42 protein-coding genes, 2 tRNA genes and 2 pseudogenes (1 of these 46 running past the window's edge) are annotated in these 57,671 nt (G+C 63.0%); 17 read left to right on the top strand and 29 right to left on the bottom strand.

The window, feature by feature from the left end:
- From AC5ZG1_RS21590 to AC5ZG1_RS21540, 11 genes and pseudogenes are all read right to left on the bottom strand, one after another.
- Positions 1-438, bottom strand: the 5' portion of a protein-coding gene (locus tag AC5ZG1_RS21590) for a filamentous hemagglutinin family protein (RefSeq protein ID WP_496134029.1). 81 nt of this gene lie to the left of the window's left edge; the window shows 438 of its 519 coding nt (coding positions 1-438); its start codon is at positions 436-438; its stop codon lies beyond the left edge, outside the window.
- 124 nt (positions 439-562) lie between these two features.
- Positions 563-952, bottom strand: coding sequence for a DUF302 domain-containing protein (locus AC5ZG1_RS21585; protein ID WP_496134028.1), 390 nt, complete (start codon positions 950-952; stop codon positions 563-565).
- A 38-nt stretch (positions 953-990) separates the two neighbouring features.
- Positions 991-1,161: pseudogene (locus AC5ZG1_RS21580) on the bottom strand (c-type cytochrome); the annotation flags it as partial.
- Positions 1,162-1,207: 46 nt separating this feature from the next.
- Complete coding sequence (locus AC5ZG1_RS21575; RefSeq protein ID WP_456644202.1) at positions 1,208-1,453, bottom strand: molybdopterin-binding protein; 246 nt, start codon at positions 1,451-1,453, stop codon at positions 1,208-1,210.
- Complete coding sequence (locus AC5ZG1_RS21570) at positions 1,450-2,706, bottom strand: HlyD family type I secretion periplasmic adaptor subunit (protein ID WP_456644203.1); 1,257 nt, start codon at positions 2,704-2,706, stop codon at positions 1,450-1,452. The genes AC5ZG1_RS21575 and AC5ZG1_RS21570 overlap by 4 nt, the downstream gene beginning before the upstream one ends.
- 137 nt (positions 2,707-2,843) lie before the next feature.
- Positions 2,844-4,637, bottom strand: coding sequence for a type I secretion system permease/ATPase (locus tag AC5ZG1_RS21565; RefSeq protein WP_456644204.1), 1,794 nt, complete (start codon positions 4,635-4,637; stop codon positions 2,844-2,846).
- Positions 4,638-4,829: 192 nt separating this feature from the next.
- Entirely contained in the window at positions 4,830-5,339 is a 510-nt protein-coding gene (locus AC5ZG1_RS21560) for a calcium-binding protein (protein ID WP_456644217.1), read from the bottom strand.
- A gap of 102 nt (positions 5,340-5,441) precedes the next feature.
- Positions 5,442-6,914: pseudogene (locus tag AC5ZG1_RS21555) on the bottom strand (calcium-binding protein); the annotation flags it as partial.
- A 589-nt stretch (positions 6,915-7,503) separates the two neighbouring features.
- Positions 7,504-8,388 carry a Rossmann-like and DUF2520 domain-containing protein gene (locus AC5ZG1_RS21550; RefSeq protein WP_456644205.1) on the bottom strand — a complete coding sequence of 295 codons (885 nt, stop codon included), beginning with the start codon at positions 8,386-8,388 and terminating at the stop codon, positions 7,504-7,506.
- A 5-nt stretch (positions 8,389-8,393) separates the two neighbouring features.
- The gene (locus tag AC5ZG1_RS21545) at positions 8,394-9,236 is read right to left on the bottom strand and encodes a class II aldolase/adducin family protein (RefSeq protein ID WP_496134027.1); all 843 of its coding nucleotides are present in this window, start codon (positions 9,234-9,236) and stop codon (positions 8,394-8,396) included.
- Positions 9,237-9,345: 109 nt separating this feature from the next.
- Positions 9,346-10,011 (bottom strand): TetR/AcrR family transcriptional regulator, encoded by a 666-nt coding sequence (locus tag AC5ZG1_RS21540; RefSeq protein WP_496134026.1) that lies wholly within the window; start codon positions 10,009-10,011, stop codon positions 9,346-9,348.
- 229 nt (positions 10,012-10,240) lie between these two features.
- On the opposite strand from AC5ZG1_RS21540, the gene AC5ZG1_RS21535 reads away from it, so the two are divergent.
- Positions 10,241-11,935: an acyl-CoA dehydrogenase family protein gene (locus tag AC5ZG1_RS21535; RefSeq protein WP_496134025.1), complete on the top strand. Its 1,695-nt coding sequence runs from the start codon at positions 10,241-10,243 to the stop codon at positions 11,933-11,935.
- 66 nt (positions 11,936-12,001) lie between these two features.
- Here the strand turns inward: AC5ZG1_RS21535 and AC5ZG1_RS21530 are convergent, their stop codons facing one another.
- The 6 genes from AC5ZG1_RS21530 to AC5ZG1_RS21505 form a co-directional block, all read right to left on the bottom strand.
- Positions 12,002-22,993: a filamentous hemagglutinin family protein gene (locus tag AC5ZG1_RS21530; RefSeq protein ID WP_496134024.1), complete on the bottom strand. Its 10,992-nt coding sequence runs from the start codon at positions 22,991-22,993 to the stop codon at positions 12,002-12,004.
- Between the two features lie 216 nt (positions 22,994-23,209).
- Positions 23,210-24,166, bottom strand: coding sequence for a FecR family protein (locus tag AC5ZG1_RS21525; protein ID WP_496134023.1), 957 nt, complete (start codon positions 24,164-24,166; stop codon positions 23,210-23,212).
- A 7-nt stretch (positions 24,167-24,173) separates the two neighbouring features.
- Complete coding sequence (locus AC5ZG1_RS21520) at positions 24,174-24,695, bottom strand: RNA polymerase sigma factor (protein WP_496134022.1); 522 nt, start codon at positions 24,693-24,695, stop codon at positions 24,174-24,176.
- 17 nt (positions 24,696-24,712) lie between these two features.
- The gene (locus AC5ZG1_RS21515; RefSeq protein WP_496134021.1) at positions 24,713-25,339 is read right to left on the bottom strand and encodes a secretin and TonB N-terminal domain-containing protein; all 627 of its coding nucleotides are present in this window, start codon (positions 25,337-25,339) and stop codon (positions 24,713-24,715) included.
- A 924-nt stretch (positions 25,340-26,263) separates the two neighbouring features.
- Positions 26,264-26,348 (bottom strand) — tRNA-Leu (locus tag AC5ZG1_RS21510).
- A gap of 100 nt (positions 26,349-26,448) precedes the next feature.
- Positions 26,449-26,691 carry a FliM/FliN family flagellar motor switch protein gene (locus AC5ZG1_RS21505; protein ID WP_028164002.1) on the bottom strand — a complete coding sequence of 81 codons (243 nt, stop codon included), beginning with the start codon at positions 26,689-26,691 and terminating at the stop codon, positions 26,449-26,451.
- 60 nt (positions 26,692-26,751) lie between these two features.
- Here AC5ZG1_RS21505 and lipB point away from each other — a divergent pair, with 60 nt between their 5' ends.
- A complete protein-coding gene (lipB, locus tag AC5ZG1_RS21500; RefSeq protein WP_496134020.1) occupies positions 26,752-27,504 on the top strand; it encodes a lipoyl(octanoyl) transferase LipB in 753 nt (250 codons plus the stop codon).
- A gap of 6 nt (positions 27,505-27,510) precedes the next feature.
- Here the strand turns inward: lipB and AC5ZG1_RS21495 are convergent, their stop codons facing one another.
- The 4 genes from AC5ZG1_RS21495 to AC5ZG1_RS21480 all read right to left on the bottom strand — a co-directional run bounded on the left by AC5ZG1_RS21495 (position 27,511) and on the right by AC5ZG1_RS21480 (position 31,115).
- Positions 27,511-27,810 (bottom strand): acylphosphatase, encoded by a 300-nt coding sequence (locus tag AC5ZG1_RS21495; RefSeq protein WP_130226943.1) that lies wholly within the window; start codon positions 27,808-27,810, stop codon positions 27,511-27,513.
- Positions 27,807-28,673, bottom strand: a complete 867-nt coding sequence (locus tag AC5ZG1_RS21490) for an isocitrate lyase/PEP mutase family protein (protein WP_456644213.1) — start codon at positions 28,671-28,673, stop codon at positions 27,807-27,809. Before AC5ZG1_RS21490 ends, AC5ZG1_RS21495 begins: the two co-directional genes overlap by 4 nt.
- A 70-nt stretch (positions 28,674-28,743) precedes the next feature.
- Complete coding sequence (locus AC5ZG1_RS21485; protein ID WP_496134019.1) at positions 28,744-30,759, bottom strand: acetyl-CoA carboxylase biotin carboxylase subunit; 2,016 nt, start codon at positions 30,757-30,759, stop codon at positions 28,744-28,746.
- A gap of 146 nt (positions 30,760-30,905) precedes the next feature.
- The gene (locus AC5ZG1_RS21480) at positions 30,906-31,115 is read right to left on the bottom strand and encodes a hypothetical protein (RefSeq protein ID WP_028164007.1); all 210 of its coding nucleotides are present in this window, start codon (positions 31,113-31,115) and stop codon (positions 30,906-30,908) included.
- A 297-nt stretch (positions 31,116-31,412) separates the two neighbouring features.
- Between AC5ZG1_RS21480 and AC5ZG1_RS21475 the strand changes: the two genes are divergently transcribed.
- The 3 genes from AC5ZG1_RS21475 (at position 31,413) to AC5ZG1_RS21465 (ending at position 35,255) form a co-directional block, all read left to right on the top strand.
- A complete protein-coding gene (locus tag AC5ZG1_RS21475) occupies positions 31,413-32,174 on the top strand; it encodes a thermonuclease family protein (protein WP_496134018.1) in 762 nt (253 codons plus the stop codon).
- A gap of 70 nt (positions 32,175-32,244) precedes the next feature.
- Entirely contained in the window at positions 32,245-34,695 is a 2,451-nt protein-coding gene (locus AC5ZG1_RS21470) for a PAS domain-containing hybrid sensor histidine kinase/response regulator (protein ID WP_496134017.1), read from the top strand.
- An 89-nt stretch (positions 34,696-34,784) separates the two neighbouring features.
- On the top strand, positions 34,785-35,255 hold the full coding sequence (locus AC5ZG1_RS21465; RefSeq protein WP_496134016.1) for a DUF6496 domain-containing protein: 471 nt from the start codon (positions 34,785-34,787) through the stop codon (positions 35,253-35,255).
- 15 nt (positions 35,256-35,270) lie between these two features.
- On the opposite strand, the gene AC5ZG1_RS21460 is transcribed toward AC5ZG1_RS21465, so the two are convergent.
- From AC5ZG1_RS21460 to AC5ZG1_RS21450, 3 genes are all read right to left on the bottom strand, one after another.
- The gene (locus AC5ZG1_RS21460; RefSeq protein ID WP_496134015.1) at positions 35,271-35,726 is read right to left on the bottom strand and encodes a PPC domain-containing DNA-binding protein; all 456 of its coding nucleotides are present in this window, start codon (positions 35,724-35,726) and stop codon (positions 35,271-35,273) included.
- A gap of 16 nt (positions 35,727-35,742) precedes the next feature.
- Positions 35,743-36,303 (bottom strand): type 1 glutamine amidotransferase domain-containing protein, encoded by a 561-nt coding sequence (locus AC5ZG1_RS21455; RefSeq protein ID WP_028164012.1) that lies wholly within the window; start codon positions 36,301-36,303, stop codon positions 35,743-35,745.
- Between the two features lie 109 nt (positions 36,304-36,412).
- Positions 36,413-37,489 carry a flavodoxin family protein gene (locus tag AC5ZG1_RS21450; protein WP_496134014.1) on the bottom strand — a complete coding sequence of 359 codons (1,077 nt, stop codon included), beginning with the start codon at positions 37,487-37,489 and terminating at the stop codon, positions 36,413-36,415.
- A 97-nt stretch (positions 37,490-37,586) separates the two neighbouring features.
- Between AC5ZG1_RS21450 and AC5ZG1_RS21445 the strand changes: the two genes are divergently transcribed.
- Complete coding sequence (locus AC5ZG1_RS21445) at positions 37,587-38,492, top strand: DUF6328 family protein (protein ID WP_496134013.1); 906 nt, start codon at positions 37,587-37,589, stop codon at positions 38,490-38,492.
- A 10-nt stretch (positions 38,493-38,502) separates the two neighbouring features.
- Here AC5ZG1_RS21445 and AC5ZG1_RS21440 read toward each other — a convergent pair whose 3' ends face one another.
- Positions 38,503-39,042 (bottom strand): DUF4142 domain-containing protein, encoded by a 540-nt coding sequence (locus AC5ZG1_RS21440; protein ID WP_496134012.1) that lies wholly within the window; start codon positions 39,040-39,042, stop codon positions 38,503-38,505.
- A gap of 124 nt (positions 39,043-39,166) precedes the next feature.
- Between AC5ZG1_RS21440 and AC5ZG1_RS21435 the strand changes: the two genes are divergently transcribed.
- Positions 39,167-39,733, top strand: a complete 567-nt coding sequence (locus AC5ZG1_RS21435; protein ID WP_496134011.1) for a phosphatase PAP2 family protein — start codon at positions 39,167-39,169, stop codon at positions 39,731-39,733.
- A gap of 11 nt (positions 39,734-39,744) precedes the next feature.
- Here the strand turns inward: AC5ZG1_RS21435 and AC5ZG1_RS21430 are convergent, their stop codons facing one another.
- Complete coding sequence (locus tag AC5ZG1_RS21430; protein ID WP_496134010.1) at positions 39,745-42,462, bottom strand: bifunctional diguanylate cyclase/phosphodiesterase; 2,718 nt, start codon at positions 42,460-42,462, stop codon at positions 39,745-39,747.
- A gap of 242 nt (positions 42,463-42,704) precedes the next feature.
- Here AC5ZG1_RS21430 and AC5ZG1_RS21425 point away from each other — a divergent pair, with 242 nt between their 5' ends.
- The gene (locus AC5ZG1_RS21425) at positions 42,705-43,403 is read left to right on the top strand and encodes an ABC transporter permease (protein ID WP_028164016.1); all 699 of its coding nucleotides are present in this window, start codon (positions 42,705-42,707) and stop codon (positions 43,401-43,403) included.
- Here the strand turns inward: AC5ZG1_RS21425 and AC5ZG1_RS21420 are convergent.
- Complete coding sequence (locus AC5ZG1_RS21420; protein ID WP_028164017.1) at positions 43,377-44,183, bottom strand: ABC transporter substrate-binding protein; 807 nt, start codon at positions 44,181-44,183, stop codon at positions 43,377-43,379. The two genes, AC5ZG1_RS21425 and AC5ZG1_RS21420, sit on opposite strands and share 27 nt — an antisense overlap.
- 248 nt (positions 44,184-44,431) lie before the next feature.
- Between AC5ZG1_RS21420 and AC5ZG1_RS21415 the strand changes: the two genes are divergently transcribed.
- The 4 genes from AC5ZG1_RS21415 to AC5ZG1_RS21400 all read left to right on the top strand — a co-directional run bounded on the left by AC5ZG1_RS21415 (position 44,432) and on the right by AC5ZG1_RS21400 (position 51,258).
- Positions 44,432-44,797 (top strand): hypothetical protein, encoded by a 366-nt coding sequence (locus AC5ZG1_RS21415; protein ID WP_456645478.1) that lies wholly within the window; start codon positions 44,432-44,434, stop codon positions 44,795-44,797.
- A 113-nt stretch (positions 44,798-44,910) separates the two neighbouring features.
- Entirely contained in the window at positions 44,911-46,128 is a 1,218-nt protein-coding gene (locus AC5ZG1_RS21410) for an efflux RND transporter periplasmic adaptor subunit (RefSeq protein WP_456645479.1), read from the top strand.
- Complete coding sequence (locus tag AC5ZG1_RS21405) at positions 46,121-49,357, top strand: efflux RND transporter permease subunit (protein ID WP_456645480.1); 3,237 nt, start codon at positions 46,121-46,123, stop codon at positions 49,355-49,357. Before AC5ZG1_RS21410 ends, AC5ZG1_RS21405 begins: the two co-directional genes overlap by 8 nt.
- Positions 49,358-49,419: 62 nt before the next feature.
- Positions 49,420-51,258 (top strand): alkaline phosphatase family protein, encoded by a 1,839-nt coding sequence (locus tag AC5ZG1_RS21400; RefSeq protein WP_496134009.1) that lies wholly within the window; start codon positions 49,420-49,422, stop codon positions 51,256-51,258.
- A 35-nt stretch (positions 51,259-51,293) separates the two neighbouring features.
- On the opposite strand, the gene AC5ZG1_RS21395 is transcribed toward AC5ZG1_RS21400, so the two are convergent.
- Entirely contained in the window at positions 51,294-51,866 is a 573-nt protein-coding gene (locus AC5ZG1_RS21395; RefSeq protein WP_456645482.1) for a hypothetical protein, read from the bottom strand.
- Between the two features lie 390 nt (positions 51,867-52,256).
- Between AC5ZG1_RS21395 and AC5ZG1_RS21390 the strand changes: the two genes are divergently transcribed.
- From AC5ZG1_RS21390 to AC5ZG1_RS21380, 3 genes are all read left to right on the top strand, one after another.
- Positions 52,257-52,916, top strand: coding sequence for a peroxiredoxin (locus AC5ZG1_RS21390; RefSeq protein WP_456645483.1), 660 nt, complete (start codon positions 52,257-52,259; stop codon positions 52,914-52,916).
- A gap of 267 nt (positions 52,917-53,183) precedes the next feature.
- On the top strand, positions 53,184-54,752 hold the full coding sequence (locus AC5ZG1_RS21385; RefSeq protein WP_496134008.1) for an adenylate/guanylate cyclase domain-containing protein: 1,569 nt from the start codon (positions 53,184-53,186) through the stop codon (positions 54,750-54,752).
- Between the two features lie 165 nt (positions 54,753-54,917).
- Positions 54,918-55,196 carry a histone gene (locus AC5ZG1_RS21380; protein ID WP_456645485.1) on the top strand — a complete coding sequence of 93 codons (279 nt, stop codon included), beginning with the start codon at positions 54,918-54,920 and terminating at the stop codon, positions 55,194-55,196.
- 806 nt (positions 55,197-56,002) lie between these two features.
- Here the strand turns inward: AC5ZG1_RS21380 and AC5ZG1_RS21375 are convergent.
- Entirely contained in the window at positions 56,003-56,446 is a 444-nt protein-coding gene (locus tag AC5ZG1_RS21375; protein WP_028164026.1) for a hypothetical protein, read from the bottom strand.
- A 223-nt stretch (positions 56,447-56,669) separates the two neighbouring features.
- Between AC5ZG1_RS21375 and AC5ZG1_RS21370 the strand changes: the two genes are divergently transcribed.
- Together AC5ZG1_RS21370 and AC5ZG1_RS21365 are read left to right on the top strand one after the other, a co-directional pair.
- Positions 56,670-56,939 (top strand): hypothetical protein, encoded by a 270-nt coding sequence (locus AC5ZG1_RS21370; RefSeq protein ID WP_130230579.1) that lies wholly within the window; start codon positions 56,670-56,672, stop codon positions 56,937-56,939.
- 97 nt (positions 56,940-57,036) lie between these two features.
- Positions 57,037-57,113: transfer RNA gene (locus AC5ZG1_RS21365), tRNA-Arg, on the top strand.
- The last annotated feature ends 558 nt before the right edge of the window (positions 57,114-57,671 follow it).

Below are 57,671 nucleotides of genomic sequence, written 5' to 3'. Positions count from 1 at the left end.
GTAGGCGCTATCAGGGTTTTGGGCTCGCCCGTCGTCACCGCTCCGTTTCTTTTCGGGGTTCGGATTGGGCGTGGGAGAGCCGTCGCCACCGCCAAAGCCAAGAAACTCGACCAGGATCACCGATGGGCGGTCGTTGTTCGACTGCGTTGGAGCGGCGCTTTGCTGAGTGGCGGCAGTGGCGTTCCCCGCCGTACTCAGCGCGGCAACCGGCGGTGCCTGCACGACCGGAATTCCGGTCGCGCTGCCCTGGACCTGGATACTCGCCGCGTTCACGATCTGCAACGCGGCAAGATTGACGTTGCCCGAGACGCGGATGCCGGCTTCGCCTGCGTCGATGGTGCCGAGCGGAGCGATCAGATCGACGTTGCCGGGCGGCACCTCCGGCATCGGATTGAGTGTCGCGATGCCGGCGCCTGTCGTAGGAACGGTTGGAGACAACGTCACCCGTCCCTAACTGGCTACGCGTGTAATGTTTCTTATTGAGCCGCGCGTGTCCGTGCGGATGCCATCTGCGCAGACATCCGCAGAATGGCGGGCGCCTCACTGTTGGCTCCCGCTGATCTCAAGGAACCGTTGTCGACTTTGCTGCCATTTCCTTCAGCACGCCCGCCATCGCTTCAATGACAGCCTTGGCGGATTCACCGATACCGTGCCGACGCGTGATATAGGCCGGATCATTGTAGGAAAGGAAAGTCTTGCCATCCTCGTCCTGCCAGACCAGCGCCTTCAACGGCAGATCGATGCCGATCGTCTGCACCGATTGCATCAGCGGAGTGCCGGCCTTCGCCGCGCCGAAGATCAGAAGATTCGTCGGCCGCAGTGGCAGGCCGACCGCAGCAGCGCCAGCGCTGTGGTCGATATGGCTAAATACCGCCATGCCCCTGGTACGAACCTCCGCTTCAAACCGGTGCATCGTTTCTTCCGGGCCAAAGCTGCTGTGCAGCGTGATCAATCCATCAGCGGACATTGCATGCTCTCCTGATAACGAAATCCTTGCGCCACGGTACCGCTGCCGGGCGGCAGTCCCTTGCCATCGGGCCTGACGTCGATATCCCATAGCGCGATCTCGCCGGGTGTCGCGGGACGGCCGAAATCATATGCAAGTACGGGAGAAGCGAGCGCAATAGCGCCAGTGAGGAGTACCTTGCTAGTCGAGGACATTTCGAACCCTCCCGGTCTCTTCAATGCTCCAGGTCTGCTGCGCGTTCTAGTGAAAAGTTGCGTTGGTCGCGATTGCGCCGATAAAGGATTTTCGGTCGGGCTGGACATTGCACTTATCGTCGGTCGCACGGCTGACGATCTTGGTCGGCTTACCGTCCCAGGTCCAATCCATCTGAAAGCGCGTTTGCGTCTTCGGCAATACCGGCAGATTTAGCTGCGCATCCTTCCAGCTCTTGGCGCCATCGCTCGAAATCTCGACCTTGCACGCTCTTCGCGCAGACCACGCACTCATTGCTCGTGAAAGGCGCGGTGAAAGCTGTCCCGAACTGGCTGCGTGATGTAGCGGAAGAAGCTTCGCTCCCCAAGCTGCACCATCGCCTCCACCGGCATTCCCGGCGTGAGGCGGACGTTGGGAAGACGAGCAAGCTGGCCCTGATCGATCAGGATCTGCACTTTATAGTAGTTGCTTTTTGTCTGCTCATCGGCGGTGACGTCGGAGGCAACGAAAGTGACGCGGCCCGCAACGAACGGCACGAGGCGCTGCTTGAACGCGGGGAGACGCACCTGTGCTTCAAGGCCGGGATATACGACATCGATATCGTTGGGCGAAAGTTTCACGTTGGCCACCAGCCGGTCGCGCGATGGCAGTAGTTCCATGACCGTATCGCCGGGCTTGACGACAGCGCCGATGTTGAACACCCTCATGCCAAGGACCGTGCCGTCCTCGGGCGCCACCACATCGCGACGCACGGCGACATCCTGCGCGGCGCGCAATTTGTCGTCCACCTCGTTCAGCCTGATACGGGCCTCCCGTATGTCGTTCGAGACATCTTGTAGCCGCTGGTCTTGAATCTGCTTCATGGATGAACGAGATTCCGCGATCGTTGCCCGCGCGCGTTGGATCTGTCCGCTCAGGTCACCCAGTGTCCCTTCCAATCCGGCTTGGTTTCGCTGCAAGGCCAGCACGACGGACAGCGTCGCCAAGCCCTTTGTCAACAACCCCTGCTTGATCTCGGCCTCGTGCCGTATCAGTTCGAGCTGTTGCCGGGTGGCTCGCTGCTGCTGTTCTGCCGATTCAATCACGCCAAGTTGCTGATCGACCCGGTCTCGCAGCACGGCGACCTGGCTTTTCAAGCTGACCGTGCGCGCTTCGAACAGCGCGCGCTGCCCGCTGACCACATCGGCGGCGCGCAGGGCATCGAAGCCTTGCCCGCTCGCCGCCGCCAGCAGATCGTCAGGAAAGCCTATATCGCTCCTTCCGGCTGTCTCCGCATCCAGTCTGGCCAATTTTGCAAGCAATGCCCAGCGCTCGGCTCGCGCCGTCTCGGCCGTCGCGCTCGCCTGCACGTCGTTCAGTCGCATCAACACCTGACCGGCAAGCACATGATCGCCCTCGCGCACGAGCAGTTCCTGAACCGATCCCCCCTCCTGGTTCGCAATGACGCGACGCTGCCCCTCGACCTCGATCAAACCATTCGCGATCGCCGCTTCCGCCAGCGGAGCGGAGATGGACCAGACGCTGAAACCGCCGATGAAGACCGCCATGGCCATCAATCCGAGCAGGATCACGCCGCGTGTTGACGGATGAGGCGCCTCCATTAATGGCGGCGCGGACGACGCGATCGATCGGCCGTGGCTATCAGCGACGACGGCTCGCCCGGATGGAGACGTGAGAGCTCGGGTCATGATGCAACACGGTTCTGTTCGCGTCGGGCGGGTACGGCGGCTCTGGCGATGCGGGGTTCGCTGAGTGCTGGGCGGTTGTCAGGCGCCGGGGCGACGACGCGGTTCAGGATCTCGGCCCGCGGTCCAAACATTTCTGCCGCTCCATCCCGCATCAGCAAGACCAGGTCGACATGCTGCACCAAGCGCGGACGGTGCGAGACCAGAACCACCGTGGTGCCGCGCGCCTTGAGCTTCCGTAATGTGTCGGCCAGATTGGCCTCGGAATCGCCGTCGAGATTGCTGTTGGGTTCATCCAACACCACGAATTTCGGACTACGGAACAGTGCGCGCGCCAAGCCGATCAGCTGCCGTTGCCCGCCGGACAGATACTGCCCGTTCTCGCCGATCTCGGTGTCGTAGCCGCACGGAAGCCGCAAGATCATGTCGTGGCAGCCCGCAAGCTGTGCGGCCCGGTAAACCTGCTCGGGCGTCGCCTCTCCCATCCGTGCGATGTTGCGGAATACCGAACCCTCGAACAGCTCGACGGATTGCGGCAGATAGCCGACGTAGCGGCCGAAATCCTCACGCATCCAGCGATGAACGTCGGCGCCATCGAGGCGCACGGTGCCGGCGCTTGGCGCAAGCGTGCCGATCAGCATCTTGATCAGCGTTGTCTTGCCGGCCGCCGAGGGGCCGATGACGGCAAGACTGTCACCTGGTGACAGCGCGAACTGCACGCCTTTGACGATCGTGGACGTCGAACCCGGCAAGCCGTACGTGACACGCTCCACCGACAGGCGGCCGACCGGGGCCGGCAATGGCCGTCCGGGCGGACGAAGACGAGGCTGGCGAAGAAAATGCTGCAAGCGAAAGAAAGCTTGCCGGGCCTGGACAAGCTGCTTCCAGCCGCCGATCAGCATTTCCACCGGCGCAAGCGCCCGGCCCATGATGATCGAGCCGGCAACGGCCACGCCCGATGTCAGCTCATGCTGCAGCACCAGATAGCCGCCCGCGCCAAGTACGGCGATCTGCACCGAGAGGCGCGCGAACTTGGCCATTGCCAGCAGAACGGAGGCTCGCTGCGCCGCGCGCCGCTGCGGCGGCAGCACTTCGGCCACCGCCTCCTGCCAGCGGCGCATCACCGCCGGCAACATGCCCATGCTGTCAATCACTTCCGCATTGCGCGCGATGCTGTCGGCGCGACGTTGCGAATTAGCCGCCGCAACATTTGCCTCCTTCATCAGCCGCGACGTGGTCAGTTCGTTCAGCAAGGTGAGAGTGAAAAGGACGATCGCTCCTGCCGTCGCGATGCAACCCAGCACCGGATGCAGGACGAAGATCACGGCGAGAAAAATCAGCACCCAGGGAAGGTCGTAGAGGGCAAGCAAAGCAGGCGAGCCGAGATAGCCGCGGCAAATGGCGAGATCGCGTAGTGCCTCCATGCGATAGGAATGACCGGCGAGCACGCTCTCCATCGCTCTCGCAAAGCCCTCCGGCGCGGCCTTCTGCTCGACCCAGGTTGCAACGCGCTGCAGGGTCTGATTGCGCGAGATTTCCAGAATAGCCAGCAACAGGATGGACACACCCGCGATCAGCGACAGATAGAGAAGCGTATCGACATTGTGCGTCGTCAGCACGCGGTCGAAAATCTGCATCATGTAGATCGGGATGGTGAGCTGCAGCAGATTGACCACGCCGCTGAACAGGCCCACCGCCAGCAGCTGAATCTTGCAACAGCCGATGGCGCGGCTGAGGATTGTCTCGCTTTTCTCATGTGGATCGACCACCGCAAGCTTCGACATCGGCTTCATATGCGGCGCCCCAATTTTCCAATTCTGATGTCTTCGTCGTGACATTCGAGTCTCGGCGCTCCCGCCGTATCTGACAGGCACGTCGCGACTTCAAAACCCATCCAGTACGGTCGTCCTCCCCAAACAGGAGGGCGACCGTATTTGGCAGAAGCGCGGTTACGTCGCTTCGAGGACAGGCAATCCTGATCGGACTTAGCTCAGGACAAAGTCGTGGTGAGAGAGGTCCGCGGCATGGACGCCCTGGAATGTCACGTCCCCAGCAGCGCCGAGGTCTAGAACGGCGCCGTTGGCGGTGTCATGCACGTGCGCAAGCGCATCAAAATTGGAGCCGAAGCCCGACAAATTGATCACGTCGTTGTTCACGTCGAAGTCCGTGATAACGTCGTGCCCGGCTTGCGACATCTGGAAGGTGAAGGTATCGGCACCGCCGTTGCCGGTCATAGTGTCGTTGCCCACACCGCCATCGATGCGGTCCGCGCCGCTGCCTCCGATGATGATGTCGTTGCCTTCGTCGCCGAAGAGCTTGTCAGACACCGTGCTGCTGCCTGAACTGGCTGCCTGGATGAAGTCGTTTCCGGCATCGCCGTGGATGTCAGCAGCGGCCTCCCCGCCGAGCGGCGGATTGAAGGCGAGTTCACCGGTGATCCTATCGTTGCCGGCTCCCCCATGAACCACGTCACCGAACGTTTCGGTCCACTGCACGATATCGTCGCCGTCACCCGCATCGGCGAAGCCGTGCTCACCCATATGATCGATAACGTCGTTGCCAAGGCCGCCGAATATCTGATCATGGCTGCCGCCGCCGCTGATATGATCGTCGCCGTCACCGCCATCAAGGATGTCGGTGCCGCCATTTCCAGTGATGATGTCGTTTCCGGTGCCGCCTTCGATATGGTCGCTGCCGTCACCGCCGGTCAGGGTATCGTCGCCGGCATCACCGAAGATCTTGTCGCCCGCCGTGGCGTGCGCCGCGTCCGTCGTAAACGCGGAGATGATGTCGTTACCGTCGCCGCCATGGCTTTCATCGGACGCGGTATCGGAACCGGTGATCCGGTCATCGCCTCCGTCGCCGAAGACGGTGTCTCCGACCGCATCATTCCAGGAGATGACGTCATCGCCGGCGCCGGCATGAACGACATCGTGTCCCATCATCTGGTCGATGGTGTCGTTGCCGTCGCCACCGTAAACCAGGTCGTTGCCGGCCCCGGTGCTGATGTGGTCATTTCCCGACCCGCCATCGAGGTAGTCGTTGCCGCCTCCACCGTTGATGGTGTCGTTTCCGGTACCGCCTTCGATGTGGTCCGCGGCATCGCCGCCGATCAACGTGTCATCGCCGCCGTCGCCGAACATGCGGTCGCCCGCCGTCGCATGTGCGGCATCCGTGGTGAAGGCCTGAATGAAATCGTCACCGTCGCCGCCGTGACTTTCATCGGACGCCGTGTCGGAACCGATGATCCTGTCGTTGCCGCCGTCGCCATAGACGGTGTCACCGACGGCATCGTTCCAGGAGATCGTGTCGTTCCCGTCGCCGGCGTGGACGACGTCATGGCCCGCCATCTGGTCGATGGTGTCGTTGCCATCGCCGCCAAACACCGTATCGTTGCCGGCACCGGTGCTGATGTGATCATCGCCGTCGCCGCCATCGAGGAAATCGTTGCCACCTCCACCGTTGATGGTATCGTTTCCGGTGCCACCCTCGATGTGGTCGTTGCCGTCGCCGCCGATCAGGGTGTCATTGCCGGCATCACCGAAGATCTTGTCGCCTGCGGTGGCGTGCGCGGCGTCAGTCGTGAAGGCCTGGATGAAGTCGTTGCCGTCGCCGCCATGGCTCTCGTCGGCCGCGGTGTCGGAACCGATGATCCGGTCGTTGCCCTCATCGCCGAAGACAACATCACCGACCTTGTCGTTCCACGAGATCAGATCGTCGCCCGCACCCGCGTGGACGACGTCGTGACCGGCCATCTGATCGATCGTATCGATGCCGTCACCGGCGAACACGACATCGTTGCCCGCTCCGGTGCTGATGTGGTCGTTTCCCGATCCGCCTTCGAGAAGATCGTTGCTGTTGCCGCCGGTGATGACGTCGTTGCCCGCGCCGCCGAGGACATGATCGTCACCATCACCGCCGTTGAGCGTATCATCACCGTCATCGCCTGACAGCGTATCGTTGCCGCCGTTGCCGTCAATCGTATCGTTGCCGGCAAGGCCGAAGATATGATCCGGCCCATCGGTGCCGGTCAGGATATCGTCGCCGTTGGTTCCCGTGAGATTGGACATGAGGCATTCTCCCTTTCAGATGTGGGCCTCAGCTTCACATGCGGGGCCTCGGCGAGTTGCAGGTTGACAAAGAATCCTGCGGGCCCTGAACCGACGCCCTCACGCGTTCGTATGCTTTCTTTTCGGAGAGTTCAGGGCGATATGGCTGCATCTGTAATGCGAGGAGCGGATCGCTGTAACCAAACTGTAACGTCGCCCTCAGCGCGCGAGCCGAGAGTCTCATCGATCGGGATGCAAACACCCAATCCAGATGACCCTTCCTAGATCCGCGAAGCATCGATGGACCACTGAAGCCGTACCGCTCCACTCGATCAGAGCTGCAGCAGCGGTCCGCCAAGGACGCCGCAAGATTCGTACAGCCGTCGTACCGCCCTCTCCGAGCTTGGCCGGAGCCTCCATTGCCGTAACCGGCATACGATTCCAACTTGGCTGACATTCCCGACGGCGGCTTGAAGCCTTAGGCATACTCAAGGAGCAAGCGATACTATTGGGCATAACCGATGAAGTCGCTGATCATCAGTTGCTTGTCTTGTATTAGTCCCGGAATGGCACCCACTGCATTTCCATCTCTCGGGATGTCGGCTTCTTCTCAGCCTTTCGCTGTCGGGGCGGTCGACAACGCTTCTCGGATCTGGTCCGCGACCGATGTCGTCAGGCTTGCTCGCGCGAGCCCAAGTGGAATGGTTCGCTCAGTCAAGGAGCGATACAATTCACCGGCGTTAGGGCTGAAGAGGTCCATCGCGGCTATGTGCCGTCGCACCGTGCCGACATCGCCTCTCGCGACGCAGCCGCCCATTCCCTTGGCCAGGCTGCTGCTGGTGACTGCCGAGGTGGTTCCGGCGAGAAGCGGCAGCAGGGCGTTCAAGGCGTCACGTTCGCTGGCGCCGAAGGACTTCCAGATCGACACGGCCTCCGAAAGCAGCGCGATGAAGAAAGGACCAACGTAATAGACCGAGGCATGGTAGATCGCGCGTTGTCCTCGGGGTACCTCCACGGTGGTGCAACCGATGTCGCCGGCCAGCCGCTTGAGCGTCTCGAGGAATGCGGGTTCGGCGGCCTCCACGCCGACCGTCACGCCCGGCAAGCCCCGCAGAGCGACGGCCGGATCGGTAAACATCTGCAGCGGGTGGAAGCCACCTATCGTCGCGCCGTCCGATTTCGCCTTCGCCAACGCTTCGATGTCGGTCGCGCCGCTGCAGTGGACGACCTTATGATGCGACTGCCAGGCGATGCCGTCGGCGACGCGCGCGATGGCATCGTCCGATACGGTCAGCCAGACGAAGTCGCACGCGTCCACCACGTCCTGCGCGCTCGCCAGCGCACGCAGCCCCTCGACTTCCTGCCGCATTTGGAGCGCGCCCTCGCCGCCCCGGCTCCAGGCCGCGGCCACCTGATACCCCGCCCGACTGAAGGCTTGTGCGAGCGTACGTCCGACGCTGCCGCACCCGATGAATCCGAATTTTGCGCTGGGCATCCCGATCAGCTCCGGAACGAGGCATCGAGCCGGTCGAGTTTGCGCAGCAGGGCCGCCCATTCGAGCGAACCGTATCCGCCCGAATTCCGCCTCGCGCCTTCGTTGAGCGTGGGGTTCGTGTTCGCTTCATTGAGCAGCGTGATCTCGCTGCCGGAGAAGCACGTCACCGTGTTCTCGATCGCGGCGGGAGATGGCTGATGGACCGGCCGGTTGCAGGCCAGAAGATCGACCTGGATCCGGCAAGCGTTCTCGAGCCAGTAGATGGCGTTGAAGGCCTGCGGGATCGTCCGGCCACAGGCGAGCAGCCCATGGTTGCGCAGCAGGAGCACGTCGTGTTCGCCCAGATCGCGGACGACGCGATCGCACTCCTCGCCGCTGATCGCCGGTCCTTCGAATTCGTGGTAGCCGACCCGACCGTGGAAGCGCATCGCGGTCTGGGACAACGGGAGCAAGCCTTCGCTCAGACCGCTGACGGCGGTGCCGGCGCGGGTGTGCGTGTGGATGATGCAGTGAAGGTCCGGTCGCGCCCTGTGGATGGGAGCGTGCAGATAGAAGCCGGCGACGTTGACGTTGTAGCCGTGATCGGGTTGCAGGAGCGTGTTGCCGTCGACGTCGATCTTGACGAGGTTCGACGCCGTGATCTCTTCGTACAGCATCCCGTACGGGTTGATGAGATAGCTTCCTTCCTCGCCCGGAACGCGTGCACTGATGTGGTTGTAGATCAGGTCCGTCACTCCAAAGACGGCCATCAATCGGTAGCAGGCGGCGAGATCGATCCGGGTCTGCCACTCATCGAGCGAGACCGCCGACTTGATGTTGGCGAGGGAAAGCACCTTCATGTTGCCCATCTGTGTTGTCCTTTCCAAGTGAACCGACGCGTTACCGCGTCCATTGATCGGGCGAAGCAGTCGGCCGATGGCCGCGGGAGCCCCCGTCGGCCCCTCGCTCTTCGGCCGCTCAGGACTTCTTCAGAGAGACGGCTTCCACCGCACCGGTCGCGGGACGCTCTCGCTCGAGCAGGCGGTTGTCCGGCTTCGCGACCGCGGCGAGGCATAGATCCGCGATGGAATCCGCGAACTCTTCGGTCTGCACCGGGACGCCGCTGGCTCCGGGCGCGAGAACGCTGATCAGACCTTCCATGAAGGCTCCGACGAGGCAGGTTGCGGCGACCCTGACGTCGACCTTGCGGAATTCGTCGGCGGCGAGGCCTTCCTTGATAATGGTCTCGAAGACGCGCGCGACGGCAAGTCGATACTTCAGTCGCGTGCTTTCCACTTCCGGATCGATCGGCTCGAAGATAAGGCCGTAGGCGAGGCGCTTGCCGCGCACGGCTCGCAGCACGAAGGTGCGGACCGCGTCCCTCACCTTCTGCGACGGCTCTCCTTCCGCGACGGCGATCCCCGATAGAACGTCGACCTCGCGCTGCGAAACCGTGCTGACGATGGTGGCGCAGAGATCCGCACGTGACGGGAAGTATCGATAGATCGTTCCGACCGCGACGTCGGCTGCGGCCGCGACCGCGTTCATCTGAAGCTCCTGGAATCCGCCATCCATCACGACGCCGCGCGCGGCCCGCAGGATATGCGTCTTCTTGTCGAGGGAACGGACCTGTCTAGTCGCCATCTCGTCACCAAAGATGAAATCGAATTCATTTTCATCTTGATTTGGAAATCAATCGGTGTCAAAGAGATGATGTAATTTAGCGTCAAAATCAGCAGTTTTTGGCCGACATGAAACTGAACGATCGATTCAGTCTTGTGGGCTTTCCGACTCTGCCTGAGGGTCGGTTCGGTTTCGAGAATGCTCGCCAACGTAGCGAGCCACGAACCTAGGAACGAATTGGAGGCGTCCCATGACCCAAGCACTCGAGGCTCCCGCCAGCCGTTACGGCACCCACAAGGTCCTAAACCAAGCCAAGCCCGCCGCCGGCTTCAACGCCTTTACTGGCGACGCCGTGCTGCGCGCCGCGATCGAGCGCGAGGCTCCTTGGGCCGCGGACCGCTGCGAGGCCCTCGGCGCGATCGCGGGCGACGAGGATGTGCAGGAGCTCTCCCGCCTCGCCAACCGCCACTTGCCCGAACTGAAGACCCACGATCGGTTCGGCAACCGCATCGACTGGGTCGACTTCCATCCGAGCTGGCACGAACTGATGTCGCTGGCGTGGAAGCATGAAGTACCGAACCTCGCCTGGCGCACCAACCAGAAGAACGGCCACTACGCCCGCGCCGTGCTGTCCTACGTCTGGAATCAGGTCGAACAAGGCACCGCCTGTCCGACCGGCATGGCCTACGCTTCGTACGCGGGCTTCGAGGCCGAGCCCGCGCTGGCGATCTGGGCGGAGAAGGTCAAGGGGACCGAATACGAATTCAGCCGCCGCGAGGTGAGCGAAAAGCCTTCGGTCGTGATCGGCTACGCCATGACCGAAAAGCAAGGCGGCTCCGATCTCCGCGAGACACAGACGACTGCTCGCTTCTCCCACTCCGAGGATTATCACGGCAAGACGGCGCACTGGTACGAACTGACCGGCCACAAGTGGTTCTGCTCGGTGCCGCAAAGCGACGGCTTCTTCACGCTCGCCAAGGTCAATGGCGGCGTGACCTGCTTCTTCCTGCCGCGTACGCTGCCCGGCGGCAGCTACAACAACTTCTTTGTCCAGCGTCTGAAGGACAAGGCCGGCAACAAGAGCAACGCTTCCAGCGAAGTCGAGTACGCCGGCAGCATGGCGATCCGCGTCGGCGAGGAAGGCCACGGTATCCGCGAGATACTTTCGCACGCGCACCTGACCCGCTTGGACTTCGCGATTGGCTCCGCCGGTCTGATGCGTCAGTCGCTGACGCTGGCCCTGCAGCACACCACCACCCGTAGGGCGTTCGGCACCTCCATCGCGGACCGACCGATGATGACCAACGTGCTGGCCGACATGGCCGTCGAAGTCGAAGCTGCCACGCTTCTGGCGCTGCGCGTCGCAAAGGCGACAGACCAGATGAAGGCCTCCGAACACGAGCGGCTGCTCGCCCGCGTAGCCACGCCAGCGGCCAAACTCTTCAATTGCTCGCGCGCCCCGTCCATCGCCTACGAAGCGCTCCAGTGTCATGGTGGGAACGGCTTCATCGAAGAAAATCCGATGGCGCGTCTCTACCGCGAAGCGCCGCTGAACAGCGTCTGGGAGGGCACGGCGAACATGATGTGCATGGATGTCCGTCGGGCGATGGCCAAGGACCCGCGCACGATCCAGGCACTCTTCGACGAGACCCGTCCCCTGCTCGGTCAGGACGCCCGCTTCGACGCGCTGGTCCTTCATACCGAAACACTGGTTCGCGAAGCCGTTGAGGAGTTCGTCGCCCGTCCGATGACCGAAGCGGTCGCACGCGTCCTGCAGGGTGCAGAGCTCCTGCGTCACAGCACGCAGGACGTCGTCGACCTCTTCCTCGCCACCCGCGCACCGAACGCATCGGGGTCATGGGGCTCGCATTACGGGACGCTGGCGTTCAGCGTCGACCAGGCGAAGGCGCAGAAAGTCATGCGCCGCGCCGTGGTCGTCGAATGAATTGAGGAACGTATGTGTACGCAACGAGTTTGATCGTCATAGTCGGTTCGCACCGGCCGCATGGTCTTAGTGGACAAGTCCGTCGTCGCTACTCGCCGGCACGACCCGTTTGCGTTCTTCCACCGTCAGTCGTTGCAGCGCGCCTGGGCCAAGATTACCCGCGCCGACGATCTGCACCGGACTATCGGGGTTTTGTGAGCGCTGCTCGCGCTTGCGAGGACGTTCTTCCTCGCCATCGCCGCCGCCGAATCCGAGGAACTCGACGATAATGACGGAGGATGGTTCGTTGGCCCCCTGCTGCGGGGGCGCCGCCTGCCGGGCCGCGGCCCCGGCCTGGTTTCCGGCTTCCGGCAGTCCACTGATATTCGGCGGCTCGATCACCGGCACGCCTTTGGACTGGCCGCCGACTTCGATATTGGCGACGTTCAGGACATGCAGCGCCGCGAGATTGAGATTGCCCGCGACCCGGATGCCCGCATCCCCTGCATTCACCGTGCCTTCGGGCGCAACGAGGTCGACATCGCCTTGAACCACACCAGCAAAACCGATGATGGTGCCGATGCCACTACCGGAAATATCCGCCCGCTCTTGGACACGGGTAACCGCATCAACGCTAGTGGCAACCTCCGGCGCCGAAGGAACGCGGGCCGTCTTTGCGCCGCGACCGGCATCGATATCGCCAAGTGTAGCCCATAGCGTCTCGTCTCCACCGCCAAACGTCAGGACACGCGACCGATTCACCGTGACGCTTTTCTTCACGAAGACACTGATATCGCCCGGCCCGAGCGCAACGAGGCCTTGCCCGTCCCCGATGGCTGCGCCCAGTGCTGCAACCTGCAATCCACCGCCGGGAGCCAGCACCTCGATGCCGCCGCCGGCCATGGTGCGCAATGTCAGCGACTGGCCGAGCACATCGCCCTTCCAGCCCTCGCCCGGGAACAACGCCGCGATCGCTGCGTAGCCGCGGTTGTATCCACCATTGAGCGGCCGGCCCTTGCTGTCGGGCGTCAATTGATCGCGGCCGGCCTCACGCAGCTCCTGCATATAGACGCGATAGACGAACGCATCGCGAACCAGTTCCGGCAGGCTTAGGAAGCGCGCCCACGCGTCGAGCGGCGACAGGGTCTCGCCGGTCTTCTCTTCGATGAAAGAAACGAGGCCAAATCTGAGCAGCTTCTGCTGGCCGTCGCGCTCCTCGCTCCGATCGGTGAGATAGAGCGGCACCAACGTGCCGTCGGGCAGTGTTGTCGTCAAATAGGCCGGCATGGCCGCGACACGCGAGGGATCGAGATAAGCAGCGATGAAAGCATCGTAGGATGGCCGCTTGTCCTGCAGGCCTGCCATCACAGAGATCGAGGCGCCTTGCTCCGGTAGCCCTCTGATGTCGGTGCCGACGACCGGCCGGTTATTGCCGTCGAAACTGCGATTGCCGGTCGTGGTAATGGACAGAGCCTGTCCGTAGACGTCGCGGCCTGTGCTCAGCGTGATCAGCCCCGGTCCTTGAACTTGCATGGTGCCGCCGATGATGTCGTTGCCGGCCTCCAGAAGCGAGACGTCAGTCGCATGCAGATTGCGCAGTTGATAGTTGATGTCGCGGATATCCGTGCCGGCACGGAACCATGTCTGCTCCGCGGTCATGACCTGCGTCGAGAGTGGATCGCCGTCGTTCCGCAAGAGCACGTTGGAGATGGTCCCACGACGGGCGTAGATGCGGCTCGGCTCATAGTCCTCGGCGTTGGGCAGCACCGCGGGGTTGCGAATGCTCTGCAGGAAGAGACCGTGAACTCCGTAAGTGACCCGGTCGGTAGAAATGGCATTCTGCAGCATGAAGTGGAAGCTGCTTCCGCTTTGCCGCGGATTCTGGAATATGTCGTCGAAAGGCGAGCCCGCGAAACTGATTACGACACCGTTGATGCCGTCCACAGGCTGGAACGGAGACGGCATCATCTCCGGAATGGCGCGCGTTTGGGTAATCGAGCCCAGGATGATGTCCCGGTCGGCGAGCAACTGCAGCTCCGGACGCGTGCCTGGCGCGGTGTAGAGCCTCCCGAAGTTGACGATGTCGCCATTCAGCGCGAGCACGTTCGTGATCGCAGGATAGAGATTCGTGGCGAAGAGACCGATCGCACCGTAGTCGGAATCTCCATCGAAAACGTAGCTGAGGTTCAGGTCCTTCGACAGGAATTGACCTTGATTGACGAGTCGAACGTCGCCGCCGATCGATACCAGATTGAGAGCGGTGCGGTTTGTATAGCCGCTCATGATCGCGCTCTGACGAGCGATACCGCCCAATAACAGAGGGTCACCGCTCAGCATCAGCGGATCGAGCACGGTTTGGACGATCAAATCGCCGGCCGTGCGCACACTCAATTCGGCGTCGCCGAGAGCGAACACAGGGGCGATGTTGTAGATTCCGGCGGCGCGTCCGCTGATGGTTACGGATCGCCCGGTCGCAGTCTCACCCGCGGTGACCGTGCCTATGCCACGGCCGACATAGTAGTAGCCAGCGCGGAGCGCGCCTTCGACGTCGACAGTCAGTGCACCGCCATTGCGCATTTCCAACGATTTGGCCTCGCCGCTCGTGCGACCGCCGCGCACCCGACCGTTGGTCGGGAGAGCCACGAGAATATTATCGAGATCGCCTCCGGCGAAGACCGAGACATTGCCGCCACCGAGCGCGCCAACGCCTTGCGCAAAGTTTGCGTAGTCAATCCACCAGGAGTTCTGCTCGCCCGGACGGAAGACATAGTCTTGATCCGTGCCGCCGACGTGCTTGAGCCATTCAACGAAGAGCTGGTTGTCCTTCGGGTTGGCCGGAAGCGCCGACGAAATGCTGCCTCCCGCGGCAATCGTAAGGTGTCCACCCTCGATTCCGTAGGTCGCCGCAGAGGGCGCAGTGAAGTTGTCCCAGGTCGTCGTATCTTTGCGCCCCGCAGTGTAGACGACCGATTGATAGTGAGCGAGGTCGAGGTTGCGCCCGGCGCGGAGATCGATATCGCCGGTGCCGGTGCGCACCAGTATGCCACTGCTGCTGTTACCTACCGTGATCGTGCCAGAATTGCTGCCGAGACCGGCGAGCGGCATCGTGGTGATCGCCGAGGCCGAGCCGAGATCGGCCCCGGCGACGAGCCGAAGATTCCAGGATGCGGCATCCTGCAACACCCCGGACCGGTCGGCCCGATCGAAGCCGTCACTGAGGTTGCCGTTGATGATCAGATTGCCGGCAGCGCGGAGCGTCAACGTGCCCTCGCGCTGTGAAGCTCCAAAGTCGGCGAACAGGTTCCAGTCCTGGTCGATCAACAGGTCGCCGGTGCTGCGAATCTCGATCCCGGACATGAGCTCGATGCCGCGTGAGCTGAGCTCTAAGGCAGCCGCGATGGCACCAGCATGGGTACCGAACGTGTGGGCATCGTCAACCGCCTGGACCTGAACCGCGCTGGTGGTGCCGCTGGTGTAGACACTCACGCCCTCGAGCACAGCCGAGCCGGCACCGATGATGCGGGCTGCCAAAGCATCAACCGCGATGCCATCGTGGTTTTCGTTCTGCAACGCCCGGAAGCGCACCCTGCCGCCGTCGCCGCCCGCGACATCGATCGTGCCTCCGCGAACATCGAGCCTTCCGCGCGCCGCCTCAAGCGTCACTCGGCCAGAGCCAAGTGTGGCGTCGGTCGCACCGGCAAGAAGATGAGCAGAGCTCTCCATCACCAGGCCATTGCCGCCCGAAATCGAGATGTTGCCGCCGTACGTCGCGCGCGCATCAACGCTACCGGCGATCGTCACCCGTCCCTGGTCGGCCGCGAGTTGGAAGTCTTCGACCTTGGTCATGCCGGAAACGACGACATCGCCGGATCGGATACGGAACTGGCGCGAGCGGGTGAAGCCCGCCGCGTTAAGGCGGTCGGCGAAAGCCGCGAAATCCGGCAACTCGGCGATGTCGAGCACGAACGTGCCGCCCTTGCCGTTCGCTCCGGCCTGCGCGGCGACCGCGCCATCGAGCACAACCGTGCCGCCACCAGATGCCGTCGCCGCAAGACTGCCGGCATTGCCACCGCCAGGGTGCGCAGCCAGATTCAAGATCGCGCCAGAGCCAAGGACAACATTGCCGCCGTCGACGGCGGTCAGGCTGATGCGTCCGGCATCGCCATAGGCGCTGACGTCGAAGAATTGCTTGGCGAAGCCGCCGACATCGATCACCGCACCGTTGGACAACGTCACGCCACCTGCGCCGGCCGTCAGTTCGACCGCGCCGCCGAGCGCGGCAATGCGGGTCGCGACCTCAATCGTCTGGCCGCGGAGCGTAAGCCGGGTGCCGAGGCTCTCCTCGAGACTCGTCGATGCCGTGCCGGCTCCCGCGAGCCGTAGCATGCCGCCCGCGATCAACGATTGCGCAGCGCCGCTGCGCCCGGTCAGCAAGGGGGTGTCGATCGTCAGCGCTGCCATGCCGGTGTCGATCCCGCCATTGCCCTGCCCTGTGATCTGGCGACGTCCCGCCATCACGACATGATCGAAACCGGAGATCGTTTTCGTTCCGGCCCCGAGAATGAGCTGGTCCGCGGCCAGCGTCAGCGTGCCTGATCCAGTGCCCGCAGTCGCAGCTCCTCCACCGCTGTTGATGAGCGCGATCGAGCCGCCGGACACCTCGATGTCGTTGGCGCCATATCCCGCAAGGCCGGCGCCATCGAAGGTCACCGAGGCAAGTCCGGCACCGCTCAGGTTGAACGAGGAATAGAAATCGAGCGTCGTATAACTGCGGAGCGTCAGGCTCTCGGCGCGATTCAATTGCTTTAAGGATTCGAGAGACAGGACGAGGCCGTTGGTGCCGCCGCCGAAGCCGATCCGGCCCGACGCGACGGACAGCGAGGCCGCCGACAGCACCGCGCTTCCGGCAAGCTCCGTCGTCTGTGTAGCATCGATCAGAAGCGCACGGTCAGCCGTAAGGCGAACGCCTTCGCCGACCCGCACCGTGCCGCCGATCGTCGTGTCCACGCTCTCGCGGATCACCTGGACGACATCACCGTTCGACACGCGGATCAGCGCGCCATAGTCCTTGGACGGCGCCACCATGACGTCGTCGGCCGGGTTGCCGTCGTCCCAACCGTCGGGATCCTCGTAGCGCGCCGCCACCTGCGGCTTCATGATCAGATTGCCGGCGCCGCGCGTCGCCGTTCCCTCTGCCCTGATCACGCTGCCGGCGCCGATGTCGACGAGCCCGCTCGCCGCAAGGATAATCTCCGGCCCGGTGAGGGCCGAACCGGAGTCGTTCCGGACGAGGATGTCGCTCGCGGTCACGTCGAGACGCAAGCCGAGAGGATCTCCTGTGCGCGTGCCGCCGATCAACAGACTTCCGGCGCCGAACCTGGACAGGCTCGCGGAATCGATGACCAGGTAACCGTCGGCGCGCAGATCCGAGCCATCAACGCCTGCACCAACGATCGCAATCTTGGTTCCGGCGATGTCGATAAGAGAACCGCGGCCCCCTTCCGGGGTCTGCGCTTGCAGGCTGCCGTCGAGGATCAGTTGCTGCGTCGCCTTGAACACGACGGCGCCGCCATCCAGCGGCAGCCGCGGCGTCACCACATTGAGCCCGGTCAAGCGATATTGTGTGAGCTTGAATGTATCGGAGGCGAAGAAGGTGTTGGCGAAGGCCTCGTTGTACTCGGTGTACCGGCGCAACTGCGTGCCCGTCATCACCCGCCAGACTGACGAGAGCTGGTCCTCGCTGCCTAGCAACGCATCGCCGCGCCGACCGCTCATCATGACCGATCCGTCGGCAAGGCTCACAGGCCTCGCCAGCGGCGTGGTCGTCGCCGGGGAAACGAGCGAGACGAGATAAGCGCCGGGCAACGCCGCGTAGCTCGACGGCAGCAGCGTGTACCAACCGGCCGCTAAACCATTGCCGCCAGCAAGCCAGACTCGATCACCGACCATGCCGCCCGGTGCCGCGCCGTTGAAACCGGGGATCACCGCATAGCCCTTGGCCGACGTCAGGATGTCGTGCGAACCGCCGGGCCCAGGCACGAACTCACGGGCGTAGAGGTCGCCGCCGCCGCGGACGTCGATGACCGACCCCGCCCGACTCTCGACAACCGGGGCTTCAAGCGAAATCCGCTTCTCGGGAGGCGAGGTCAGAACACCGTCGGCGCCCACCGCACCTGGCTTGGTCGGATCGAGCCAGTTCTCTCCATTGGACAGACTTCCATATGGCACGGTGAGCCCAGCACCCGACACCGATGTCACACTGCCGGCACCGAGGATCAGACGCTCGCTTGCTTTCAGCGTTATCTGCCCGAACGGCGCTCGAAGCACGCCATTCTGTTCGATGACAGGCGCCGCCAGAGTCAAACTGCCGCCGGCCGACAACGGCGGAGCGACCACGTCCTTCCGGTCGACCGTTATCCGATCGGACGCTTTGATTGTCGCCTTGGTGCCCGTCGCCGGATAGACCTGCCCGGCTCTCAAAACCAACGCTCCATCGACATCGAGAACAGAGAGCGGCGGGATGCTGGCGTCGAACGGTGCATTGAGCCGGAACTCGGATGTATCGAAGGCCGTTTCCGCGAAGCCGCGGATATTCATCTCACTGTTCACGTCGATCACGGATGCGACCAATGTGAGCCCGCCTTCGCGCCTAGTGCTGGACTGTCCGGTTCCAGTCAATGACATGTATGGCGCGATCAGGCTGGAGCGGCCGCCGTTGAGATTGACGAGCGGTGCCGAAATCTGAAGAGAACGATCCGCTTTGACGACCGCGTTGTCGAGCTTGATGCTTGCTGCCGTCGTCAGCGACACGTCGGCGAAAGAGCCCGACGCCAGCACACCCGGTCGAATGTACGCATTGCGAACCTGCACAGTGGACGGGAAAATCGCCAGCAAGTCCGTCCCGACAGTATCCCGGAGTTCTTGAATGGTCGCGTCGGTCCAGCCGTAATTTCTCGGATCAACACCGCTACCACTTGCCGGTGGCGCGGAGGTGATGATGATGTTTCCGCCGGTTCCGGCTTCGATCATTTCCTTTGAAATGAGCCATGAGCCCGATGCTGGAATCCCCAAATCCCGGGCGATTCGCGCAAGGTCGAACCCGATCACGTCGAGCGGGTTGTAGTCGCACGCACCGTTGGCCGCGTATCCCCAGCAGTCGGGATCGAGTTGTCCGAGCCCCGCATCGTTCTTGATCGCCTCGATCGGATTGAAGCCGCCCGAGACCTCCGCGTTTATCGAGATCTTGCCGTTAACCGCACCAGGGCCGCCCGCCTTAGCGACCAGACGACCTGCAATCACACCCCATTGCAGCGTGAGCGAGATCGAACCGCCGTTGCTATCGATGCGGGAGTCGAGGTTGCTGTGCTGGAGGCCCCCTATCGGAACCTGGACAATACCGCTCGCGCCCGAGACGTCTATGAGCGAACCGGCATCGAGGTCCACCATGACGCCTTTGATGCCCACGGAGCCGCCAGGACGAACGTCGACGACAGGTTGAAGGTTTCCGTTCTTGACCAGCGTCGATACGCCACGCGCCAGCAATTCGGCGCCATCAGCGAGCATAACGTCGCCGTTGTTCGCCGAAAGCTGGATCGTTCCTGCAGGGGCATCCAGCGTGCCCTTGACCACAACCTGGCTGCCGGTTTCGGAGGTCGCAAGAGAAATGGTGCCGCCGATGTCAGTCCTGACGACGGCGCCAGCACCGACGGTGACATTGGTTCCGCCTGCCAGACTGAGAGCATTGGGCTTGCGTTCGACCCGCTCGTAGACAGGCAGAACGGCAAGCGTTCCGAGAGCCGCGATGGACGTCCCCGTTTCGGCAGCGAATGCCTTTTTAGTATCGATCACCAGATTGGAGACGCGATGGTCGATGTTCGCCCCTTCGGTAACCGTAATCGTGCCTTGCGTCGTGATCGCCAGCGAGCGGAAGCCGCGATCACCCAAAAGAGAATCGTTCAGATGGAAAGCGGCGGTATTTGTGCCGGCGCCGCCCAATTCGACATCGGAGCTCGTGATGAGCTCCAGTTCGCCGCCCGAGCCCGCCGCATAGCCGCGAAGATCGATATTCGACAGCATATCGGCATCGGCAATTCCCAGCCTGATACGTCCCGCGTCACCGGCTGTGATGCTGGGCTTGCTGCCACCGCTGAGCTTTGCCCCGCCAGAAACGTCGATAACAGCGCCTTGCTCGAAGTCTCCGGCGACCTGAACCGTACCGCCATCGATCTTCCGAAAGAGCGACGCTGCCGGGTTCAAAAGTTCATTGATCCACTGTCCGCTGACGTCGATCCGCGAATTTGCCCCGAAAGTGTTGTGCTGGCCGACGAACCAGATATCGCCGCCGGCGATACGGATCGTCCCGTCGATAGTGAATGTGGTCGGCAGGTTGTTCGGCACGTTGGAGATAACGTTCAGTTTGGCTCCGGGCAGGAGTTCGAGCGCTTCGCCTTCACCGAGCGTGAAACCCTTGGCGACATAGAACTCGAAGGAACCCATGCCGGACTGGGCGAGCACGGCGGGGTCAAGGTAAGTGGCTTTGTCGCGATGCGGATTGGCCGAATTCGGATCGTACCAGATGGTGTCGAGCGCGCTCGAGACGTTGAAATCATCAGCCAAGCGAACCGGATCGCTCGCGATGATGAGCTCGCCGGGTAGCCACAACCGGGCCGGATCGCTGTTGGCGCCAATCTTTAACGTACCAGCCTTCGCTGGATTACCGAGCGCCGCCTGGCGCTCGCCGACAACCACGCCGCCCCAATAGCTACCTTCGAGAACGAGTGCTTCGGCTGCAAAGAGTTGAATCTCACCGGCGTCACGCCCCTCGGTGTATCCCTTCTCGAACGTGCGCGCTGACTTGCCGAGCGGGTCAGTCCATGTTTCGCTGATACCCCACCGGTCATGGCGACGGGTAAAGCCCCCCGCTACCCCCGTGTAGAGCTGGTCGGGCAAGGCGTCGCCAATATTGTAGACTCGTCCATCGGCGCCGCGCAGCTTGGTGGTCGTGTTCCAACCATCCGTATAGCGCACCGACCCACCCGAGACGTCGAGCAACGACTCCTTGCGGGTAATGATCGAACCGCTGGATTTTATGACGATCGAGCCGGCCTTGGTGGAGAGTTCGGCAAGATCAGTCTTGCCCACGCCGACCCAGGATGAGACGTCGGCCAAAGGCGTGCCTACCCAACGGCCGGGCTGGCCGTCGATCCAATTGACCTCGGCCATGGGCCCGCTGGTGAAGTCACCCGATCGCCGTCGATCCACGATCACTTTGAGGCCGCGCAACCAGGAATCACGATAGAGCGGCGTATCGCGCAGCTCGTTTATGTAGAGCTGGGCCTCGACGAAGTTGCGGTCCATCGACACCGCGATGTCCTGCAGGCCCGCGACGCTCAAGTAGGCATTTTCGCCGATGTAAACGCGGCTGCCGTCGCGAACGGTCGGCTCGCCGGATATCGGCTCTTCCCCCGAAAGCGGCGAGGTGCTTGCCACGATGCTGATCTTGCCCGCCGGAACGATCACGCTTGCGCCTGCCTTCACATCAATCAGGTTTCCGCGCAACTCGACGCGGCCGGGCTGATAACGTGTCTTGAGCGATGTCTGCTCGATCTCTTCGACGTCGCTCAGGTCGGGTGTCGCCAGGGTGACGCTGTTCGAGCCCAGGGTCAGACTTCCGGTCGACCAGTATTGCAGGGGCGAACCGCTGAACGAGCTGCCGTTCGCCATCATGCCTTGATCCCAGGCGAGCAGCCGGATCGAGCCATCACGGTTGTTCAGCTTTGTGGTCGTGAAAAGCCCGCCGTCTTGTACGATCTCGCGACCCATGATCGTAATATTCCCGCGGTCGCTTTGGATCACACCGTCATTGGCGACGCGGTAGCCGACCGAAGCCGCCCTCGCCGCCATTTCGGGGAAGACGATGTCGCGCAGATCCTGCGTGAAGGCATTGGTCGGAGCTAACGGATTGGTCGCGGCCTGCATCGCATAATAGTCGAACAGCCAGCGCATCGGTGACGATACGGCGACGTCCAGACCGCGCACGCCCGTTTGGCTGGTCAAGAGATAGATCTGCTCACCGGCAGCCATGATCACTTGGCCATCCGGGGCGGAGATCTGACCGGAATTGATCACTTTCGGCGCGAACAGCATGACCTTGCCGGCGCTCGCGGTCTCGATCCGAGCGCCGGCCTCAACGCTCACGTTGCCCGGCGCCGCGCCGATCACCGCACCCGGAACCTGACTGGGGTCGTTGACGGAGACGAATTGGTTCGGCTGCCGTTGCTCCAGATAACCGAACTGGGGCTTGTAGACGTAGGTGTTGCCGCTCGCGTCGGTACCGTAAAGCTGCTTGTTGATACCGGCCAGGAACTGCTCATTGGACAAGGCCAGCGAAGAAGCAACGAGCGCCCCCACATTCACCTGGCTCGCGCCACCGAAGATGATGCCGTTCCGATTGATAATATAGACTTGGCCTTCGGCCTTGATGGAGCCGAGGATTCTGCTCGGTGCCTCCGAAGGATCGAGAACGCGGTTGAGCGCGATCCAATCCGACGCATTTGAACCGCCTGCGCGCTGGTCGAAATAGAGCTGGGTGCGGCCGCCGACGTTGAAGGTCTTCCACTCGAGGATGGCCTTCTGCTGCGATTGCTTGATCGTGACGTTGGCGTTGCCGCCACTGACGGTCTCGGTCGGGAGCTCCGCCCCCTGCCACAGGTTCGCCCTTGTGGCCACGCCCGGAGCCACCTGAAGACCGCCCGGCCGCAAGCCATTGGGCACGATATCCGGCGTGGCGCCGAGCTGGACGCGCGCCGCATCGCGAGCGGCCTGCTGGCTTGCCTGCATGGCCTGCACCGCAAGTGTCGCGCGCTTCAAGGCATTCTGCGCATCACGCGCCGCCTGCGAAGCCTCGAGCTGGACGGCCTGAGCGGCCGCGACCGCAGCGGCCGTGGGAGACGATGGTTGTCCGCCAAGAGGCCGCGCCATTGCGCCCGGCACAGTCGCAATGAGAGCCAAAGCGCTGACGGTCGCAAACAACTTGGCACGACGTATTGTGAACTGCGACTTGCGACTGCTCGACGCCATGATCATTCCTCGACGGTTCTTAATCGGTCGGGAACATGCCGTTCAGACGACGCCGCCCGGACATCCAACTGTCGGATGCACGCTACAAACGCGTCTTGAGCCTATCCCCTCAATGTCACCCGGTAAGACCGGCCGAGCAGCGCGTTACTGAACCGCGCCGGAGAAAAAAATTCGAAGGAGAGGGAATGTTCTCGTCGCACACGCATTCGGCGTATTCTATGACACCACGACGACACCGCCGGGCAGTTGTGTAATGCGCGCGCCATAAACGTCCTGGATAAGCGCAATGAGATCGTCGATACGGTCGAGCGTAAGCCGAACTTCCACGCGACGCCGACCAAGCGCTTCGTTCATGAGCATGATGTGCCCTGGCCGATAGCGGTTGACCTCGCCGATCACTTCTGAAAGTGGGGTTTGACGAAACACCAACTGGCCTTCGCGCCAAGCCAGGACGGCTCCAACATCGGCCGCGACAACGGGCTCCAAAGCGCCTTGGGCATAGGCGACCTGCCGGCCTTCATACAGCGTGACGGAGTTTCCGGAGTAGTCGATCGCCACCGAGCCGCGTTCGCAGGTCACGGTCGCCCGCACACCTTCGCAGCGTACATTGAAATGCGCGTCGACAGCGCGGATGCGGCCGCCTGCTGCCGTGATCGTCAGCGGCGCATCGAGCGACTTGCTTGTGACGATGGCCACTTCACCCGACACCAGTTCCAGCGGCCCTTCACCGGCCGCGTGTGGCATGTTGAGGCTCGTACGCGTGTTGAGATCGATCGAGGCGCCCGATTGCAGCGCAATCCGACGTCGCTCGCCTATTGCGGTCCGCAGGTCCGCCCGCAACTCGGAGGCCGACGGCCAAAGATCAAGCGGCGGCTTCACAACAAGGTAGCCGAGTGCCGCAGCCGCCGCAGATGCCCCCGCGGCAGCCAACATCGTGCGTCGGTTGAAGACCGCGCGCCGGGGACGTCGCGATGCCGATGCGATGTTGTCCCAGAGCAGGTTCGCTTCCGCGAAGGCTTCAGCGTGCAGTTCGCTGCGCTCGCACCAGCGTTTCAACGCCGCGGCATCGGCCACGGTGGCGCGTCCGGAGGTCAGGAGCACCAGCCATTGCTGTGCTTCTTGTTTAATGGTCGGCCGCATGTCGGGCGGTGTGATCGGATCGTCTTCGCGCATGGCACTTCTAAGACCCTTTTCGGGGACCAGAACTGAACCTGCGATTCAGCTTTCTTTCAAGCCGATTGGAGCAATGCCGCAGCGCATTCAAGAGCTCCTTCTCGACCATCCGGGGAGAAATGCCAAACCGCTCTGCGATCTCCTCGTGCTTCACATTATCCAGCCGCGCGAGAAGCAGAATGGCTTTGCGGCGCGGCGTCAGCTCTTCCAGTGCAGCCCGGAGCATCGCAAGCTCCGCTCGCGCCTCAGCTATGCGCTCTGGATCAAGCGCGCCATCCATCGTGTGACGAATCGCTTCGATCTCAGAAGCGGTGAGTTTCCGATTGTCCTTCTCCCTTTGATCCGCGGCGACATTGAGAGCCATCCGGAACAGATAGGCCTCGGGCTGCTGCACCAAGCCGATATCGTCTATGCGCGCTATTCGCAGCCAGGTTTCATGCAGCACCTCGGTCGCCAACGCGTCCGAGCCAAGCCTCCAGCGAAGACGTTCGCGAAACCGTTGATAGCTTGCTTCGAAAACCTTCATCATTCGTGCTCGCGCGCCGGTCATGGTCGTGCCCCCGCGGAGCGAGAGCAACCACCATTCGACGACGCGGCGCGCAGGATTATCGTGATCGGTTGCGACAAATCCCGTGGCGGGGGCACGACGGTGTCACTCGTAATTCGCGTCGTGATCGCCGCGTCGAGGCTTTCATTGCCGGTCGAACCAAGGAGATGCAGGGCCCGTATCCGCCCGCTCTCTTCGATCCACACTTGAAATGCAGCGCGGTAAGTGCCAAGCCGCGTGTCGTCATTACGGCACAACGCGCGCTCGACGGAATTCTGAAGCTCGGCAAAATAGGCACTCTCGTTAGAGCGATGCGTCGATTGCGATCCCGGGGTGCCGACTGTTGGATTCGGCGGCGGCGGGCCCACGGTGAAAGCGTTGGCACCGACGTAGCGGATCGCAAGGCCCGTTCCGGCAAGGAGCACCTGCAGGGCGTCGGTCGGAGAAAAACGACCTTTGACGGGCGGCGAGTGCAACCCATTCGCCAACTCGCCGTCGATCAGCGCCGTCATGCCTGTCCGATTGGCGAATTCAACCAAGGCGCTGCCGAGCGGCTGCGCGGCCAGATCAAAGTTGATGTGCCGCTCGCGCGCCATCGCCCCGCCGATCGGGGACAGCGCGAGCATCAGCGCCAATCCTTGACTGAGCGGCCGGCAGGTACATGCCCTGCGGACGCGCGCGGTTGCGAGCGCATCTCGCATCAAACGCCCTGCCCCCTTACAAACGCAGCGATCTGCGGCACGGTAGCTAGGTCGGCACCATTACATTTTTATGACGGCACGAGCGTCCCCGCACAGCCATCGTTCCGCCGGATCGCCCCTGACCGCCCTGATGCGGCAAGACCGGGCACCGCAACCTGCTGAATCGCGGCGCAGGCCAGCGAAGCTGCCGGCCTTGCCGGTCGAAATGGCGAGCAGCGCGCAGCAGGGGCCGCAGATCGATCGCGTCCCTTTCCGCGACGGTAGGTACGCTCGGTATCGGAACAAATTCCGAGACCCGCACGTCTAGGAAGTGTGTGGGACTAAGCTATTCTTACAGATCTCGATGGTAGCGGGGACGACTCGAACCCAGGACGCAAACATTCTGGCCTCTAGTCTATACTGGCGGCAAAGGCCAGCATCGACGTCCGGCGGTGCGCGCGCTGAAGAACAGGGGCGCACAATATGCCCAACCGCACCCTGCCCGATTGTCCTTGATCGAACGCTGCTCGGGGCTCGTGGCGATTACAAATGCGAGAAGAGCCGGCCGATTTCCACGCTGAGCTACGCGCAGCTCTCTCGCAACGAAACAGTGCTTTTGTCTCGCCGGATCTTCTTCAAATAGAGATACGAGAACCACGGGAGCAAACGCCGGACTCTCTTCGAGAGACACTGGGTACAAGGCTTGGACAACAGGCTGCAACGCGAGTGTCTCCGGAGGTGACCAACTCATAAGGAGCCACACGAAAGCGCGTGAGACGCTGAACACTCGCTGGTACTAACATTCGCTGCGAGTAACAATGCGGGAACAAGGAACGGAAAAAACGCCTTTTATATCAATGGTTAGACCATTGGTGCGCTCGGAGGGACTCGAACCCCCACGATTTTACTCACTGCCACCTCAAGGCAGCGCGTCTACCAATTCCGCCACGAGCGCTTGGGATGCCGGAGGGAACCTAAAGGGCGCGCCGCCGGATCGACGGCGCGGGATGTAACAAATCGGAAGGTGGGGGACAAGCCGATAAGTGGCCTATCAACTACCTAACATCCGGGGATTTCGGCAGCATTTGCTTGACCTCGACCGCGATCCGGTTGCGGTCGACCAGCACCACGCCGCTGGCGATCGGCAGGTTGTTGGCGAGGATCTTCACCTCGTCGGCCTCGGTGGCATCCAGTTCTATGATGGCACCGCGGGAAAGCCGCATGACCTGGTGGATGGGCATGGTAGTGGTGCCGAGCACCACCATGAGATCGACACTGACTTTATCGAGGGTAGGCACTTTTGAACCGCCAAACCGGGATTAGATTGTGGTTCCACCTGACCACGTGATGGTTAGCCAATGGTTAATGTCCGCCAAGACCTTGATTTGACGATTTTCGCGCACCCAGACGGCGGCGAAGCCGTGGAATGGCGGATTTCGGATACCCCGGTGCCCTACCCTGACGCTGTCGCCGCGATGGAATCACGCGTCGTCGATATCGCCGCCGGGAAAGCGCCCGAACTGGTCTGGCTCCTGGAGCATCCCCCGCTCTACACGTCCGGCACCAGCGGCAAGGCCGGCGACCTCCTGGAGGCGCGCTTCCCGATATTCCAGACCGGGCGCGGCGGTCAGATCACTTATCACGGCCCGGGCCAGCGAGTGGCCTATGTGATGCTGGACCTGAAGCGGCGCCGGCCGGATGTGCGCGCCTATGTCGCCTCGCTGGAGGAATGGATCATCCGCACCCTTGCCGCCTTCAATGTCCGCGGCGAGCGCCGCGAGGACCGCGTCGGCGTTTGGGTCAAGCGGCCGGACAAGGGAGCGGGATTCGAGGACAAGATCGCCGCGATCGGGGTCCGGCTGAAGCGCTGGGTGTCCTTTCACGGCATCGCGATCAACATCGAGCCGAATCTGGCGCACTTCTCCGCGATCGTGCCCTGCGGCGTGGTTGACCCACGCTACGGCGTCACGTCACTGGTCGATCTCGGCCTGCCGGTGACGCTCACCGATGTCGACGTGGCGCTCCGGCAGGCCTTTGCCGAGGTGTTCGGCGAAACCGAAGCGCGACTGCTGGAGACGATTCAGCACGGGGCCGCGCACGGCCTCACATGATCGCACCTACACCGTCGCCAGCACCGAGAAAGCCTCCCCTGCCTCCCGTAGGTTGAGCAGATCGGGGCGGCCGGCCTCGTCTTGCACGGCATCGACGCGTGCTGCGGTGGGCCCGCGCCGGCACTCGGCGATCATTCCCGACACGACCGCCTCGGGCCCGGCGAACACCGCTTCGACGCTGCCGTCCCGGCGGTTGCGCACCCAGCCATCGAGCCGCCGCAGGTGCGCCTGGTGTTCGACCCAGGCGCGGTAGCCGACGCCCTGGACGCGACCGCGGATCATGACATGACGGATCGTGTCGCTCACTTCTTCAGTCCGAGAAATTCGCTGCCGCGCGCTTTCGTCTCAGCCTCGCGCATCGCACGGCCGGTCAGTTCCGGGGATGGCAGCCCTTTCAGGCTTTTCGGCGACGCGCCCTCGCGCAGCGCCTTCAGCGTCTCATAGACCGCCTGCGTCGCCGCTGCGAACGGCGCATGGCCTTGCAGCGCAATCCGCACGCGCAGGCCCGCGAGATAATCCGGCGCAGCCATCTCCTCCGGCGCACCGCCGAGCACGATCGGCAGTGTCGTTGCCGCGGAGATCGCTTCCAGCTCCGCCTTGACCTTGATGCCGGTGAAGAACAACGCATCGACACCGGTGGCCTCATAGGCCTTAGCTCGCGCGATTGCATCGTCAAGGCCGGTGATCGACACCGCGCCGGTGCGGCCAATGATGACGAGCGATGGATCGCCGCGGCCGTCGAGCGCCGCCTTCATCTTGCCGATGCCTTCATCGAGCGGAATCAGTTGCGTCTTGGCCTCGCCAAACGCCTGCGGCAGCAAGGTGTCCTCGATGGTGAGGCCGGCGGCGCCGGCGGCCTCAAGCTCCTGCACCGTGCGGCGGACGTTCAGTGCATTGCCATAGCCGTGGTCGGCATCGACAAGCACAGGGAGAGCGGAGGCCCGTGACATCCGCCGCATCTGCTCGGCAAGCTCGGTCAACGTGATCAGTGCGATGTCGGGATCGCCGAGCACCGCGAGTGAGGCGACGGAGCCGCCGAACATGCCGACCTCGAAGCCGAGATCCTCGGCAATCCGGATCGACGTCGCATCGTAGACCGAACCTGGCCGAACGCAGCCGGTGCCCGCAAGGATCGAACGCAGTGCTTCGCGTCGCGCACGGAAGGTCATGGGAGCTCTCTCTATGTCAGCTTGGGCACGACCCTTTCGCGGAACCGGTATCCACGTTCCGGATCATGCTCTAGGCGAATTCGAGGATCAGCGCGTCGACCGCCAGCGTTGCGCCGGGAGCGGCGTGGACCTTCTTCACCGTACCGTCGCGTTCGGCGCGCAGCACGTTCTGCATCTTCATGGCCTCGACGACCGCAAGCGTCTCGCCGGCCTTGACCTCCTGCCCCTCGCTGACTGCGATCGACACCACGAGTCCCGGCATAGGGCACAACAGCTTCTTGCCGGTATCGGCGGCCGACACCACCGGCATCAGACGCGCCGACGTCGCTTCGGCTTCGGTGAAGACATAGATCGGAACCTCAAAGCCCTGATGCGCGAGGCGGAAGCCGTTGTTGATCGGGCGCACCTGCATCGCCACGAACTGGCCATCGATCGTGCCCTGCCACACCGGCTCGCCCGGCACCCAGCTCGAGACCAGATTGTGCGGATTGCCCGGCAGCCCATCGCTGCCGATGAAGCGGACCGCGATGCCGTCGGCCTCGCGCGCGACGTCGAGCGCGATCTCATCACGCTCGAGCCACACCGCGCGGCGCCGCTCCCGCTGCACCAGGCGGCCATTCATCTGGCCCGAGATCTGCCTCTTGCGCTCGCCGAGCACGTGGTCGATCGCCGCGGCCACCGCCGCCAGCCGTCGCGCAATCTCGCCTTCCGGTGGCCGCGCCGAGAATCCCTTCGGATATTCCTCCGCGATGAAGCCGGTCGAGAGCTTTCCCTCGCGCCAGCGCGGATGGTTCATCAGCGCCGACAGGAACGGAATGTTGTGGCGGATGCCATCGACATAGAACGCGTCCAGCGCGGTCGACTGCGCCTCGATCGCCGCCGCCCGCGACGGCGCGTGCGTGATCAGCTTGGCGATCATCGGATCGTAATGGATCGAGATCTCGCCGCCTTCCTGCACGCCGGTGTCATTGCGGACGGTGACGCCATCCTGGCTCTTCTCGGCCGGCGGACGATATTTCACCAGGCGCCCGATCGACGGCAGGAAGTTGCGGAACGGGTCTTCGGCATAGACGCGCGATTCCACCGCCCATCCCGTCAGCGTCACGTCCTTCTGCGTAAGGCTGAGCTGTTCGCCGGCGGCGACACGGATCATCTGCTCGACCAGATCAATGCCGGTGACGAGCTCGGTGACGGGATGCTCGACCTGCAGGCGCGTGTTCATCTCCAGGAAGTAGAAGCTCTTGTCCTGGCCGGCGACGAACTCGACCGTGCCGGCCGAGTCGTAGCTCACCGCCTTCGCCAGCGCGACCGCCTGCTCGCCCATCTTGCGGCGCGTGGTCTCGTCGAGCAGCGGGGACGGCGCCTCCTCGATGACCTTCTGGTTGCGGCGCTGGATCGAGCACTCGCGTTCGCCGAGATAGATCACATTGCCGTGCTTGTCGCCGAGCACCTGGATCTCGATGTGGCGGGGATCGACGATGAATTTTTCGAGGAAGACGCGGTCGTCACCGAAAGAGGATTTCGCTTCGGCCTTGGCGAGATTGAAGCCCTCCTCGACCTCGGCCTTCGAATGCGCGATGCGCATGCCCTTGCCGCCGCCGCCGGCGGAAGCCTTGATCATCACGGGATAGCCGATCTCGTCGGCGATCCTCACCGCATGCTTGCCGTCCTCGATGACGCCGAGATGGCCGGGCACGGTGGAGACCTTTGCCTTCGCGGCCGCCTTCTTGGACTCGATCTTGTCGCCCATCGCGGCGATGGCACCAGGATTGGGGCCGATAAAGACGATGCCGGCCTCCTTCAGCGCGCGCGGAAACGCCTCGCGTTCGGACAGGAAGCCGTAGCCGGGATGGACGGCCTCGGCGCCGGTCTTGCGGCAGGCCTCGACGATCTTCTCGATCAACAGATAGCTCTCCGCCGCCGCCGGCGGGCCGATCAGCACAGCCTCATCGGCCATCTCGACATGCAGCGCATCGCGGTCAGCCTCGGAGTAGACCGCGACCGTCTCAATCCCCATACGGCGCGCAGTCTTGATGATCCGGCAGGCGATCTCGCCGCGATTGGCGATCAGGATTCGTTTGAACATGTGCTTCTTGCTTGAGCGTTTGGGCAGGATCTTCGCCCGCAATGTGGTACGGGCGGTGGGCGTCTCAATTAACGTGGTACAGGAAAACTCAGGAGAGGCAACGGTCTATATGGAGGCGGCCGGCTTGCAACCGGCGCCCGAAGCCATCAACCCGAATAGGTATTAAATCTACCACGGACATGGGCGCGAGAGACGGCCTTCATCAGCTCGCTGACCTCGTTTTCCAGATAGTCATTGGCCACGATCAGCGCGCGGACGGTGGCCCGCATATCCCCGCCGCAGGCCGCGATCGCCTCATCCACGGCAGCTTCTAAGCCGTCGATATCCTCGCTGCTGGCACTGGGAAGAGAGGACATCTGGCGGTTTCCGGGATGTGGGGCGAGCACTTATGTTCTCTTTTTGTTCTCAACAAGTCAACCATGGATCGGTTACCGTCGACCAGTTCCGGCGGCTTTTTCCCAACGCGGAATAGCTTCGCGGGAGCTTCGTGCTAGAGCATGATCCGGTGGAAACCGGTTTTCCCTCGCGACAAACGCGAAGCGTTTGCGCGGAGATCATGCTCAAACAAGAAAGATGAGATCATGATCCGATTCCGTCCAATCGGCTCATGATCTAGAACCTTTGCCCCGCACGCCACCCCATCGATGCAGACCATGCCATTACGCACATTGATCGCAGGGCTGATCCTGATAGCCCTTCCGGCGAGCCAAGGCTTCGCCGCCAACGCTACCGTCAGGGACGGCAGCACGCTGCAGCTCGGCAACGTGATCTATCGGCTCGATGGCATCGACGTGCCTCCGATCGACCAATTGTGCATCGACGAGCATGCCGAGAGCTGGACCTGCGGCATCGAGGCCCGCGACCAGTTGGCGAAGCTAATCGGCGATCGTCAGGTCCGCTGCGACGATCTCGGTCCCGACCCGGCCTACAAGAAACGACATCTCGGCGTGTGCAAGATCGAAGGCGACCCGACCAGCCTTAGCGAGGTGATGGTCCAGCGGGGCTTTGCCCTGAACGTCGAGGCTTCCGCCACCGGCCGCTTCAAGCCTGACGAGGCGCGCGCCAGGGAAGACCGCCAGGGCATGTGGAAAGGCTGCTTTGTTGCCCCGCAGGAGTTCCGCCGCGGCAAGCAGGACGGCGCGCTGCTGGGCGCATCTTGTCCCGCCGACCGCGATCGCGCGATCCGCGACGTGCTCTTCCCTGAAGATCTTCCCATGCCGGCAAGCTGCAACATCAAGGGTAAGTTCGCCGTGCGCGCCCGCGTCACCGGCGATATCGGCATCTACCACTTGCAGGCGTGCCGCAGTTACCCTGGATTAACCAGGCCAGACCGCTGGTTCTGCTCTGAAGATGACGCACAGGCGGCGGGGTTCCGCAGGGCCTATAACTGCAGGCCCGGCACCAAGGCCAAATGATGCTGGCAAGCCCTCTTTCGTTGTGTGAGACTACGGAAAGAGGTCGCCCGCCCCGATGCCGCCAGACCCTATGAACGTCCTTCCCGAGACGGTCGCCGCTGAACGGCTGCGCCAGCATCTGGAAGAAATTGCCCGCGAACGTGACCGCGCGCATCGCGAATTGCAGGAGCGCGAGGCGGAGCTTGCCCGGATCCAGCGTATCGGCCGCGTCGGCGGTGTCGAGGTCGATTTCCGCGAGGGCTTCCGCAACCGCCGCTCGCCGGAATACCTGATCATCCATGGACTGGGGTCGGATGCGGTGAACGAAACCCACGAGGATTGGGTCGACCGCATCCACCCCGACGATCGTGACCGCGCGATCGGGCATTTCTTCGATGCCCTGGCCGGGACGAGCGGAGACTATATGGCGGAATACCGGATCCTCCGTCCGAGCGACGGTGAGGTCAGGTGGATCGCGGTGATCGGGGAAATCGAGCGCGACCGCGACGGCCGCGCACTCCGTCTGGTCGGCGCCCATATCGACATCACCGAACGCATGCTCGCCCAGGAAAAGCTGCGCGAAAGCGAGGAGCGCTTCCGCCTCATCGCCGACAGCGCGCCGGTTCCGATCTGGGTGACCAAACTCGACCGCACCCGCTCCTTCGCCAACCGGGCCTATATCGATTTCCTCGGCCTTCCCTTCGAAGAAGCCATCAAGTTCGACTGGCGCAAGCGGCTGCACCCTGACGACATGTCGCGCATCGTGCAGGAATCGATCGCGGGCGAAGCTTCGCTCAAGCCTTTCGTGCTGGAGGCGCGCTATCTGCGCGCCGACGGCGAATGGCGCTGGCTCAGGTCGGAGTCGCAACCGCGCTGGGATCCGACCGGCAACCACATCGGCTTCATCGGGGTCGCCCACGACATCACCGCGGCCAAGCAGGCCGAGATCGAACTGCGCCGGCTGAACGAAACGCTCGAACTGCGTATCTCCGAGCGCACCGCGCAGCTCGAAGCCAGCGAAGCGCAAATGCGCGCGATCTTCGAGACCAGCCACCAGTATCAGGTGCTGCTCAATCAGCACGGCGACGTGCTCCATGCCAACCGGACGGCACTGGCCGGCATCCGCGCCGAGGCCCGTGATGCCATCGGCAAGCCGTTCTGGGAAACGCCATGGTTCGTCGCGACCGACGACTTGCCCAAGCTGGTTCGCAACGCCTTCATGGCGGTCATGAAGGGCGACGACGTCAAGTCCGAGATGATGCTGCGGCTTCCGGTCGGCGAGCGCTATTTCGATTTCGCGATGCGGCCGCTTCGCGACCAGCACGGCACTGTGATTGGCGCCGTGGCCGAAGCCGTCGACATCACCGAACGCCGCCAGGGCGAAGAGGTGCTACGGCAATCGCAGAAGATGGAAGCCGTCGGCCAGCTCACCGGCGGCGTGGCCCACGACTTCAACAATCTGCTGACCATAATCCGCTCCGCGACCGACTTCATGCGTCGCCGCGACCTGCCCGAAGAGCGCCGTCATCGCTACATCGACGCGATCTCCGAGACGGTGGAGCGCGCCTCCAAGCTGACCGCGCAGCTATTGGCGTTCGCCCGCCGCCAGCCGCTGAAGCCGCAGGTCTTCAATGTCGGCGCGCAGGTCGAGGGCGTGACCCAGCTTATCCGGCCGCTGGTCGGTGCGCGCATCCAGATCGACGTCGAGATCGACGACCCCGATTGCTTTGCGATCGCCGACATCGCCCAATTCGAGACCGCACTGATCAATCTCGCGGTGAACGGCCGCGACGCCATGGACGGCGAAGGCCGCCTCTCCATTGCGGTGCGGAAGGTGCGGGGCATCCCTGCCCTGCGCGCCCAGCCGGCGCGCCGCGGCGACTTTGTCGCGATCACCATGGCCGATAGCGGCAGCGGCATCGCGCCCGATCATCTGCAATCGATCTTCGAACCGTTCTTCACCACCAAGGAAGTCGGCAAGGGAACCGGGCTTGGCCTGAGCCAGGCATTTGGCTTTGCCAAGCAATCCGACGGCGACATCGATGTCGTCAGTACGCTCGGACGAGGCGCGGCCTTCACGATTTATCTGCCGCAGGCAGCACGACCGGCCGATGCGGCGTCCGCTGCAGCCATCGCCAGCGAGCCGGCAACCACGGGCCGCGGCTACCGCGTCCTGGTCGTGGAGGACAATGACGAGGTCGGGCAGTTCTCCACCGAGCTGCTCGAAGATCTCGGATACTCGGTCAAACGCGTGGCGAATGCCAATGCAGCTCTTGCCCTGTTGTCCGAAGACGAGTTTTCCGCCGACCTCGTATTCTCCGACGTCATCATGCCCGGCATGAACGGCGTGGAGCTCGCCAGCGTGATCCGCGACCGCTATCCCGGGCTGCCGGTCGTCCTGACCAGCGGATACAGCAACGTGCTCGCCGAAAATGCGCATCGCGGATTCGAGCTGATCCAGAAACCCTATTCGGTCGAGTCGCTGTCGCGCATCCTACGGAAAGCGATCGTCGATCGGGGGTCGATCAGTTCGACCGTCTGAGCCTTAACGTCTGCGGCCTTAACCTCTGCCCTCCGTTGGAACGACATCCGCCGTCGGCGGTTCTTGCCGATAAACGGAGGATTAAGACGATGGCACCCTCATCGCGTCAACGACGCGTCACCGGCAGGGTGATGCACGAATTCAAGCATGGCGAACTGAAGAGCGGCCGTGGCGGCCGCGCCGGCAAGGTCAAGAATCGTCGGCAGGCGATCGCCATTGCACTGCAGGAAGCGGGCGCCTCCAAATACCAGAGCGAGCGCAGCAACCGTCGTGACCTGCGCCGCACCGAACAAAAGGAAGCGAAGGGCCGTACCGCCCAGCAGGAGCGCGAAGGCAAGTCGCATGTCGGGGCTTCCGGCAAGCGGGAAAGCAGCCGCGCGATGGGCGGCCGCAATGCCCGCAAGCTCACCGCCCGCGGACGCAAAGCGGCACGCTCCCGCGCCCGCAAGCGCGACGGACATACGCGGCGAGAGCTTTACGCGAGGGCGCAGCGACGCGGAATCGAAGGCCGCTCGAAAATGACGAAGCGGCAGTTGGAGAACGCGCTCGGCGTGCGCTAAGCGCGTCTCCTTTTTCTATTGGCACTGTTGGGCCGCGATATCGATGAGGGCGATGCCGAGGTCCGCCCTCTTCTTCCGCCGAAGCTTTGCCGGCGCTTCCGTCAGCACAACCTCGAGCGTCGGCCGCACCACGCCCGCGAGCAGGTGGCCGCCGCGCGTGGAGCCATCCGACAGCCCGAGCACGATGTGAACGTGCAGACTGGCCTTGCCGTCATCGCCGATCGCGACGTCGCCGATCGCGCTCAGCACCTCGCATTGCTCGTTGACCTCGATCTTCCGATAGGATTTCGAGCCGAAATCGAACCAGCCGACGGTCGCCTTCTCGAACGCGCCGATCGCGGTCAGCGTCGCCGCCGAGATCCTGGCCTCGTTGGCGAACTTCGTCAGCGCCGCGAATGCTTCCTCGCCCGTGTCGAGGATGACGACATGGACCTGCGCGCCCGGCTCGTCGGAGATCAATTTGCTTTGCATCGGCTGGCTCGCTTCATCAGGCTGCGCTGCGCTGGGTGTGGCGGCCTTCCTTCACCTCCTCGATGATCTTGGCACTGAAGGCTTCGAGATCGCCGGGATTGCGGGACGTGATCACGCCCTGGTCGGTTACCACCTGGGAGTCTTCCCACTTGGCACCAGCATTCATCACGTCGGTCTTGATCGACTTGTACGAAGTCATCCGCCGCCCCTTGGCAATGCCGGTTTCGATCAGAAGCCACGGCGCGTGGCAGACCGCCGCGACGACCTTCTTGGCGTCGAATATCTCCTTGATGAATTTCAGCGCCTTCGGCTCGGCCCGCAGCAGGTCCGGATTGATCTGTCCGCCCGGCAGCACGATCGCGTCGTAGTCGGACGCGGAGACCTGGTCGAGCGTCTTGTCGACCTTCACCGGCCGGCCCCAATCCTTGATGTCCCAGCCCTTGATCTCGCCTGCGGCCAGCGAAATCACGTCGACGGTTGCGCCGGCCTTCTTGAGCCGGTCGCGCGGCACTTCCAGTTCCGACTGTTCGAAGCCGTGGGTTGCGAGGATTGCGATCTTCTTGCCTTTCAAGTCCATGGGAAACTCCGTCGCAGTGGATGGGAGATGCCGACCAATCGGCAATGCCGAACATCGTTCCTGCGCAACGGCGAATTGATCCCCGCTTCGCCCGGAACCGAGGCTGACGCTATTTCGGATTCGGCTGGACGAGCCCCGCTGCCGGATCCTGCAACTTGCCCTCACGCGCAAGCTTCACCGCGTTGCCGAGCGCTCGCGCGACATTCAAGGTCTGTTCCTGGAACGCTTTGTCCTCATCGAGTGCCTGATGTGAGGTCGCGTAAGGCTCCATGTAGCCGATATAGCCGTCGAGCTCACCCGTTCGGCCGACCGGGATCAGCCCCATATCCGTCAGCCAATCCGATAGCGAACGTCGCATCGTTTCCGCGCCAACGGAATCTCCGTGCACGACGAGACCAAAGTTGCGGCCGGCGAGATGCCGCGGATAAGGCCAGCCCTTCAACTCGAGCGCCTTGGCTTCATCCGCGTGTTTGCCGTGGGTGGAGGTCGGGTCGGGATTGCAGCCATCGGCACAAACCATCCGATCGATCATGGCTTTCAGCCCCGTCGGCGCATGATACCAATTCACCGGCGATACGATGAGGATGCCGTGCGCCGCCACCCATAGCGGATAGATATCATTCATCCAGTCGTCGGTCTGGCCGAGCGCGTAATTCGGATAGCAACTGCAGGGCCAGTGACAGAGCGCAGGCGATGTCGAGACGCAGGACTTGCAGGGATGGATTTGCTTGCCGAACTCGGACGCCAGTCGCGAGAGATCGAGGATGTCGACGGCAAGCCCCATCTCGACGAACGCAGGCTCGGCGAGCTTGACCAATCGCCAGCTCTTGGACATTTCACCGGGACAAGTATGCTCGCTGCGTGAGGAGCCGTTGATGATCAGGATGCGCGGTCTCTCCGCCGCATCGTCGTGACGCCGCTGCGCCGCCAGGATCGCCTCGCGCGCCGCGAGCCAGTCCACCGCCAGTTCGTATTCCGGATCGGCGAAGCCCGGCCCCGCTTTGCGCGTCAGCGGCGACTTGCGCGAATGACTGTAGGCATCCCACGCCGCGTCGATGATGGCATCGATCTCCCGCTGCAGCGGCCTGAAGGCGGGATCGACGAAACGGCTGCGGTAGCGTTCCGCAAACTCCTCGCGCGGCAATTTGACTGATGGCATCCCCTTGCGGACGTCTGGCGCCGTCATGTCGCACCCCGCCGTAGATGAACGTTAGATGACATGTCGCGTTAACAACACGACATCGGCGACGGTTCCCGCGCGGCGAGAAAGGAGTGCGGCCAGGATGTCCGAGAAGCTGGACCGCATGGTCAAGACGGCGCTTGACGAAACTCGTCTGCTTGTCCTCGGCATCCAGGTCCTGCTCGGATTTCAATTCCAGGCCTTCTTCCAGACCGGCTTTCCATCGCTCTCCTCCGCGTCGAAAATGCTCTGCGCCGTTGGGCTTGCGCTGCTGACGCTTTCGCTGGGGCTCCTGATCATCCCCTCGATGGAACACCGGATGGTCGAGCGAGATTCATCGTCGAAGCGCCTCGTCCGCGCGACGTCTTTGTACGCGACCGCCGGCCTGGTTCCCTTCTCCTTGAGCCTTGGCGTTGCCGCCTATGTCGTGATCGAACGACATTTCGGCTGGTTCGCGGGTACCTCCAGCGGACTCGCGCTGATACTCGCATCAAGCTTTGCGTGGTTCGGATTGGAGCTGTTTCACCGGGAGAGAACACCAATGCCCGATTCAGGAGGAACAACCCCGCTCGCGACAAAAGTCGAGCAACTGCTGACCGAAGCGCGGGTCATCATCCCCGGCGCACAGGCCCTGTTCGGCTTTCAATTCATCGCCATGCTTACCGCTGGATTTGATGAGATGCCGCAGACGGCAAAGATCGTGCATGCCGTCGCGCTCGGCCTCGTCGCCGTGAACGTCATCCTCCTGATGACGCCAGCCGCCCTGCACCGGCTCTCCTATGGCGGCGCAGATTCTCCGAGATTTCTGCGCACAGCCTCCGCGCTGGTGACAGCGGCGCCGCTGTTTCTGGCCGCGGGCATAGCCGCAGAGAGCTACGTCGTTCTCGGCAGGATCACCAACCGCGAACTCGCCGCCACTTGCGCGACGGCGAGTTTTCTCGTCCTGATCGGATTCTGGTACGCTCTGCCGCTGATCGTGCGATGGACGCGCCACCAGCGCAAGGCGTGACGCCGCGGCGTCACTTGCGATTCTTGTCCAGCGCCTGCGCCATCTCGAGATGGTGCCGCAGCGTCGGCAGCGTCTTGCCGGCCCAATCCTTCAGCTTCGGATTGTCGCCGCTCTTGGCGTAGCGTTCGAACAGCGACACCGCATCCTTGTGCGCGCTCACCTGCATCGGGTTATATTGGCTTGCAAAGTTCTCCGGTTTGGTGTCGCGCAGCTTGTCGAGCTTGCTTTGCGAAGATGAATCCAAGCCCGATGGAATCTGCACGCCCTCGCTGCTCGTGACCAGGCCCTTCAGCTCGCTGCTGGTCTTGGTGTGGTCGGCGATCATTTGGGACGCGAACTTCTTCTCCTCCGCATTGCCCTTCTGCTCGGCGACCTTGCCCGCCTCGATCTCCAGCATGTCGCTGATCGCGGCTTCCTTGACGAAATCCGCCGTTGAGGGAGCGACGCCCAGTACCGAATTGACGCCGGTCTTCTCGCCGACCGATTGCGCGGCTGCCGAGGTGGAAATAAGGGCGACGGCAACCGCCGTCACCACGATCGATCTCTTCATGGTGCTTGCCTCTCCTCGGGATTGTGAGCGGCAAACTCGTGGCCGAAATTTTCGTTCCCATGCGCGGGTGCGCCGCGAAACCATCGCGGCCGTCAAAGGTTTGTAGTCTCGAAGGGAGAATCCGATGGCGCTTTTCCGGGTGCAGCCAACCCGTGCTGATAAGGCAATCGCCGGCACCGTATCGGAATACACAACGCCGACAGCCGAGCGGGTCGCGGAGGTGCTGACCTGGGGCGCTGATGAGCACGTGCTCAGCGCGCTTGCGCTGGGCTGGTGGCTTTATTCTCGCAACAAGGACGCGAAGCGGCGCCGCAACAGCAACCACATCCTCCTGACCACGATCGTCGCGGCTATCCTGCCCCACGTGCTGAAAACGGTATTCGACCAGGAGCGCCCCGATCGACGGACAGCCCGAGGTCACCTTCATGGCGTGCCGTTCTCCGGCCAGCCAGAGGACGCTTTTCCGTCCGGCCATGCGATTCACGTCGGTGCAATCGCCTCAGCCGCAACCGTGCTTCCGCCGGCAAAGCGCAACGTGGTATGGGCGATCGGTGGAGGTTTGGTGCTGACACGCGTCGTCCTGCTTGCGCATTGGCTGAGCGATGTCGTTGCCGGCCTTGCGATCGGCGTGCTGACCGAACGGCTGTTGCGCCCCATCACAGGCTACGGCAAGAATCGGCGCGAACGCTGAAGCGTCGCCGATCAGGCCGCGTTCTCCACCTCGGCGGCTTCGGACGCCAGCATCGCCCGGATTTCCTGCGCCGTGCGCGCCGCGCTGAACAGATAGCCCTGCATCTGGGTGCAGCCCAGCATGTGCACAGCGTCGCGCTGCTGCTCGGTTTCGACGCCCTCCGCCGTCGTGATCATATCGCGGTCGGCCGCGATGCTCACCACCGCGCGAATGATCGACGCCGACGAGCTGTTGCGGGTGACTTCCTTGACGAAGCTGCGGTCGATCTTGATCTTGTCGAACGGGAAACGCTGCAGATATTGCAGCGAGGAATAGCCGGTTCCGAAATCATCCAGCGCGATGTGGACGCCGAGCGCGCGGAGCTGGTTGAGTGCGATCAGCGCGGCATCATCGTCCGCGATCAGCACGGCCTCGGTGATTTCGAGCTCGAGGCGGCGCGGATCGAGCCCGCTCTCGGCCAATGCCGCTGCGACCTTCAACGACAACGCATCCGACTTGAACTGAATTGGCGATACGTTGACCGCCACCCGCACATGGGCGGGCCAGGTGGCAGCCTCGGTGCAGGCGGTTCGCAGCACCCACTGCCCGATCTCCTCGATCAGGCCCGTCTCCTCCGCGACCGGAATGAATTCGGCCGGCGATACCATGCCGCGCACCGGATGCCGCCAGCGCACCAGCGCCTCGCAGCCGGTCACCTCGTCGCTGCGCAGGTCGACGAGCGGCTGGTAATGGATTTCAAACCCGCCCTCGACCAGCGCAGTGCGCATATCGGCTTCGAGCTCGCGGCGAAGCTTGGCCTCCTTCTCCATTTCCGGCTCGAAGAAACGGTGGGTGCGGCGACCGGCAGCCTTGGCTGCGTACATCGCAAGGTCCGCGCGTTTCAACAAGCCGAGCAGATCGGTACCATCCCGCGGCGCGACCGCGATGCCAATGCTGGCGTCGCCGGACAAGTGATGGCCGTGGCAATCGAATGGCGTCCGCAGCGCCTGATAGATCCGTTCAACCAGCGCGCTGACATCGCCATCGGCCGTGATGCCGCGTTGAACGATAGCGAACTCGTCGCCGCCGAGACGCGCGATGAAATCCTCAGGTCCGATCGACTGCCGCAACAGTTCGGCGACACCTCTGAGGAACTCATCACCGATCAGATGGCCGAGCGAATCGTTGATGCGCTTGAACTCGTCGATATCGATATAGAGGATCGCGAACTGCACATCGGCTGTTTCGAGCAGCAAGCCTTCGGCGTGGCGCTGGAACAGCGTCCGGTTCGGCAAATTGGTCAGCGGATCGTAATGGGCGAGATGTTCGATCTTCGCCTCGACACGGCGCCGCTCGGTCACGTCCTCGAATGTCGTGGCCCAACCCCCGTCCGGTGAATGTTTGAAGATCATTCGGATAATTCGCCCGTCCTGCGTCGAGAAATGGCGTTCGCCGATCTCGCTGCTGTTGGGTCCGATGAAGTGCGCGCAATATTCGTCGACATCGCCGATAAAGGATCCGATCGCCTGACGGTGCAGCACGAGATCGCGCAGGTGGCATCCGGGCTTGGCGACGTCAGGAGATACGCCGAGCATATCGAGATAGCGCTGATTGCAGACCACGAGCCGGCCCGACGCATCGAACAGCAACAGCCCCTGGGTCATGTTGTTGATGGCGGTGTCGAGATGAAGGCTCTTCTCCGATAGCTTCTGGCGCGCGGCCTCATGCTGTCGCTGCAGTTGTCTCACGATCGGGAAGATCGTGACGATGACGACGACGATCGCCAGGATCGCAGCGCTGAACTGCAGTTTCGTCTGCGCCCGCCAGTTGGCGAGCGCGGTCGAGGTCTTGGTCGTGGCAACGATCAGGATCGGAAAATGAGTGAGCGGTCGAACTGCCCCGATCTTGTCTTCGGCATCTTCAGTGCTGAAGCGCCCCGAGATATTCCCGTCAAGCGTCAGCGCCTTCTGGAATGGCCGGAGACCGGCTACGCTCTTACCGACCGCCCCGTCATCCTTGGGATAGCGGGCGATCACCGTGCCGTCGCGATGGATCATTGAGATGATTGTGTCGCCATTCAGCGCCAAAGAGGCGACGAAATCCTCGAACTGGCTGGGCTCGACACCCCGGCTGGAAAAGCCGATGATGGCGCCATTACCGTCGACAATCTTGCGGGCGAACAGCGTCGTCCACTTGCCCGTGACGCGGCTCACGGCGGGCTCGACGATGACATCCGGCGTCGGCTTGCCGGAGGTGAACTCCCTGAAATATCGCCGATCCCTGACATTGAGGTCGGGCACCGGCCACATCTCGGAGGAATTAATCAGCCATCCCTCGGCATTGAACAGATTGAGACCACCAACATGCGGCAGCGCCGCAAGCCTGGTGTGCAGCATTTCGTGCGCACTCAGCAGTGACATCACCTTTTCGAACTGATCGGCCGTATCGACCCCGTCCGCCCGCATGTTGGCGACGACATCATCGTGCACGTGCTGGAGATCGGAGAGCTGCTGATCGAAATGGCGGGACAGCAGCAGCGCCGTGTTGGAGAGTTCGCGTTCGGCAAGATCGAGCGCGCGCTCCCGGAATTGCAGCGCCAGGTACCCGGTGCCGAGCCCGATCGCGGCCACGAGCGCAGCCGCGCACAGCACGAGCCACTGAATTGCGCTCAATCGCGGTGGCGCCGCGGCGGCCCATTTCGGCCACCACCGGCTCTGCAAAATATCGCTCTTGGCCGAGCTGTCTGACATTTCCCTGCCCCTACAAGCGCTTGTTGTAGGAGACACAACCCAAGAGGGCGTTAGGAAAATGAGTTATCAGCCGGTTAACATGGAACTTTGTTTCTGAGTGTTACCAGATTTCGACCGCGCAACATCGCTTGTGCGGTATTGGACGTTACGCAGTTTATGAGAGATTTAGGTGTTTGCTGGATGGTGGCAGCCGGCAATCTTCATTCGGGCGATTTCACCGGGGCGGCCAAGCGCGCAGCAGGATGAATGATTTCACGCAATCGGTGGCGACGGCGCTCTCGCTGATCGCAAGTCTTGACGCTGAGCTGATCGGCATCGTCCTGCTATCGTTGCGCGTCAGCCTGACGGCGAGCCTGCTGGCGCTGCTGATCGGCGCCCCCCTCGGCGTCCTGCTCGCGATTAGCCGGTTTCAGGGCAGGCAGGCCACGATCGTGCTGGTGAACGCCATGCTCGGCCTGCCGCCCGTGGTGGTCGGACTGGCGCTTTACCTCCTGCTGTCGCGTTCCGGTCCGCTCGGCTTTGCCGGACTGCTGTTCACGCCGAGCGCCATGATTGTCGCGCAGACGATCCTCGCCACGCCGATCGTGGTCGCACTCGTGCACCGTCCGGTCTCGCTATTGTGGGCGGAATATGCCGACCTCATGCGCACCGATGGCATGTCGCGTCTGCGCAGCATGGCGCTGTTGTCGTCGCTTGGCCGCGCCTCGCTGTTGACCGCGTTCCTCGCCGCGTTCGGCCGCGCCATCGCCGAAGTCGGCGCCATCATCATCGTCGGAGGCAATATCCGCAGCTACACCCGGACCATGACGACTGCGATCGCGCTGGAAACCAGCAAGGGCGAGTTGCCACTCGCGCTCGGGCTCGGCCTGATCCTGCTCGGCCTCAGCGTGACCGTCAGCACGGTCGCGTTCCTGCTAGTCGGACGCGTTGGGGAAAAATAGCTGCTCGCCCCCGACCTTGTAGTCGGCGATCACCTTCTGTCCCTCGGCGGAGATCAGCCAGTCGACGAAGGCCTGGCCATCCTTGGCTTTCACGGTCGGGTGCTTGGCCGGATTGACCAGCATCACGCCATATTGGTTGAACAGGCGCCGGTCGCCCTCGGTCAGGATCGCGAGATCGCCGCGATTCTTGAACGACAGCCAAGTGCCGCGATCGGAGAGCACATAGGCATTGTCGGATGCGGCCATGTTGAGTGCGGGCCCCATGCCCTGCCCGATCTCGCGATACCAGGATCCCTTCGCCGTCGCGATGTCGATGCCCGCCTCCTTCCATAGCCGCAATTCGGCCTGGTGCGTGCCGGAGCGGTCGCCACGCGAGACGAAGGTCGCCTTCGCGGCGGCGATCTTTTTCAGCGCTTCCGTGACGTCCTTACCGCCGGCAATATGCGCCGGATCGGCCTTTGGCCCGATCACCACGAAATCGTTGTACATCACGTCCTGGCGCTTGACGCCAAATCCTTCGGCCAGGAACTTCTCCTCCGCCGGGCGATCATGCACGAACACCACGTCGGCATCGCCTCGCCGTCCGATGTCGAGCGCCTGGCCGGTGCCGACCGCGACGACCTTGACACCGATCCCGGTTGCCGCCGTAAAGCGCGGCAAGAGGAAACCGAACAGCCCGGATTGCTCGGTCGATGTCGTCGATGCCACCGTGATTGAGCGCTCCTGCGCGAACGCGCTGGAGATCATGAGAAGAGTTGCGACCACGATTCGTGCGAGCATTTCCCCACCTCCGCCAAGCCGGCTGTCCAGGAAGTTCTACTTCATCTCAGCCTGCCCGACCATAAGCGAGGCGATCCGCCGCAGCGATCGGAAGCCGGCTTTTACAATGCCCCTAACTGCGCGACTCCGTCGTCGCGCCATCATGTTCCGCGTCACAAGGAACAAGCGACCGCCGGCGAAAGCGTAACGTTATAGCATTCAGCACTCTGCTGACTTGAATCGGTACCGGGGCGGCGCTAACTAACGGCATGGATTCTCGCTTCGCCGCACCGGATTCTTCGACCTGCAAGGCCCCGTCGCGCCGGTGGCGCAGCCTGCTTGCGGGACTGATCTCGCTAGCGCTCGTGCTGTCCTTCTTTCACGGTCTCGGCTTCGACAGCGACGATGCAGTGCCGGCACTGTCGATCGCGCAACTCGCCGGTGATGCCACCGACAACGCTCCCGTCCATCCAGCATTGCCCCATGGCGATCATTGCTTGACCCACGTATCGACCGTGGCGACACAGGACACGTCGATCACGATCGAGTATACCGCGCACGCCTATCGCTTCCTTGCCATACGTGCCCCCGAAGCGGCCGAACCGATCTCTCCCTTCAAGCCACCCCGCGCCTGATCCGATCAGCATGACCGATCCGGCCGCGCTGCCTCCCGGCAGCGCGCCCAACTTGCACGCATGGCTATGGCAGCAGCGCCGGGCTCGGACCCGCGCGCGGCGGGAAGGCATATATGAGACGGATTCTTCTTTTCGTTGCCGGCATCATCATCGGCAGCGGCCTGGGCATCACGGTTTGGTCGCATTGGCCGCTGTCGGGAACGCCAGCGCAACCGGAAGCGGCGACGACCGGGACAGCAAAAGCCGAAAGCGAGGATCACGGCACCGAGCGCATCGTGCTGAGCGAGGAGCAGATCAGCGATGCCGGCATCAGGCTGGCACCGGTTGCGGGCGGTACGCTCAGACGCCATTTCCTGGCGCCAGGCTCGCTTATTCCCGACGCCGACCACGTCGGCCGCGTCTCCGTACGCGTGCTGGCAACGGTCGGCGAACTGCGCAAGCGCCTCGGCGACAGTGTCGAAAAAGGTGAGATCGTCGCCGTCATCGAAAGCCGCGAAGTGGCGGACGCCAAGAGCGAATACCTCGCCGCGCGGCTGACCAACGATCTGCAGCAGACCCTCTACAACAGACAAAAAAGCTTGGCCGAAAGCCGGGCCATGTCGGAAAACGAATTCCTGCGGACCCAGCTCGCCGCCAACGACGCTAGGATCAAGCTCGACGGCGCCAGGCAAAAGCTGTTCGCGCTGGGTCTGTCCGAACAGGAGATCGCCGATCTCCCGAACCAGCCGCCGGAAAGCCTGCGCCAACAATATTTACGTGCGCCGATCTCGGGCCGGGTCTCGGAGCGGCGCGTTGACCTCGGCGGGCTGATCGGCCGCGAGGGCCAGGAAAGCGAACTGTTCGTCATCGTCAATCTCGACGATATCTGGGTCGATCTCGCGGTCTCCCCGGAAGACATCGCCGCCGTGCGCGAGGGCGGTCTGGTCACGATCCGCGCGATCGGTAGCGACGACGAAGCGGTCGCGCGGGTGATCTTTGTCAGCCCCCTGCTCGATCGCGAGACCCGCAATGCTCGCGTGATCGCGACGCTGCCGAACCGGGATCACCGGTGGAGGCCCGGCACTTTCGTCACCGCCGAAGTGCCGCTCGGCGGCGAGCCCTCCAAGGTGATCGTCTCGAAGAAGGCGCTGCAGACCGTCAAGGGCAACGCCACGATATTCGTCCGTGACGCCGAAGGGTTCGAGGCGCGACAGGTGCGTACCGGTCGCGAGGATGATGACGACGTCGAGATCGTGAGCGGTCTATCGCCCGGAGAGACGATCGCCGTCGCCAACACATTCACGCTCAAGGCCGAGCTGGAAAAGGCCGAAGCGGAGCATGGCCATGATTGAGGCGATCATCGGCTTCTCCGTTCACCGCCGCTGGGTGGTCGTTGCGCTCTGCGCCGTCGTCATGGCGCTCGGCGGCTTTGCGTTGACGAGGGTATCGATCGACGCGGTGCCCGACATCACCAACAAGCAGGTGCAGATCAACACCGCGGCCCACGCGCTGTCGCCGCTCGAGATCGAGAAGCAGGTCACCTTTCCCGTCGAGACGGCGCTCGCCGGCGCGCCCGGCCTCGAGAGCACCCGCTCGCTGTCGCGCAACGGCTTTTCACAGGTGACCGCGGTCTTCAGCGAATCGACCGATATCTACTTCGCGCGTCAGCAGGTCACCGAACGCCTCGCCGAGGTTCGCGCACGCCTGCCGCAAGGCATCGAGCCGCGGATCGGTCCGATCTCGACCGGGCTCGGCGAGATCTACATGTGGACCGTTCGGTTCGCCGACAAACCGGTCGAAGCCGACGGCGCGCCGGGCCTGCAACGGGACGGAAGCTTTGTCACCAGCGACGGCGCGCGGCTCAAAGGCGACATCGAGAAGAACGCCTATTTGCGCACGGTACAGGACTGGATCATCCGGCCGCAGATCAAGACTGTTCCGGGCGTCGCCGGCGTCGATACGATCGGCGGCTATCTCAAGCAGTACCAGGTCCATCCGGATGCGGCGAAGCTGATCGCCCTCGGCTTGACCTTTGCCGATGTTGCGAACGCGATCGAGGCCAACAATGTCAGCCGCGGCGCGCGCTATATCGAAAAGAACGGCGAGGGATTCGTCGTGCGCTCCGGCGGTCGCATCGAGAACATGGAGGAACTCGGCACCATCGTCGTCACTACGCGCGGCGGCGTTCCGGTGCGGATCCGCGATATCGCCACCGTCACGATCGGCGGCGAAAGCCGGACCGGCAGTGCCAGCGAGAACGGCCACGAGGTGGTGGTCGGCACGGCGCTGATGCTGATCGGCGCCAACAGCCGCACCGTGTCGTCGGCGGTCGATGCGCGACTGCGCGAGATCGCGCCGACACTGCCGCCGGGTGTCGAGGTCAAGACCGTGCTCGACCGCACCCAGCTGGTCGATGCCACCGTCAGAACGCTTGCGACCAATCTGAGCGAGGGCGCACTGCTGGTCGTTGCTGTGCTGTTTGTCCTACTGGGCAATTTTCGCGCAGCGCTGATCACCGCGCTGGTGATCCCCGTGGCGATGCTGATGACTGCGATCGGCATGTGGCAGGGCCGCATCAGCGCCAATCTGATGAGCCTGGGCGCACTCGATTTCGGCCTGATCGTCGATGGCGCCGTCATCATTACGGAGAACAGCCTGCGCCATCTGGCGGAGCGGCAGCGCGACCTTGGGCGTCCCCTCTCCCGCGACGAGCGGCTGGCCACCGTGCGCGCCTCCGCGGTCGAGATGATCCGCCTGAGCCTCTACGGGCAGGCCATCATCCTCCTGGTTTACGTGCCGCTCCTCACCTTCACCGGCATCGAAGGCAAGATGTTCACGCCGATGGCCGTGACCGTGATCCTGGCATTGGCATCGGCATTCGTTCTGTCGCTGACGCTCGTTCCCGCAGCGATTGCCATTGCCGTCACGGGACGCGTACAGGAGCATGAAAGCGGGCTCGTCAGCGCCTTGAAGCACCTGTACCGGCCGCTGTTGCGCTATGCGATTGCCGCCCCGCTGCCCGTCATCGCAACGGCTGCGGTGCTGTTTGCGGTCGCACTCGCTGGCTTCGCGCGCCTCGGGCAGGAGTTCATCCCGTCGCTGGACGAGAAGAACATCGCCATGCATGCGCTGCGGATTCCCAGCACCGCGCTGTCGCAATCGCAGGCGATGCAGCTTGCGGTCGAGAACGCCGTCAGCCGTTTGCCGCAGGTCGCCTTCGTCTTCTCCAAGACCGGAACGGCCGAGGTCGCGAGCGACCCGATGCCTCCGAACGCGTCCGACACCTTCATCATGCTCAAGCCGCGCGATCAATGGCCGGATCCGTCGATGACGAAGGAGCAACTGGTCGAGCAGATCGCAAGCTCCGTCAATCGCGTGCCCGGAAACGTCTATGAATTCACCCAGCCTATCCAGATGCGCTTCAACGAGCTTCTGGCCGGCGTTCGCGGCGACATCGCCGTCAAGGTGTTCGGCGACGAGTTCGAGCCGATGCTGAAAGCGGCCAACGAAGTGGCCTCGGTCCTGCGCTCGGTGCATGGAGCGACCGACGTGAAGGTGGAGCAGGCCGGCGGCCTTCCTGTCCTCGATATCAAGGTCGACCGCGCCGCGATCGCCCGTCGCGGTCTGAGCGCGGCGGCGGTGCAGGATGTGATCGGCGCCGCGGTCGGCGGCCAGGACGCAGGCGTCGTGTTCGAGGGCGACCGCCGGTTCGACATCGTCGTAAGGCTGCCGGAAGCGTTGCGATCCGACCTCGAGGCGCTCGGCAACCTTCCCGTGGCGCTGCCGAAGGCAACGCCCAACGCCCCGGTCCAGAGCCTTCCACTCAATCGATTGGCGCGCTTCTCCTTCACCGAGGGGCCGAACCAGATCAGCCGCGAGAACGGCAAGCGCCGCATCGTCATCACCGCCAACGTGCGCGGCCGTGACCTCGGCTCGGTGGTCGCGGAAGCCCAGGCCAAGGTCGGCCAGCAGGTCAAGCTGCCGCCAGGCTACTGGACGAGCTGGGGCGGACAGTTCGAGAATCTGGCCGCGGCCCGGCAGAGGCTCGGCATCGTCGTGCCGGCCTGCTTTGCATTGATCTTCCTCTTGCTGCTGGCGGCCACGGGATCGGCGCGCGATGCGCTGGTGGTGTTCAGCGCCGTGCCGCTCGCACTCACCGGCGGCATCGCCGCACTCTGGCTTCGCGGCATGCCGTTCTCGATCTCAGCAGCGGTCGGCTTCATCGCGCTGTCGGGCGTCGCCGTGCTGAACGGCCTTGTGATGCTGAGCCTGGTCCGCAAGCTCTATGAGGACGGCATGCCGCTGCGGCAGGCCATCGAGAATGGCGCCCTCACCCGGCTTCGCCCGGTCGTGATGACCGCACTCGTGGCGGCGCTCGGCTTCGTGCCGATGGCCTTCGCCACCGGCACGGGCGCGGAGGTGCAAAAGCCGCTGGCGACCGTCGTCATCGGCGGCCTGATTAGCGCAACACTGCTGACGCTGGCCGTCCTCCCGGCGCTCTACGCACGGTTCGGACGGCGCGTTGACAAACCTGTCGCAGAGCACGCACAGGAGCCCGCCTGTAACAATTCTGTCATATAGCAAAACTAAACGGGTGCGACGATCGATCGCAGGATCGTCGCTTCTGACAGGGGGAAATGAAGATGCGCCGCACAATAACATTGCTATCGGCAGGCTTGATCACGCTCGCGGCCGGGGCCGCATCGGCCCAGAACAGCACGCCACGTAACGTGATCCTGTTCATCCCCGACGGCCTGCGCTCGCGCATCGTCACTCCGCAGACGGCGCCGGCGATGGCGGGTATCCGCGACAAGGGCGTCAACTTCAAGAACTCGCATTCGCTGTTTCCGACCTTCACCATGGCCAACAGCTCGGCGATGTCGACCGGCCACTATCTCGGCGACACCGGTACCTTCAGCAACACCATCTACACTGGCTATTCTTCGGCCCCCGCAGGCGACACCGTTGTGCCCTTCATCGAGAATGACGCGGTGCTGGCCGACATCGACGATCACTTCAACGGCGACTATCTGAACGAAGAGACCATCCTGAAGATGGCGCGCGAGAAGGGTTTCAGCACCGCCGCCATCGGCAAGGTCGGCCCGACGCTGCTGTTCGACCACACCGATCGCGGCAAGCACACCATCATCTTCGACGATTCCACCGGCGGCAAGAATGGCGTTCCCGCATCCGAGGAGGTGAAGGATGCGCTCACTAAGGCCAACCTGCCCCTGACGACGCCAAGCCGTGGCGACAATGGCAAGGCCGGCGACGCCAAGACACCCGGCACCACGGTCGCCAATGTCGCCCAGCAGGCCTATTTCGCGGACGTCGCCACCAAGGTCGTGCTGCCGATGTTCAAGGCGCGCAACAAGCCGTTTGTCCTGGTGTTCTGGTCGCGCGACCCGGATGGCAGCCAGCACAACACCGGCGACAGCCTCAACACGATCACGCCCGGGATCAACGGGCCGACCTCGATGGCCGCGATCAAGAACGCCGACGACAACCTCGCGCAGTTGCGCAAGGCGCTCGACGAGCTCGGGCTCGCCGCCTCGACCAACATCATCGTCTCCGCCGACCATGGCTTCTCGACGATCTCGAAGGAGAGCAAGACCAGCCCCTCCGCCAAGATCTCCTACGACGACACGCCGAAGGATTTCCTGCCGATGGGCTTCCTGGCGATCGATCTGGCCAAGGCGCTGGACCTGCCGCTGTTCGATCCCAACGACAAGAACGCCCGTGTCGCAGACAACGCCCATCCCAAGGCCGGCAACGGCGTGCTCGGCCAGGACCCCGCCAAGCCCGACGTCGTCGTGGCCACCAATGGCGGATCGGACCTGATCTATCTGCCGAACCGGGACAAGAAGCTCACTGGGCGCGTCATCAAGGCGCTGCTGGAGCAGGACTATGTCAGCGGCCTGTTCGTCGATGACCGGCTCGGGCGCTTCCCCGGCACGTTGCCGATCTCCCAGCTCAACCTTCGTGGCAAGGCGGCGACGCCGACGCCGTCGATCGTAGTCAATTTCCGTTCCTGGTCGTCGGGCTGCGAAGAGCCGACCAATTGCTCGGTCCAGGTCGCCGACACGGTCCTGCGCCAGGGCCAGGGCATGCACGGCAGCTTCAGCCGGGGCGACAGGCTGAACTTCATGGCGGCGATCGGACCCGACTTCAAATCCGGCTATGTCGATCCCCTTCCCGTCAGCAACGCCGACGTCGGCATGACCATCGCCAAGCTCCTGGACCTCCGCGCCAGCGCCAATGGCGGGCTGCTGGGTCGGGTGATGTCGGAAGCGATCCCGAACGGCATCGTCCCGAAGATGGCCGACGGCACCGTCACCTCGAAGCCGGACACCAACGGGCTGCGCACCGTCATCAAGTTCCAGCGCGTGCTGTCGACCCGCTATTTCGACGTCGCCGGTTTTCCGGGGCGGACGCTGGGCCTCGAGGTCGAGAGCGGCAAACAGAAAACGGCGGGGAAATAGCCCCGCCGTTGATCCTCTTCTCGCTGTCGGGCGATTTACATCAACCCGATATCGAGCACATTCGGGAGCTGCACCAGCGGCAGCGCCGCGGCGCCGACCAGCGTGGCGACCATCGCGGCGAGCGCGTGGCTGGTGCGGCGCTTGCCACGCATCTGGCTCGCGATCCACTCCAGCACCTTGATGTCGATATTGCCGGCGTGCGTGGGCGCCCAGCTCTCGATGTCGGTGTCCGGCGACAGCGCAACCGTGCGCGGCGGCACCGGCAGGCCGGACATCGAGGCGGCGTGATGGGCGACCGCCTTGGCCAAGAGGTCGTCGAAACGACCATCGTCGCTGCGCTCGGCCGCGGCTTCGTTGATCTCGAACAGCGCCGCGACCTCCTCCCGGCTCACCGGCTGGTGGGCGACGGCGGAAGCGGTGAGGATGCGCGCGCACCAGGCGGTGTCATCGGCATCGAGCGCTCGGGAAAAATGGATACGGCCCTTGGTGGTGGGGCCTTCGCCGGTGATCACGCCATCGCGTACAATGGTCAGCGCATGCGCGGCGGTCTTACGGCAGGACGGTTGCAGGGCGACCACATCGGTCGCCTCGATACTGGGGGCAGACATAGCGAGACTTCTCAGTTCCTTATTTCAGTCCAGCATTTCCATGCCGGCGTAAACGAGTGGTTACCGATTCGAAACCGGGGTTTCGACATTTGTACATAGTTGCCAATTGGTCGCTGTGACCGCTGTCACGGTTCGAGCCCGTTAGCAGATCGGACCCCGCAGATGGGGACCATAAAAGGCAATTCCACGGCAATCCGTGCTCTTGCGGGCATTATGGGTTTTTTCGCCGCAGGCAGGCCGATCAAAAGAAGTTGCTCGAAGTTCCGTCACAAAAGAGAATGATTTCACCTTTTAGCTACAGTGGTTCACTTAAGCCCTTGCAGCTCCTATACTCGCGTGCACACCGGCACAGAAAATTCTTTAGCCACTTCAATAGCATGAGGCAACACGATGACACTTCCCATTGGCGCGACCGCCCCCGATTTCGAAGCCGAAACCACCGAGGGCAAAATTAAATTCCATGACTGGATCGGCAATAGCTGGGCGCTTTTGTTCTCGCATCCCAAGGACTTCACCCCGGTCTGCACCACCGAGCTCGGCGCGCTCGCCAGGCTGAAACCGGAATTCGACAAGCGCGGCGTCAAGCTGATGGGCCTTTCCGTTGACCCGGTCGACCGCCATGCCAAATGGTCTGAAGACATCAAGGAGACCCAGGGTGCCGCGCCGAACTACCCGATGATCGCCGACACCGACTTCAACGTCTCCAAGCTCTACGGGATGCTGCCCGCCTCGACCTCGGGCGATCCCCTCGTCCGAACACCGGCGGACAACCAGACCGTCCGCAACGTCTTCATCATCGGCCCCGACAAGAAGATCAAGCTGGTGCTGGTCTATCCGATGACCACCGGCCGGAACTTCCAGGAGATCCTGCGCGTCATCGACTCGCTGCAGCTCACCGCTAAGCATCGCGTCGCGACGCCGTCCGACTGGAAGCAGGGCGAAGACGTCATCATCGCGGGCTCGGTCAGCGACGACGAAGCCAAGACCATCTACCCGGCGGGCTGGAAGGCGCCGAAGCCCTATATCCGCATCGTCCCGCAGCCGAAGTAGCGGCTCGCGCCATCGATATCCGACCATCATGCCCGGCCTTGCGCCGGGCATGATGGAGCTGTTCCGAATTGCATTTTCTCCCTCCGGATCGCCCTCTCCGCCTAACCCAGGGCCGTCACCGACTGCCGGCACCCGCACCTTCATCCGCCGCGGCAAGTCGCTCCAGTTACGCATCAATTTGAAGAAAGCTGCTTGGTAGCCGCGCTTTACAGGCGATGGCTGCAATGGAAGTTTAGTCTGCGAACGGGCAGGAATCGGATCATCGCGATGGACAGCAATCCCAGACAAATACGCTCCGCGGCACTGACGGGGTTCCTGATTGCGCTGCTGCTCGCCGCCCTTCCGGTCGCGGTATGGCTCGACCTGACCAGTCTCGCTGAAGTCGCGCTCCGGCGGCAGGCCAATGACCTCAATTCCCTCGTCAGCAGCGTCCGCTCCTATTACGCCTCGAACGTCGTCGGACGGATATTGTCCCATCCCGGCCAGACCCAGGTCGTCCACAACTACGAGACGATTCCGGGCGCCATCCCGATCCCGGCGACGCTGTCGCTCGAACTCGGCAAGGTCATCAGCGAGCAGCAGCAGAACATCACCTACCGCTTCGTCTCGGACTTCCCGTTCAAGAACCGGGCACCGCACCAGCTCGATGAGTTCGAGAGAGCTTCGCTGCAGAGCCTGCGCACCAACCCGGACCAGAAGATCGTCGACACGACGACATCGCTGTTCAGCGACCGTGTCCGGCTGGTCGCCCCGGTCGTCATGGGGCCGGCCTGCGTCAGTTGCCACAACTCCCATCCCGAAAGCCCCAAGACGGACTGGAAGGTGGGCGATGTCCGCGGCATCCAGGAGGTCGCGATCACGCAGCCGATCGCGGCGAACCTGTTCTCCTTCAAATATCTGCTCGCCTACCTGGCGCTCGCCAGCATCAGCGGCCTCTCCTTCCTGATGATGCAGCGCCGCCAGGCCCGGCAGATCCAGGCCATGAACCGCGAGCTCGAATCCAACAACGATTTCCTCGCAACGCTGTCGCTGAAGATATCGCGCTACATCCCGCCGCAGATCTACAAGAGCATCTTCAGCGGCCAGAAAGACGTCACCATTCACACCGAGCGGAAGAAACTGACGATCTTCTTCTCGGACATCCAGAATTTCACCGCCACCACCGAGCGGCTGCAGCCGGAGCAGATCACCCAACTGCTCAACGAGTATTTCACCGAGATGTCCGAGATCGCCCACCAGCATGGCGGCACGATCGACAAGTTCATCGGCGACGCCATGCTGATTTTCTTTGGCGATCCCGAAACCAAGGGCGATCGAGCGGACGCCGAGGCCTGCGTCCAGATGGCCTGGAAGATGCAGCGCCGCCTGCTCGAGCTGAACGCCAAGTGGCGCGCCGCCGGCATCGAACAGCCCTTCAAGTCGCGCATGGGCATCAATTCCGGCTACTGCAATGTCGGCAATTTCGGCAGCGTGGACCGGATGGACTATACGATCATCGGCGCCGAAGCTAATCTGGCGGCGCGGCTGCAATCGATCGCCGAGCCCGGAGGCATCGTGGTCAGCTATGAGACCTTCGCGTTGGCGAGGGACATCATCCAGGCCCACCCGCTGCCCGCGATCACCATGAAGGGCATCAGCCGCGAGGTGATCCCCTATTCCATCGACAACGTGCTGGACGACGCCGCCAAAGGCGACGTCATCGTCGAGCGGACGGCCGGGCTGGATTTCTACCTTGATCCATCCGTGCTCGATCCGCAGGGCATCGACCGGATCAAGGCGATCCTGAGCGATGCAGTCGCAGCGCTCGACCGCAGGCGCGCCACGCCCGCGCAGTAGCGAAGACAGGACGACAATCGAAGCGCCGGTCGCTGGCATCTGTCCCTGAGAGCGATCGCGCTTGCCGACTACGCCGAACTGAGCGGTGCGCAAATGACGACATCGATTTGACGCTTTCAAGAATCCGGCTATCGTTGTGCTCTCGTTCAACTGTTGGGGGATGACATGGACGACGACAAGCCCGTAATCGAAGAGGTCACCGACACGCTCGGCGCCGCCGCAACGGCCACCATCGAAGCCGCCGCGACAGCCGCGAAGAAGGTGCGAAGGGCCGCCAAGAAAGTGGCGAAGAAGGTAGCGGCGGCCAGGAAGAAGAGACCGACGAAGACCGGGAAGGCCGCCAAGAAGTCGGCAAAGAAAGCCAAAAAGGCGCCGAAGAAAACGTCCAAGAAAGCCACCAAGAAAACCTCCAAGAAAAAGAAGGCCAAGAAGTCGAAGCGCTGAGCAAAGCCGCGGCCCTCGCCCCTCGTCGTCCCGGCGAACGCCGGGACGACGAGGGGCGAGGTTCGGATTCAAATTTCAAATAGCGTGACGATGTGCGTTCGCGCTCTCGCGGCATGAAGTGCCCGAGTTTTGCTTTACTTTTCACCCTCCTCGATCGCAGAGGGCGCAGGGAAAGCCGGGTGCTGGTTGCACCCGTGGGTCCCGCGCAACAAAAAGCACGGGGGTAGGACCACAGGTTCAACCGAAGCATTCCGGCTTTCCCTGCGCGATGGTGTTACGGTTTCCTTCGTGCTCTCCCCGGTGACCGGGCTCTTTTGCCACCGTCATCCTCAGGGATGTTTCCATCCCCCAGGACTTAGCGCCAGCGTCGGGGCGCCAGGACCACACGACTTCGCCGTCCGCGATGCGCGTGCTCGTCAGTCACGTCAATCGCGTCCACCGCATCCCACCGCAACGTTCGTGACGATCGCGACCCGCCCCTCATCCGCCGTGAGACGCGCGGAGTTAAATCACTGATTTGCCCGACGGCGGAAGCGGAATGTTTTTTGTGTGAGGGCTGGACGGCGCAAATCAGGTTGAAATCGCTTGCGAATTTTCCTCCGCTGTCATTCCGGGGCGCGCCTCTTGGCGCGAGCTCTGATGTGCAATTGCACATCAGAGAATCCATTGCGCCACATGCGCGAGCGGACAGATGGATTCCGGGCTCGATGCTTCGCATCGCCCCGGAATGACGGAGGGCGTGGGAATTGGGCCCCCGGAATGACGAGGGAAATTGCGGTGAGGCAAATGACTGAAACCGGCCCGCCCTACCACTCTTCCGGACAGGGATCGACGATCTTCCAGAGCTCAACGCCGTTCTTGATCTTCTTCATTTCGGTGGTCAGCCCACCGTTGCGGCGGATCCAGTCCTTCACCGTCTGCGGGTAATAGGACATCAGGTCGGAGGTGCCGTCGAGGCTCGTGACCTTGATGCCGAAGGTGAAGGCCTTGTCGTAATAGGCCTGGTGGAAACCGACGCTCGCCCTGGGCGTGACGCAGATCTTGTTCATCGGCACGATGCCGAACACCAGCGTGCAGGCGGAATTGCAGATGCCATCGATGATGACGCGATCGCCGCGATCGCGGATGCGCTTGTACTTGGCCTTGTACTCATCGACGTAGCCGCCGTGGTCGCGCGTGATGTGCAGCACGGCACGCGCCGGCGCCATCGCGAGAGCAAGGAACAACAGGGCGAGAAGCGTGATGCGCATGAACAATGTGACAGTCGCCTTGGTCGCCTCAAACAAAGCCGGCTGCGGGCCCCGGACCAGACCCCAAAACTCTGGCCGGACTGTGTTGGGAAACCGTTAAGCATCCAGAATGGGCCAAAAATTGACGTGATGTGGCCGATTTCCCGCAGTTTTTCCCTCCAAACCGCGCTAAATGAAAGGCCGGATCGGCCAGAATCGCCCCGGCTGGCCCTGGAGACGCACAATGCCCAGACTGAAGTTTTTCGCCGCCGCAGCGGTTCTCGCCGCCATGGCTGCCGCCCCAAGCGTGGCCGACGCCCGCCATTACCGCCATCACCACCACCACCGGCACTACGCCGGGCACCTGCCCTATCAGATCAGCTACCTCCACAATTACGGCCCGGGGCCGACGCCCGGTACGTTCGCCTATTACGACGGCCCGGCGACGGTAAAATGCCGCCAGAGCGCCTCCGCCTATATCGGCCAGGACGGCCGCCGGCATCCCTGCTTCTGAAAGCGGGACCGGGAGCGGAACGACGTGCGGGAGCATCTTTCCCGCTCTCCCCCGCTGGCCGTTCCGGCCCAACTCTGATAATCGACACGAACCGCACGCGCTCGTAGCTCAGCTGGATAGAGCATCGGATTTCGATTCCGAGGGTCGGGAGTTCGAATCTCTCCGAGCGCGCCAGCCGGCACCTCCTAAATGTCTTGGAAATCCTCTACGTTTTTCCCGATGAGCCACCTACCAAGTGGAAAGCTTGGGAAGCTCACTTCCAAAAGTTAGTTCGTTTTCGTCAACTCGGATTAGCGGGAATTCTGGGTACAATGGATGCTTGAAGGACATTCGTTCAATGTCCAATATTGCCGTCTCGCCACCTACGTTTTATCGGCTTGCCGTCGGCCGTTAGATTGCCACTACAAACCAGCGTCGCTGGCGCAGCGTGAGCAGACACGATCAGCCCGAAAAAGACTACAATAAGCGCCCCAATTCGCATCATTAGCCCCTTGTTGAATCAGCCTAGCTTCGTTGCCTGCGTGTCACAAGTTGGAGTTGCCATCCCGCGCGACGCGTCCGAACATAGAGTCTTCCAGCTTAGCTGAGGATATAAGACGAACGTCCCCTTGCACTCGCGCTGCGGTTGCTTGGTTGCGAGCAGCAGAGTAAGCCCTCGGTGAAGGCCGCCTTCCCGGATTGTGCTCGATGATGAGATGATTTGCTCATTGATTTGCAAACAAATGAGCAAAC

The sequence above is a fragment of the Bradyrhizobium sp. Leo78 genome (assembly GCF_059512425.1).
Note: the sequence above shows the minus strand (reverse complement) of the source record. Positions and strands in the feature narration are given on the sequence as shown.

Bases quoted from the DNA above. Each gene is read 5' to 3' on its own strand.
- AC5ZG1_RS21575 (WP_456644202.1), bottom strand. From the start codon at position 1,453: ATGAGTGCGTGGTCTGCGCGAAGAGCGTGCAAGGTCGAGATTTCGAGC.
- AC5ZG1_RS21570 (WP_456644203.1), bottom strand. From the start codon at position 2,706: ATGGCGGTCTTCATCGGCGGTTTCAGCGTCTGGTCCATCTCCGCTCCG.
- AC5ZG1_RS21565 (WP_456644204.1), bottom strand. From the start codon at position 4,637: ATGAAGCCGATGTCGAAGCTTGCGGTGGTCGATCCACATGAGAAAAGC.
- AC5ZG1_RS21550 (WP_456644205.1), bottom strand. From the start codon at position 8,388: ATGCCCAGCGCAAAATTCGGATTCATCGGGTGCGGCAGCGTCGGACGT.
- AC5ZG1_RS21545 (WP_496134027.1), bottom strand. From the start codon at position 9,236: ATGGGCAACATGAAGGTGCTTTCCCTCGCCAACATCAAGTCGGCGGTC.
- AC5ZG1_RS21540 (WP_496134026.1), bottom strand. From the start codon at position 10,011: ATGGCGACTAGACAGGTCCGTTCCCTCGACAAGAAGACGCATATCCTG.
- AC5ZG1_RS21535 (WP_496134025.1), top strand. From the start codon at position 10,241: ATGACCCAAGCACTCGAGGCTCCCGCCAGCCGTTACGGCACCCACAAG.
- AC5ZG1_RS21530 (WP_496134024.1), bottom strand. From the start codon at position 22,993: ATGGCGTCGAGCAGTCGCAAGTCGCAGTTCACAATACGTCGTGCCAAG.
- AC5ZG1_RS21525 (WP_496134023.1), bottom strand. From the start codon at position 24,166: ATGCGCGAAGACGATCCGATCACACCGCCCGACATGCGGCCGACCATT.
- AC5ZG1_RS21520 (WP_496134022.1), bottom strand. From the start codon at position 24,695: ATGATGAAGGTTTTCGAAGCAAGCTATCAACGGTTTCGCGAACGTCTT.
- AC5ZG1_RS21515 (WP_496134021.1), bottom strand. From the start codon at position 25,339: ATGCTCGCGCTGTCCCCGATCGGCGGGGCGATGGCGCGCGAGCGGCAC.
- lipB (WP_496134020.1), top strand. From the start codon at position 26,752: ATGGTTAATGTCCGCCAAGACCTTGATTTGACGATTTTCGCGCACCCA.
- AC5ZG1_RS21490 (WP_456644213.1), bottom strand. From the start codon at position 28,673: ATGACCTTCCGTGCGCGACGCGAAGCACTGCGTTCGATCCTTGCGGGC.
- AC5ZG1_RS21485 (WP_496134019.1), bottom strand. From the start codon at position 30,759: ATGTTCAAACGAATCCTGATCGCCAATCGCGGCGAGATCGCCTGCCGG.
- AC5ZG1_RS21480 (WP_028164007.1), bottom strand. From the start codon at position 31,115: ATGTCCTCTCTTCCCAGTGCCAGCAGCGAGGATATCGACGGCTTAGAA.
- AC5ZG1_RS21475 (WP_496134018.1), top strand. From the start codon at position 31,413: ATGCCATTACGCACATTGATCGCAGGGCTGATCCTGATAGCCCTTCCG.
- AC5ZG1_RS21470 (WP_496134017.1), top strand. From the start codon at position 32,245: ATGAACGTCCTTCCCGAGACGGTCGCCGCTGAACGGCTGCGCCAGCAT.
- AC5ZG1_RS21465 (WP_496134016.1), top strand. From the start codon at position 34,785: ATGGCACCCTCATCGCGTCAACGACGCGTCACCGGCAGGGTGATGCAC.
- AC5ZG1_RS21460 (WP_496134015.1), bottom strand. From the start codon at position 35,726: ATGCAAAGCAAATTGATCTCCGACGAGCCGGGCGCGCAGGTCCATGTC.
- AC5ZG1_RS21455 (WP_028164012.1), bottom strand. From the start codon at position 36,303: ATGGACTTGAAAGGCAAGAAGATCGCAATCCTCGCAACCCACGGCTTC.
- AC5ZG1_RS21450 (WP_496134014.1), bottom strand. From the start codon at position 37,489: ATGACGGCGCCAGACGTCCGCAAGGGGATGCCATCAGTCAAATTGCCG.
- AC5ZG1_RS21445 (WP_496134013.1), top strand. From the start codon at position 37,587: ATGTCCGAGAAGCTGGACCGCATGGTCAAGACGGCGCTTGACGAAACT.
- AC5ZG1_RS21440 (WP_496134012.1), bottom strand. From the start codon at position 39,042: ATGAAGAGATCGATCGTGGTGACGGCGGTTGCCGTCGCCCTTATTTCC.
- AC5ZG1_RS21435 (WP_496134011.1), top strand. From the start codon at position 39,167: ATGGCGCTTTTCCGGGTGCAGCCAACCCGTGCTGATAAGGCAATCGCC.
- AC5ZG1_RS21430 (WP_496134010.1), bottom strand. From the start codon at position 42,462: ATGTCAGACAGCTCGGCCAAGAGCGATATTTTGCAGAGCCGGTGGTGG.
- AC5ZG1_RS21425 (WP_028164016.1), top strand. From the start codon at position 42,705: ATGAATGATTTCACGCAATCGGTGGCGACGGCGCTCTCGCTGATCGCA.
- AC5ZG1_RS21420 (WP_028164017.1), bottom strand. From the start codon at position 44,183: ATGCTCGCACGAATCGTGGTCGCAACTCTTCTCATGATCTCCAGCGCG.
- AC5ZG1_RS21415 (WP_456645478.1), top strand. From the start codon at position 44,432: ATGGATTCTCGCTTCGCCGCACCGGATTCTTCGACCTGCAAGGCCCCG.
- AC5ZG1_RS21410 (WP_456645479.1), top strand. From the start codon at position 44,911: ATGAGACGGATTCTTCTTTTCGTTGCCGGCATCATCATCGGCAGCGGC.
- AC5ZG1_RS21405 (WP_456645480.1), top strand. From the start codon at position 46,121: ATGATTGAGGCGATCATCGGCTTCTCCGTTCACCGCCGCTGGGTGGTC.
- AC5ZG1_RS21400 (WP_496134009.1), top strand. From the start codon at position 49,420: ATGCGCCGCACAATAACATTGCTATCGGCAGGCTTGATCACGCTCGCG.
- AC5ZG1_RS21395 (WP_456645482.1), bottom strand. From the start codon at position 51,866: ATGTCTGCCCCCAGTATCGAGGCGACCGATGTGGTCGCCCTGCAACCG.
- AC5ZG1_RS21390 (WP_456645483.1), top strand. From the start codon at position 52,257: ATGACACTTCCCATTGGCGCGACCGCCCCCGATTTCGAAGCCGAAACC.
- AC5ZG1_RS21385 (WP_496134008.1), top strand. From the start codon at position 53,184: ATGGACAGCAATCCCAGACAAATACGCTCCGCGGCACTGACGGGGTTC.
- AC5ZG1_RS21380 (WP_456645485.1), top strand. From the start codon at position 54,918: ATGGACGACGACAAGCCCGTAATCGAAGAGGTCACCGACACGCTCGGC.
- AC5ZG1_RS21375 (WP_028164026.1), bottom strand. From the start codon at position 56,446: ATGCGCATCACGCTTCTCGCCCTGTTGTTCCTTGCTCTCGCGATGGCG.
- AC5ZG1_RS21370 (WP_130230579.1), top strand. From the start codon at position 56,670: ATGCCCAGACTGAAGTTTTTCGCCGCCGCAGCGGTTCTCGCCGCCATG.